33 protein-coding genes are annotated in these 48,612 nt (G+C 65.0%); 16 read left to right on the top strand and 17 right to left on the bottom strand.

Annotated elements, in window-relative coordinates; translation table 11 throughout:
- Both AC1DSN_RS01645 and AC1DSN_RS01640 read right to left on the bottom strand, forming a co-directional pair.
- On the bottom strand, positions 1–1,555 hold a 1,555-nt coding region (locus tag AC1DSN_RS01645), incomplete at its 3' end, for an efflux RND transporter permease subunit (RefSeq protein ID WP_477329349.1).
- A 6-nt stretch (positions 1,556–1,561) separates the two neighbouring features.
- Complete coding sequence (locus AC1DSN_RS01640) at positions 1,562–2,770, bottom strand: efflux RND transporter periplasmic adaptor subunit (protein ID WP_477294259.1); 1,209 nt, start codon at positions 2,768–2,770, stop codon at positions 1,562–1,564.
- A 194-nt stretch (positions 2,771–2,964) separates the two neighbouring features.
- Here AC1DSN_RS01640 and AC1DSN_RS01635 point away from each other — a divergent pair, with 194 nt between their 5' ends.
- The gene (locus AC1DSN_RS01635; protein ID WP_213949013.1) at positions 2,965–3,948 is read left to right on the top strand and encodes a LysR family transcriptional regulator; all 984 of its coding nucleotides are present in this window, start codon (positions 2,965–2,967) and stop codon (positions 3,946–3,948) included.
- A gap of 86 nt (positions 3,949–4,034) precedes the next feature.
- The gene (locus AC1DSN_RS01630) at positions 4,035–5,144 is read left to right on the top strand and encodes a serine hydrolase domain-containing protein (protein WP_477294256.1); all 1,110 of its coding nucleotides are present in this window, start codon (positions 4,035–4,037) and stop codon (positions 5,142–5,144) included.
- Here AC1DSN_RS01630 and AC1DSN_RS01625 read toward each other — a convergent pair.
- Both AC1DSN_RS01625 and AC1DSN_RS01620 read right to left on the bottom strand, forming a co-directional pair.
- Positions 5,117–6,709, bottom strand: a complete 1,593-nt coding sequence (locus AC1DSN_RS01625; RefSeq protein ID WP_477329347.1) for a winged helix-turn-helix domain-containing protein — start codon at positions 6,707–6,709, stop codon at positions 5,117–5,119. The genes AC1DSN_RS01630 and AC1DSN_RS01625 overlap by 28 nt on opposite strands.
- Before the next feature lie 15 nt (positions 6,710–6,724).
- A complete protein-coding gene (locus AC1DSN_RS01620; RefSeq protein ID WP_063571868.1) occupies positions 6,725–7,519 on the bottom strand; it encodes an undecaprenyl-diphosphate phosphatase in 795 nt (264 codons plus the stop codon).
- A gap of 122 nt (positions 7,520–7,641) precedes the next feature.
- Between AC1DSN_RS01620 and AC1DSN_RS01615 the strand changes: the two genes are divergently transcribed.
- Genes AC1DSN_RS01615 through AC1DSN_RS01605 form a run of 3 tightly spaced genes read left to right on the top strand, consistent with a single transcriptional unit; the run spans position 7,642 to position 12,131 of the window.
- Complete coding sequence (locus AC1DSN_RS01615; protein WP_477294252.1) at positions 7,642–9,159, top strand: efflux transporter outer membrane subunit; 1,518 nt, start codon at positions 7,642–7,644, stop codon at positions 9,157–9,159.
- Positions 9,156–10,577: an EmrA/EmrK family multidrug efflux transporter periplasmic adaptor subunit gene (locus AC1DSN_RS01610; RefSeq protein ID WP_477329345.1), complete on the top strand. Its 1,422-nt coding sequence runs from the start codon at positions 9,156–9,158 to the stop codon at positions 10,575–10,577. Before AC1DSN_RS01615 ends, AC1DSN_RS01610 begins: the two co-directional genes overlap by 4 nt.
- Before the next feature lie 3 nt (positions 10,578–10,580).
- Positions 10,581–12,131 carry a DHA2 family efflux MFS transporter permease subunit gene (locus AC1DSN_RS01605; RefSeq protein ID WP_477329343.1) on the top strand — a complete coding sequence of 517 codons (1,551 nt, stop codon included), beginning with the start codon at positions 10,581–10,583 and terminating at the stop codon, positions 12,129–12,131.
- 108 nt (positions 12,132–12,239) lie between these two features.
- Here AC1DSN_RS01605 and acpA read toward each other — a convergent pair whose 3' ends face one another.
- The 3 genes from acpA to AC1DSN_RS01590 form a co-directional block, all read right to left on the bottom strand.
- Positions 12,240–13,928, bottom strand: coding sequence for an acid phosphatase (acpA, locus tag AC1DSN_RS01600; protein WP_477295381.1), 1,689 nt, complete (start codon positions 13,926–13,928; stop codon positions 12,240–12,242).
- 132 nt (positions 13,929–14,060) lie between these two features.
- Positions 14,061–15,626 carry a DUF4034 domain-containing protein gene (locus tag AC1DSN_RS01595; protein ID WP_477295383.1) on the bottom strand — a complete coding sequence of 522 codons (1,566 nt, stop codon included), beginning with the start codon at positions 15,624–15,626 and terminating at the stop codon, positions 14,061–14,063.
- Positions 15,627–15,639: 13 nt separating this feature from the next.
- Positions 15,640–16,755, bottom strand: a complete 1,116-nt coding sequence (locus tag AC1DSN_RS01590; protein ID WP_477295385.1) for a hypothetical protein — start codon at positions 16,753–16,755, stop codon at positions 15,640–15,642.
- Positions 16,756–16,893: 138 nt separating this feature from the next.
- On the opposite strand from AC1DSN_RS01590, the gene AC1DSN_RS01585 reads away from it, so the two are divergent.
- The 3 genes from AC1DSN_RS01585 to AC1DSN_RS01575 all read left to right on the top strand — a co-directional run bounded on the left by AC1DSN_RS01585 (position 16,894) and on the right by AC1DSN_RS01575 (position 20,554).
- Entirely contained in the window at positions 16,894–17,628 is a 735-nt protein-coding gene (locus AC1DSN_RS01585) for an alpha/beta fold hydrolase (RefSeq protein ID WP_477329341.1), read from the top strand.
- A gap of 171 nt (positions 17,629–17,799) precedes the next feature.
- A complete protein-coding gene (glnA, locus tag AC1DSN_RS01580; protein ID WP_046965754.1) occupies positions 17,800–19,212 on the top strand; it encodes a type I glutamate--ammonia ligase in 1,413 nt (470 codons plus the stop codon).
- A gap of 154 nt (positions 19,213–19,366) precedes the next feature.
- Complete coding sequence (locus AC1DSN_RS01575; protein ID WP_477295390.1) at positions 19,367–20,554, top strand: OprO/OprP family phosphate-selective porin; 1,188 nt, start codon at positions 19,367–19,369, stop codon at positions 20,552–20,554.
- A gap of 6 nt (positions 20,555–20,560) precedes the next feature.
- On the opposite strand, the gene AC1DSN_RS01570 is transcribed toward AC1DSN_RS01575, so the two are convergent.
- The 5 genes from AC1DSN_RS01570 to AC1DSN_RS01550 form a co-directional block, all read right to left on the bottom strand.
- Positions 20,561–22,249, bottom strand: a complete 1,689-nt coding sequence (locus AC1DSN_RS01570; protein WP_477329339.1) for an alpha/beta hydrolase — start codon at positions 22,247–22,249, stop codon at positions 20,561–20,563.
- Positions 22,246–23,946, bottom strand: a complete 1,701-nt coding sequence (locus tag AC1DSN_RS01565; RefSeq protein ID WP_477295394.1) for an alpha/beta fold hydrolase — start codon at positions 23,944–23,946, stop codon at positions 22,246–22,248. Before AC1DSN_RS01565 ends, AC1DSN_RS01570 begins: the two co-directional genes overlap by 4 nt.
- 79 nt (positions 23,947–24,025) lie before the next feature.
- Positions 24,026–25,711: an alpha/beta fold hydrolase gene (locus AC1DSN_RS01560; RefSeq protein WP_477293246.1), complete on the bottom strand. Its 1,686-nt coding sequence runs from the start codon at positions 25,709–25,711 to the stop codon at positions 24,026–24,028.
- A gap of 141 nt (positions 25,712–25,852) precedes the next feature.
- Positions 25,853–26,629, bottom strand: coding sequence for a 3-hydroxybutyrate dehydrogenase (locus tag AC1DSN_RS01555; protein WP_213948999.1), 777 nt, complete (start codon positions 26,627–26,629; stop codon positions 25,853–25,855).
- 3 nt (positions 26,630–26,632) lie between these two features.
- Positions 26,633–28,807 (bottom strand): glycoside hydrolase family 3 N-terminal domain-containing protein, encoded by a 2,175-nt coding sequence (locus AC1DSN_RS01550; protein WP_477293308.1) that lies wholly within the window; start codon positions 28,805–28,807, stop codon positions 26,633–26,635.
- Between the two features lie 419 nt (positions 28,808–29,226).
- On the opposite strand from AC1DSN_RS01550, the gene AC1DSN_RS01545 reads away from it, so the two are divergent.
- The 5 genes from AC1DSN_RS01545 (at position 29,227) to lanKC (ending at position 38,178) form a co-directional block, all read left to right on the top strand.
- Complete coding sequence (locus tag AC1DSN_RS01545) at positions 29,227–29,958, top strand: ABC transporter ATP-binding protein (protein ID WP_477329351.1); 732 nt, start codon at positions 29,227–29,229, stop codon at positions 29,956–29,958.
- On the top strand, positions 29,955–32,354 hold the full coding sequence (locus tag AC1DSN_RS01540) for an FtsX-like permease family protein (protein ID WP_477293249.1): 2,400 nt from the start codon (positions 29,955–29,957) through the stop codon (positions 32,352–32,354). Before AC1DSN_RS01545 ends, AC1DSN_RS01540 begins: the two co-directional genes overlap by 4 nt.
- Positions 32,351–33,727: a sigma-54-dependent transcriptional regulator gene (locus AC1DSN_RS01535; RefSeq protein WP_477293251.1), complete on the top strand. Its 1,377-nt coding sequence runs from the start codon at positions 32,351–32,353 to the stop codon at positions 33,725–33,727. The genes AC1DSN_RS01540 and AC1DSN_RS01535 overlap by 4 nt, the downstream gene beginning before the upstream one ends.
- Positions 33,728–33,740: 13 nt before the next feature.
- Complete coding sequence (locus tag AC1DSN_RS01530) at positions 33,741–35,159, top strand: sensor histidine kinase (RefSeq protein ID WP_477293253.1); 1,419 nt, start codon at positions 33,741–33,743, stop codon at positions 35,157–35,159.
- Positions 35,160–35,487: 328 nt separating this feature from the next.
- Positions 35,488–38,178, top strand: a complete 2,691-nt coding sequence (gene lanKC / locus AC1DSN_RS01525) for a class III lanthionine synthetase LanKC (RefSeq protein ID WP_477329337.1) — start codon at positions 35,488–35,490, stop codon at positions 38,176–38,178.
- Here lanKC and AC1DSN_RS01520 read toward each other — a convergent pair.
- The 5 genes from AC1DSN_RS01520 to AC1DSN_RS01500 are packed head-to-tail and all read right to left on the bottom strand — an operon-like array spanning position 38,148 to position 44,974.
- Entirely contained in the window at positions 38,148–40,445 is a 2,298-nt protein-coding gene (locus tag AC1DSN_RS01520; RefSeq protein WP_477329335.1) for a TonB-dependent receptor, read from the bottom strand. The two genes, lanKC and AC1DSN_RS01520, sit on opposite strands and share 31 nt — an antisense overlap.
- A gap of 46 nt (positions 40,446–40,491) precedes the next feature.
- Entirely contained in the window at positions 40,492–40,875 is a 384-nt protein-coding gene (locus AC1DSN_RS01515) for a DUF2946 domain-containing protein (protein ID WP_197478497.1), read from the bottom strand.
- A gap of 48 nt (positions 40,876–40,923) precedes the next feature.
- Positions 40,924–42,558, bottom strand: coding sequence for an MFS transporter (locus AC1DSN_RS01510; RefSeq protein ID WP_213948993.1), 1,635 nt, complete (start codon positions 42,556–42,558; stop codon positions 40,924–40,926).
- The gene (locus AC1DSN_RS01505) at positions 42,555–43,982 is read right to left on the bottom strand and encodes an efflux transporter outer membrane subunit (protein WP_477329333.1); all 1,428 of its coding nucleotides are present in this window, start codon (positions 43,980–43,982) and stop codon (positions 42,555–42,557) included. The genes AC1DSN_RS01510 and AC1DSN_RS01505 overlap by 4 nt, the downstream gene beginning before the upstream one ends.
- Positions 43,979–44,974 carry an HlyD family secretion protein gene (locus tag AC1DSN_RS01500; RefSeq protein WP_477329331.1) on the bottom strand — a complete coding sequence of 332 codons (996 nt, stop codon included), beginning with the start codon at positions 44,972–44,974 and terminating at the stop codon, positions 43,979–43,981. Before AC1DSN_RS01500 ends, AC1DSN_RS01505 begins: the two co-directional genes overlap by 4 nt.
- 155 nt (positions 44,975–45,129) lie before the next feature.
- Here AC1DSN_RS01500 and glgX point away from each other — a divergent pair, with 155 nt between their 5' ends.
- The 3 genes from glgX to modB all read left to right on the top strand — a co-directional run.
- A complete protein-coding gene (gene glgX, locus AC1DSN_RS01495) occupies positions 45,130–47,232 on the top strand; it encodes a glycogen debranching protein GlgX (RefSeq protein WP_477293264.1) in 2,103 nt (700 codons plus the stop codon).
- Positions 47,233–47,308: 76 nt separating this feature from the next.
- Positions 47,309–48,055 (top strand): molybdate ABC transporter substrate-binding protein, encoded by a 747-nt coding sequence (gene modA / locus AC1DSN_RS01490; protein ID WP_477329329.1) that lies wholly within the window; start codon positions 47,309–47,311, stop codon positions 48,053–48,055.
- A gap of 6 nt (positions 48,056–48,061) precedes the next feature.
- Positions 48,062–48,612, top strand: a 551-nt coding sequence (gene modB, locus AC1DSN_RS01485) for a molybdate ABC transporter permease subunit (protein WP_477329327.1), incomplete at its 3' end; no start/stop codon positions are given.

Raw genomic sequence — 48,612 nt, 5'->3', positions numbered from 1 at the left:
AGCCGAGGCTGCGGTCCATCAGTACGGTGAGCTTGTCCTTCGGCTCATCACGGCCCTTCAGCAGCAGCGCGGCGAGTGCCGGGCTCAGGGTCAGCGAGTTGAAGGCGGAGATCACGGTCGAGATAGCGATCGTCAGGGCGAACTGGCGATAGAACTGGCCGGTCAGACCACTGATGAAGGCGGCGGGGACGAACACGGCACACAGCACCAGCGCCGTGGCGACAATCGGACCGGTCACTTCGGTCATGGCCTGGCGCGTGGCCATTTTCGGATCGAGACCGTGCTCGATATGTCGCTCGACGTTTTCCACGACCACGATCGCATCGTCGACGACGATACCGATGGCCAGCACCAGTCCGAACAGCGACAGTGCGTTGAGGGAGAAGCCGACCAGGTACATCACCGCGAACGTGCCGATCAGCGAGACCGGCACGGCGACGAGCGGAATGATCGATGCGCGCCAGGTCTGCAGGAACAGGATCACCACGAGTACGACGAGGATGATCGCTTCGAACAAGGTGTGCACGACCGCTTCGATCGAGCCACGCACGAACACGGTCGGATCGTAGACGATGGTGTAGTCGACGCCTTGCGGGAAGTCCTTCTTCAGCGTTGCCATCTCCGCGCGCACTTCATCGGAAATCGCGATGGCGTTCGAGCCCGGGCGCTGGAAGATCGGAATCGCCACGGCTTCGCGGTTATTCAGCAGGCTGCGCAGGGCATAGCTGCTGGAGCCCAGTTCCACGCGAGCGACGTCGCGCAGGTGGGTGACCGAACCGGTGGGGTCGCTACGCACGATGATATTGAGGAAGTCGTCCTCGGTGACGAGGCGACCTTGCGTGTTGATGTTGACTTGGAAGGCATTCGAGTTCGGGCCGGGAGGCGCGTTGAGTGCACCGGCAGCCACTTCGATGTTCTGCTCGCGCACCGCCTTGATCACGTCACCCGTGGTCAGGTTGCGGATGGCCAGCTTCTCCGGGTTCATCCACACGCGCATGCTGTACTCGCCTGCGCCGAACAGCTGGACATCGCCCACGCCGTCGAGACGGGCGAGCTGGTCCTTGATGCGCGTACGGGCATAGTTCGACAGGTACAGCATGTCGTAACGGTTATCCGGCGAGGTCAGATGCACGACCATGGTCAGGTCGGGCGAGCTCTTGGTTGTCGTGACACCGAGACGCTGCACTTCCTCGGGCAGTCGGGGCAGGGCCTGCGCGACGCGGTTTTGCGTCTGCACCTGCGCGTTGTCGAGGTCGGTGCCGAGGGCGAAGGTGACCGTCAGGGTCATCTGGCCATCGCTGGTGGACTGCGACGAGGTGTAGAGCATGCCTTCCACGCCGTTGATCTGTTCTTCGAGCGGCGTGGCGACGGTTTCGGCGATGACCTTCGGGTTGGCGCCGGGATAGCTCGCCTTGACCACGACGGTCGGTGGGACGACCTCCGGGTATTCGCTGATGGGCAGCTTGAACACGGCGATACCGCCCGCGATCAGGAACAGGACCGACAGCACGCCCGCCAGGATGGGGCGTTCAACAAAATATTGCGCGATTTTCATGAGGAATCAGTCCTGGGTCTTCGCCACGCTGTCGACGCCGGCGGGACGGGCGGCGGCGACGTTACGCGCGCTTTCCGGCACCAGCGAGGCCATCGCCACGCGCTTCGCATTCACTTCCACGCCCGGGCGCACGCGCTGCAGGCCGTTCACGACCACGACGTCCTCGGCGTTGAGGCCGGAGTCGACCACGCGCAAGCCATCCACAAGGGCACCGGTCGATACGCGGCGGTATTCCACCTTCTTGTCCTTGCCGACGACGTAGACGAACTTGTTACCGAGGTCGGTACCCACAGCCTTGTCGTCGATCAGGGCGCGCGGCTGGGTGTTGCCGCTGCGCAGTTCGACGCGCGCGAACAGGCCGGCGGTGTACTCGCCGTCGGTGTTCGGGAACACGGCGCGCAGACGGATCGTGCCGGCACCGGCGCGAATCTGGTTGTCGACGAAGTCGATCTTGCCGATGTGCGGATAGCCCTGTTCGTCGGCCAGACCCATTTCCACGTCGGGCGCATGGCCACTGGCGCGGCGCAGGCGATCGAGCTTGAGGAAGGTCTGCTCGTCCACGTCGAAGTAGACATACATCGGGTCGACGGTGACGACGCTGGTCAGCGTGTCGGTCGGGGTGACGAGGTTGCCGGCGGTGATCTGGGCATTGCTGACCTTGCCGCCCACGGGGGCGCGAACCTCGGTGAAGGAAAGATTGAGGCGGGCGTTATCCAGCGCCGCCTGTACCGAAGCGACCTGCGCCTTGGCGCTGGCGGCGGCGGTATCGAGACGGTCGGCTTCTTCCTGGGACACGGCGTGCTGCTGGACCAGCTTGCTGCCGCGGGCCGCATTGGCATCCGCATTCTTCGCTTCCGCCCTGGCCTGGGCGAGGTTGGCGGCAAGGCGGTCAGTCTCGGCGCGGTACGGGCGGGGGTCGATGGTAAAGAGCAGGTCGCCCTTCTTCACGGCGGCGCCCTCGCGGAAATGCACCGAGTCGACGTAGCCGCTGACGCGCGGCTTGATCTGGATCGTATCCACCGCCTGGATGCGGCCGGTGAACGCGTTGGCATCGGAGACGGGACGCAGCAACACCTGGGCCACGGTGACTTCCGGTGCGGGCTTGGCGGCGGCGGGCTCGGCGGCATGCGTCGGCGAGCTGCCGGCGCTGAGCCAGAGCGCCGAAGCGATCGCGACCGCGAGCGCGGACGAACCGAACAGGAGTTTCTTCTTCATGACGATGTCCTGAGAGCTTGATAAGTAGGCGGGAAAGTCGTGCGGCGGTGCAGGATGCAACCTCAACCTTGGTTGAGATCAAGCCGGTCCGTCTCAGGGGGCGTAATCTAAGTCTTGCTCGTCAAGGCTTAAATGGGTCTACAATCATCGCGCCTGTGATTCGCAGTCACGAATGAAGACCCCCGGAGTCCGCGATGGAAGACTTTTCCGCTATCAGCGTTTTTGTTCGCGTGGTTGAGGCCAAGAGCTTTTCTTCCGCAGCGCAGCATCTTGAGATGACGCCGTCGGGTGTCAGCCGGGCGATTTCCCGCCTGGAGGAGAGCCTCGGTGCCCGGCTCTTTTTTCGCTCGACACGTTCACTGCGTTTGACCGACGATGGCTCCGCGTTCTACGCACGTTGCAAGGAGATCCTCGCCGATCTGACCGAGGCCACCGAAGCCTTGGGGTATGCGAAAACGAAGCCTGCGGGCAAGCTCAGGGTGGCGGCGTCGTCCGCTGTCGGGCGTGCGGCGCTCATCCCGAACCTCGCCGAATTCGAGGCAAAGTTTCCCGATATCCGCCTCGAGCTGACCATGTGCGACTTCCCGTTCGACCTGAACGAGGAAGGATTCGATTGCGCCATTCGCATGGGTGAGCTGGCAGATTCCAGCCTGATCGCGCGCAAGATCGGTCATTTCAGCAACGTACTCTGTGCCTCGCCGGCCTACCTGGCCCGCCACGGCGTGCCGACGACCATCGAACACCTGAAGACCCATCGCACCGTCAATTTCGTCCACCCGAGCACGGGCAAGCCGTCCCAGTGGCAGTTCGACTCCCCGAGTGGCCGCGTCGCCGTGGACGTGGATGCCCACATGATGATCAACGACGGCGAATCGGTGATCCAGGCGGCCATTGCCGGTCTGGGCATCATCCAGGCACCCCATTGCCTCGCTGCGAGCGCGCTCGACAAGGGTCTGCTCGAGATCATCATGACGGACACGATCTCCACCGGCTCCAACCTCTGGATCGTCTACCCGCAGAAGCGCCACCTCTCGGCGCGCGTGCAGGCCTTCATCGAGTGGACCAGTGAGCTGTTCCAGCGCACCAGCACGCCGCAATGCCAGATCGTGCAGCAGCAGATGGCCGAGCTGGAAAGGATCCGCAGGGGCGAGCCGGCGCGTATCGCGGCGGTGGCGTAAGCGAGACTTCACAAAACTTCACCCGGACGTCAGGCGCTTCATGACGCAAGGCAGTCCACTCGGGGCTCTTCCCAAGGAGCCCCACCATGCGCCGCACCGTTGCCACCCTGATCCTCGTCGCCGCCTTCCCGGTCGCGGCCAGCCAATACCAGCCGCCCGTCACCTCCCCTGACGGCTGGCCAGTCGCCGACGCCGCGAAGCTTGGCTGGGACACCGCCACGCTCGCCAGCCTCGACGACAAGATGGTCGACGGCAGCTTCAAGCAGATCACCAGCGTGCTGGTGGTCGACCACGGCCAGCTGGTCTACGAGCACTATTTCAACGACGGCTCGGCCGACCTGCTCAACGACGTCCGCTCGGCCAGCAAGAGCCTGACGGCCATGCTTGTCGGCGCCGCCATCCAGCGCGGGGCGATCCGTGACGTGTCGGCCCCCGTGTACGCATACTTTCCCGAGATTTCCATCGCTCATCCGGACCCGCGCCGGGCGGCGATCACCCTCGAAGACCTCATCACGATGAGCTCGATCCTCGAGTGTGATGACGAGAATGAATTCTCCGCCGGTAACGAAGAGCGCATGTACGTCTCCGAACGCTGGCTGGACTTCGCCCTGAACATCCCGATTCGCGGTTACGCGCCCTGGGTCACCCGTCCGAAGGATTCGCCGTATGGGCGCACATTCTCCTACTGCACCGCCGGTGCCTTCCTGGCCGGCGCCGTGGTGGAGCGGGCGACGAAGATGCCGCTGGCCCGGTTCGCGCACGAAGCGCTGGAACAGCCGCTGGGCATCACCCAGGTGAAGTGGAATACCTCGAGTGAGGGCGTCGGCATGGGCGGAGGCGGCACGCGATACCGGTCCCGCGACCTCGCCAGAATCGGCCTGCTCGTTGCCGATGGCGGTCGGTGGCACGGCCAGCAGGTGCTGCCGAAGGCATGGGTGACCACCATGCTGACGCCCCATGCCCAGGCTCGCGACGATGCGGACTATGGCTACCTGTGGTGGCAGTTCCGCTTCCCGATAAGCGGTGTGGAAACGAAGGTCTGGGCCATGAGCGGCAACGGCGGCAACTATGTGTTCGTCCTGCCCGAACGCGGCCTGGTCACCGTGGTCACCAGCAAGGCTTACAACAAGAGCTTCGCCCACCCCCAGTCCCAGGCCATCTTCCGCGATTACATTCTTAAGTCCCTGCCGCGCTGATTGCTTTCCTGCATAAGCTGCCGGGTTTTCAGGTCGGCGGGGCACCAGGGCGCCGCAAGCACCCTTTCCCGTTCCGCCGTGACCCGGCGATCGATAGCAGCGAGCACCGCCTCGAAAGCCGGATCCCCGGCGATGGAGGCGAACAAGGGCGAGGCGCGGAGGTAGCCCGCGTCCCGCCACCCCTTGTCCACCGCGTCGGAAAGGGCGGCAATCGCACCGCGCCGATCGCCGGTTGCCTGCAGCAGGACCGCCAGTTCGAGCCGGCTGGATGGCCATGGGTCGTCAACCAGGCTGGAGCGGGTCTGCGCAATACGATCGGCGAGCCACGCCGGGCTGGCAGGAACGCGCCCATAGACGGCCGCGAGTGTCGTCTGGAGCCTTGAGTCGGGGCGAATCGCATGGGCTTCGGCGAACGCGTTGGCCGCGGCGACCGGGTCATTGCGACGCAGGGCGAGTTCGCCATCCAGCTGCGCCAGCTCAGCGCGCGGCGTACCCCGCGCCCGGGCCTGGTCCAGCGCCGCGCGCGCTTCGTCGAAACGACCGTGCGCGAAAAGGAAGGCGGGCCAGGCAAGGTTGGAGAAAACGTTGTCTGGCGACAGTTCGAAGACGCGTCGATAACGGACCTCGGCCGCCGCGCCGAAACCGAGCAGCTCGTACTCGCGCGCGACCTGGACGTCGCGGAAACGTACGCGTGCCGGGTCGCCGTGCATGTCGAGATTGGCTCGCAACGCATCGGCCAGACGACCTTGCTCCTGATACAGGTAGGCGGCCGACGAACGGCTGGCGTCGTCGGAAGGTTCCAGTCGCACGGCTTGTTCGTATCCGGCGATAGCGCCGGAGATATCGCCAAGGCAATCGCGCGCATAGCSCAGTGCGGACCACGCGTCGGCGAGATCGGGCCGCAATGCGACGGCGCGCCCCGCCAGCCGTAACGCATCGCGCGCGTCATCCGCCCCAGTGTTGTAGAGACAGGTGCGTGCCGACCGCGTCCGACTCGCACCGGTCAGCGCGTCGGCATCGTCGGGGGCCTCGTGCAAGGCACCGTCGTAGAGGGCGAGCGCGCGTTCGTTGTTTTCGCGCTGGCCCATGGCGGCATACCAATGGGCGCGCTGGAGAAGTTCCTCTTGCGCGGTCGGTACTGGCTTCTGTTCGCGGCCAAGGAAACCGGCACCCAGCGCGACGGCGGCCAGTACGCTGACGGCGGCGAGTGCCGGCCAGATCGCATGCCGTCGCGGCGCGATTTCCTCGGCGAGCGGTTCGGGCGGCGCACCCAGCCGGTATCCGCGTCCGCGCACGGTGCGGATATAGCGTGGCTGGCGCGCATCGTCACCCAGCGCCTGACGCAGCAGGCGAACGCGCTGGGTCACGGTTTCCTCGTTCACCACGGCGGGCGCCCAGACGACCTCCATCAGCTCGTCGAAGCCAACGACGCGATCGCCGCGTTCGATCAGGCACGCCAATAGCTGGAAACTGAGTCCGGCCACATCGAGCGCGATGTCACCGCGCTCCACCCGCTGGCGCGCGAGGTCGATCGTCAGATCGAGCAGCCGGTAGCGGGTGTTCATGGCCGGGACGGTGACTCAACCGCCCGCAGGAAGCAGAAGCAACAGCGCGATGCCGAGGATGATGCGATACACGGCGAAGACGGTGAACTTGTGCGAGCGGATGTAACCGAGCAGCCACTTCACCGCGACGAAGGCGACGAGCGTAGAGACGACGAAAGCGACGCCGAGTCCGGTCCAGTCTTCGCCGGCGGCACCGCCCTGCCTGAAGGTCTTCAGCAACTCGTAGCCCGTGGCGGCGTACATGGTCGGAATGCCGACAAGGAAGGCGAACTCGGTGGCGGCCGCGCGGTTACTGGTGCCCGCAAGCATGGCGACGAAGATCGTCGACGCGGAGCGCGACGTACCCGGGAAGATGCCCGCAACAATTTGCGCCAGGCCAACCAGGATCGCCACGCGCCACGTGATCGCCACCTGGTCGGGACGGTGCATCGCGACCTTCTCGGCCGCAATCATCCAGATGCCGCCGATGATCAGCGCCCAGGCAATCGGGGTGATCGTCTCCGGCAGTTTGAAACCGAGTTTGGTCACGACCAGGCCGAGGGCTGCCGTGATGAGGAACGCCACGGCGAGCTTCATGACGTAGTCGCGCGTCTCCGGGCGCCGCCAGTTCTGAACCATGCTCCACAGGGTGCGCCAGTAAATGAAGGTCACCGCGAGGATGGCGCCTGCCTGGATTGCCACGTTGAACAGGTCAGAGCGCGCGCCGAGCCAGCGCTCTGCGATGAGCAGGTGACCGGTGCTGGAGACGGGAAGGAACTCGGTGATCCCTTCGACGATGCCGAGGAGGATGGCGCTGATCAGGTCGTTCACTGGCTAAGCATTCCGGGCGAGGGGACGGCGCATAGCTTAGCCGCTGACGGCCACCGTCACGCGGTGCGCACGCGGTGCGCTGATATTTTTCACCGTCGTAAGCAGCCTTCACCTGGAATGCCATGGCGTCCTCCCCAAGCCGGTTCCGTCGCCGATGCGGCGGTGTCCGTATCGCCGTTCTCGGCACCGCCCTGTTCGTCGTCGCCTGCGCGCCAGCGGTGCGCCCGCCTGCCTTTGCGCCTCGGGAGGAGGTGCCGATCGCCGGCTTGCCTACGACCCAGGCCGGTTGGCCGCAGCCGGAGTGGTGGAAGCGTTACGGCGACGCACAGCTCGACCGGATCGTCGATATCGCCATGCGTGGCTCGCCGGACCTGGAGCAGGCCGAGGCACGCTATCGCACGGCGACGCGCGCGGTGGATTCCGCGCGGGCCGATCTGAACCCGCAGGTGCGCGGCTTGCTCAGTGGGACCCACGGATACAGCGATGTCGCCGTCAAAGGCGACGTGCCGGGTGCAGCCGGCAGCGCCCAGAGCTTCCAGCTTAACCCTGGCAAGAGCTGGAGCAACAGCGGGGCAGCCGGCGCGCTGGCCACCTGGGATCTCGACATCTGGGGCAAGCAGAAGGACGCCGTATCCGCTGCCGTCGGCCAGGCCCGTGCCGCTGAAGCAGAGCGCGCGTCGGCGGCGACGTCGCTGCAGTACAACGTGGTCAACACCTATTACGACTGGCAGGCGCAGCAGGCGCGGCTCCAGGTCGCCCGGCACGCGGCGGACAGCTCGGCGCAATACCGCGAGCTGGTCGAGCTACGTGTGCACGCCGGCCTCGACGATCCCACCTCGCTCGACCAGGCCGATGGCCAGCTCGCCCAGCAGCGACGCGCTGTGGCCCAGCTCGAAGGCGCGGCGAGCCTCGACCTCGTGCAGTTGGCCGCGCTTGCCGGCGTCTCGCCCAAGGATCTCGGCACGCTCACGCCGTCTCCCCTGCCGACGCCCGACACCACGCTGCCCGCCGGCGCGCGGTTGGGCTTGCTGGCGCGGCGTCCCGATATCACCGCCGCCCGTTGGCAGATCGAGGCCTCCTCGAAGAACATCGACCAGACCCGTAAGGCTTACTACCCCGACGTGAGTCTCACGGGACTGGCGGCCTTCCTGCGGACGTATCCGGATCTTGGGTCGGGCACGCGTACCGACCTGAAGCTCGCAAACATCGGTCCGTCCATCCAGCTACCGATCTTCAGCGGTGGACGCCTTCGCGCCCAGTTCGAGAGCGCCCAGGCGCAGCTCGACACCGCCGTGGCGCAATACGACGGTGCCGTCGTGCAGGCGGCCGGACAGATTGCCCAGAGCGTCACGACCCTGCAGATGCTCGACGACCAGCGCGTGCAGGTAGACCGGCAGTACGACGCCAGCGCGGCCCAGCGGACCAAAGCGGCCGACCGTCGCTCGAAAGGTCTGATCGACGATCGCACCTGGCTCAACGCCGACATGCAGCTCGACCAGCAGCGCGACGCGCGCCTGCAGCTCACCAGCCAGATGCTTTCGGCAAACCTTTCCCTCATCCACGCGCTCGGCGGCGGGTACTACGCTGACGACGCTCCCGCTCTTCCGGCTGGCAACACCGGCAAGGACTCCCCGCGATGACCCCAGAAAACGACGAGCCGCGCGACGACGGCGAAACCGGCACCGCGCCGCTGCCTTTCAAGTATCGCTACAAGTACCTGCACAAGTACGGTGACGAGTCGCCGCGCGGCGAGCGTGACGAGGAGAAGCACGACGAGAAGGAGGGCGACGACGACGGGGAAGACAAGGACGGCAAGGACAAGGAGAAAGACGGCAAGGACAAGGATGGTAAAGACAAGGACGGCAAGGACGACGACAAAAAAGAAGACCCGAAGGCCAAGCGCAAGAAAGTCATCGTCCTCTCCATCATTGCCGCGGTCTTCATCCTCGCCGCCCTGGGCTGGTTGCTGTTTTATATCTTCGTCCTCTCCAAACGCGAGACCACCGATGACGCCTACGTGCAAGGCGACATGGTGACGATCTCATCGCGTGTGCCCGGTACCGTCATCGAGGTGGACGCCGAGGAAACCGAGCGTGTCCATGCAGGCCAGGTGCTGATCAAGCTCGACCCCGTGGATGCCAACGTTGCCCTGATGAACGCGGAGGGCCAGCTCGCGCAGGCCGTACGCGAGGCCCAGGCAAAGATGCAGCAGGCCAACCAGGCCGACGCCGCGATCCCGCAGCGGCGTGCCCAGTACGAGCAGGCGCGCGACGAATACAACCGTCGCCATCCGCTGCTTGAGCGTCGTGCTGTATCCGCCGAGGAAGTCGATAGCGGCAAGCGCCAGATGGAACAGGCGAAGGCCGCACTGGACGCCTCCGAGCGCGAAGCGGCAGCGGCGCATGCGCAGGTCGACGGCACGACCGTCGATACCTATCCGGCGGTGATCCAGGCGCGTTCCCAGTTCCGTAACGCGTGGGTCAACAACGGCCGCAACGCCATCGTTTCGCCGATCGAAGGTTATGCCGCGCGCCGCCAGGTGCAGGTGGGCCAGCGCATCCAGGCAGGCCAGGATCTGCTCACCGTCGTGCCGTTGTCGGACCTGTGGGTGGACGCGAACTTCAAGGAGACGCAGCTCGAGCACATCCGCATCGGTCAGCCGGTAAAGATCACCACGGACATGTATTCCGACGTGGAATATCACGGCAAGGTGATCGGCCTTAACGCCGGCACGGGCAGTGCGTTCTCGTTGCTCCCGGCCGAGAACGCCACCGGTAACTGGATCAAGGTGGTTCAGCGCCTACCGGTACGCATTGCGATCGATGCCGAGGACCTGCGCAAGCATCCGCTGCGCATCGGCCTGTCCACCGACGTCAACGTCGATACGCACGACCGCGATGGTCGCGTGTTGTCCGATACCGCTCGCGGCAAGCCGTTGGCAAGCACGAACGTCTATGAGCAGGAGATGGGCGAAGCTGACCAGCACGCCGAGGAGATCATCCGCGCCAACACCGTGGATGCGACCCCGAAGCCGGTCCCGGCCAAGCGCGGCGGTTGATCGATGGCAGGGCAGAACGGCAACGGCGCATCGAGACCACCGCTGACCGGTGGTGCGCTCGTGTTGCTCACCGCGGGCGTGGCACTGGCCACCTTCATGGAGGTGCTCGATATCTCCATCGTCAATGTGTCGGTGCGAACCATCGCCGGCAATGTCGGCGTGAGCAGCAACGAAGGCACCATGGCCATCAGTGCCTACTCGATGGCAAGCGCGGTCATGCAGCCCCTGACCGGTTGGGTCGCGCGTCGCTTCGGTGAAGTGCGTACGTTCATGATCTCGGTCACACTGTTCGTCGTGTTCTCGGCGCTTTGCGGGTTCTCGACGAGCATGCCGATGCTGATCGTCTTTCGCTTGTTGCAGGGCGCTGTCTCGGGCCCCATGGTGCCGCTGTCGCAGACCCTGTTGCTCAACAATTATCCCGTGGCGAGACGACCCATCGCGTTGGCGCTATGGGCCATGACCGTCGTTGTCGCGCCGGTGTTCGGACCCATCCTCGGCGGTTGGATCACCGATAACTATCATTGGTCGTGGATTTTCTTCATCAACATCCCGGTCGGCATCTTCGCTGTTGTCGTCACTTATGCGCTGCTGCGTGATCGCGAGTCGAAAGTGGTCAAGATGCCGATCGACGCGATCGGTCTGTTCCTTCTGGCCGTGGGTGTGGGCTGCCTGCAGTTCATGCTCGATAACGGCAACGACGACGACTGGTTCACTTCGAAAACCATCGTCGTGTTGGCCATCGTATCGCTGGTCTGCATCACCTTTCTCATCGCCTGGGAGCTCATGCACAAGCACCCCGTGGTGGAACTGAGACTACTGGGAAGACGAAACTTCTTCGTCGGTGTGCTCTGTCTTTCGCTGGGCATGTTCGCCTTCTTCGGCGGTACCGTAGTCATGCCGATGTGGGTGCAGGAGGTCCTTGGTTACACGGCGACCTGGGCCGGCTTCGTCGTCGCGCCCATCGGCATCCTTGCGATCGTGCTGTCGCCCATCGTCGGCGTGTTCCAGAGCAAGTTCGATCTGCGTCTGCTGAACACCATCGGCTTTGCGGTGTTCGCGGGTGCATCGTTCTACATGTCCGCGCTGAGTACGAATGCCGCCTACAGCGACATGGCCCTGCCGCGTCTTTGCATGGGTGCGGGCATCGCCCTGTTCTTCGTGCCGGTGAACCAGATCATCCTTTCRGGCATGCCGGACGACGAAGTGGCCAGTGCGTCGGGCCTGTCGAATTTCTTCCGGACGCTGGCGGGCAGCATCGCTACGGCAGTGAGCACCACGATGTACTCGCATCGAACGACTTACCACCACGCCKTGCTAGCGGAAAATGTCAGCGCCGGAAGCCGAACGACGACCGAATACCTGGACCGGTTCCAGGCGCTGGGTGTGCAGGGGCCGACAGCGAACGCCGCGCTCAACCGTATCGTCGACCTGCAGGCGGCGACGCTGGCGGTGAACGATGTCTTCTTCGGGTTCGCGCTGATTTTTCTGGTCGCGATGGTGGCGATCTGGTTTGCGAAGCCGCCGTTTGCATCGGGTGGTACGCCGGGGCATTGAGGGGCATTGAGGGGCGTGCCTGGCGCTGAGGGGTCGGGTTATCGCCGCTGAAGCGGCTCCCACAACGAGCTAAGCGCCTCCTGTGGGAGCCGATTCATCGGCGATGCTCTAACCGACCGCCGAAAAATCCAGCGTCTCCGTAAGATCACCCGCCGCCGGTCCACCCGCCGCAACCATCGCATCCTCACGCATCTTCAACCCCGGCAGCTTCTCCAGCTTGAACCGACGTGTCAAAAAGCGCGCAATCGAACCCGTGTCGTAAATCGTATGTTCGACATGCCCACGTTTGGCATACGGCGAAACCACCAACGCGGGAATTCGCGTGCCCGGGCCCCAACGATCGCCCTTCGGCGGAGCGACGTGGTCCCACCAGCCACCGTTCTCGTCGAATGTGACGATGACGAGCATGTCCTTCCACTGTGGACTCGACCGCAGCGCATGCACGACGCCCGCGACATGGCGGTCGCCAGCTTCGACGTCCGAATACCCGGCATGCATGTTGAGATCGCCCTGCGGCTTATAGAACGTCACGGGTGGCAGCTTGCCGGCGGCGACGTCGGCAAGGAACAGATTGGTCTTCGCCGTCTCACCCAGACCACCGTCGCGCAGGTGCCGTTTGCGCGCTTCGGTACCCGGCGCGAGCGTGACGAAATAATTGAGCGGTTGGTGGTGCGGCTGGAAATTCGGCGTCTGCGGGAACTGCTTGTCGGCGCTATCGCCCTCGCCCTTGCCGTCCAGCGCGGCCTGGAAGCCACCGCCATACCAGGCCCAGTCCACGCCCTTCTCCGAGAGCACGTCACCGATGTGCTTGTGCTTCTGCGGAACCAGCGTGTTCGCACTCGTGGCGTCGGCGAGCAACGGATTCTTCGAATCGACGTTGAAGCCCGGCGAGAATGGCGGGCCGATGGTGTTGACCGCGAAGAAGTCAGGCGTGAGCTGGCTGTGGTGAGCGAATTTCGGCTTGCCCTGCATGGCGCTGGCCGGGGAGTCTTCCGCCATCTTCAGGCGATAGTCGAGTGGATCACCGCTCTCGGTCACCGCGATACCGAACTGCGAGGGACTCTTGTCTGCATCCGGATAGAACGGCGGCTGCGCGGCGACGAGATACTGGTGGTTGAGGAACGAGCCGCCGAAGGCACCCATGAAGAAGTTGTCGCACAGGGTGTATTGCTCGGCGAGGCGCCACAGGCGCAGATGCACCGGCGAGGACGCGTAGTGACCCATCGTCATCGCGCCGTTGTCGCCCCAGGCGACGAATCCGTCGTTCTTGCCGCCGTTGATCTGCAGCTGGTTGTTGTAGAAGGCGTGCACGAGATCGCGGGTGACCACGCCGTGCGGCAGCGGCGTGCCGTCTCCCGTGTGCAGGGCCCACGGCGCGTTCGGAAGGCCGGTGATGTCTTGCTCGCCGACCTTGTAAGGCTTGTGGTCGACCACCTGCTGGTGCGGTACAAGGCCGCCCCATATCGGCGGCAGCGTCGTCAGCGGCTTTCCATCGCGGTCGCGCTGCAGGTAACGCTCCGGAGGCACGGCAGCCAGCGGCTGCTGAAGTCCCGGGAACTCGGCAAACAGGTTATTGAAGCTACGATTTTCCGCGTAAATCACGACAACGTGCTGTACGTGCTTTTCCAGCAGCGCGTCGAGTTCCTTGCCGCCCGGCGCAGGCGCAAGTCCTTTCGATTCGCCAGCGGCGACCTCGGCCACCCCACCCAGCGCAAGCACCGCGCCGGTCGTGGCAATACCGCCCAGCAGGCGGCGTCGGCCGGCATCCGGCGTGTCGTTCTCGGTTTTCTTCGTCATGGATGGATTCGCGATGGCAGGGGTGGGCGCGAGCTCCTGAGGGGGGGAGAGCTCGATTACGGCTGTTCCGGCAGGGTAATCGATGTGTGTTTCAGGCAAAACCTTTCCCTGGGCAGCCGCGGGGCGATGCGATCAGCCCGTCGAGGGCTCCGGGTTCGCCGCAAGCCACGCACGGATCTCCGATGCGGGGCCCTGCTGGTCAGCATCGTTCCCGAAGCGAGTGAGGAAGTCCTTGGCCGAGCGATAGCGATTAGGGCTGTTCGTGTCCTTGTCCACGCAAGCGCGAATGACGTAACCGTCGGCGTTGGCGGGATTGTGTTGGATCAATTGGTCGGCGATCGCGCCGGCCTTCGCGTAGTTCCTGCCTTCGTGCGAATAGAAATCGCCGAGCGTCGCCAGGACCCAGTCATCGGCGCCATGTTCCGTCGCATACACCAGAAGAGGCTCCGCCAACGCCGGCTCGTGGAGGCGACGCAGCGCGACGCCTGCACTTCCGGTGACCTCAACGGAGCGCGGATGTTCGTGTGTGGCGCGGATGAGTTCCGCCTTCGCCCATTCTCGGTAGTAGCCTTTGCTACCCAGGTTGCCGACGACGTAGAGTGCGTCATCCTGCGAGTTATCGAATCTCAGCGCCTCCACCGCCAGCACGAAGGCTTCTTCGCGCTGCCCGGCGCGGTTGGCGTCTGCGGCAAGCTGGCTGAAGTCGTGGCCCGTGGCTACGTCACTAGCCAGCGAAAGATATCCGTCGTCAGCCGGTGGGGTGAGGTTCCCGTCCGTCGCGGCCTGAATACGCGCATGGCTTGCCGCGACCCAGAGCAGAGGCGTGTGCTCGGCAGCGGCGGCTGCCTCCTTGGCTTGTTGGTCGACCCAGGCCGCGCTGCCACCCCACTTCCTGCCGGTGAAACTGGCCTGGTCGAGGCGTAGGACGAAATTGTTCGGTTGCACGACATACCCGCGTTCGATAGCCGCCGTCGCATAGCGACGATCGCCGACCAGTACGCCCATGCGAAGCATGTCGGCATAGATCGTCGGAACGGCCGGCGACATGGCTGCCGCACGATCCAGGTCGCGACGTGCGAACGCCGCCAGCTGTCGTGCTGCGCGCCATTGTTCCTCGCGGGTTTTCGATGCGAGATCGGCGCCGCGCGCCTCAAAGGCCGCCCGCTGGTACTGCATGCCGCTGGCTGCCACGGCGAAGACGCTATCTGGCCGCTGGTGCATCCAGGCATCGATGGCTGCGCGCATTTCCGGGTCGGCGTCATCAAAGCCCGCACGGTTTACTGCCTGATCGAAGATGGCCGGATACCGGGTGTCGTGCATCTGCATTTGCAGGTAGCCGGCCAGGATGCGGTCGACTTCGGCGCCTTTGCCGGCGGCGATAAGCGAACGGAATCCCGCGATATCCGTCATTTCGGTAAGGCGGTATCGGCAATACGCGGCCACGCCGTCCGCATGCCAATGCGAGCCGGGCGGGTCGGGCATGTGCAGACAGCGCTCGATCGGGTCGGCGATCTTCGAGGCCGATTGCACCTGCGTCATAAACGCCTCGAAAGCCGACGAGGCCGTGGCCTGGCCCTGACCACTCGCGCGCGTCGCCGCCGGTGGCTGCCAGACCTTTGAAGCGGCAAGCGCTGCGACGGCCAGTAATAGCCCGCCCAACAGAAGAGCGCGTCGATTTCCCCGCTTGATCATATCCATCCCTTTGTCGCCTTTAAAATTCGCGTAGCCACTTCGCCGAGACGCGAGCGACATCGTCCGCTCCAGGGTGCTCGGCCGTTGCGCGTTTCAGCGCGGCCTTTGACCACTCGGCGTAACCGTTATGCCTGCCAACGGCACCGATGACCTCGAGGGCTTCCTCCTGTCCGCTATCGAACCGCAGGGCCTCGACGGCGAGAATCATGGCGGCGTCGCCGTCGCCTCCTAACCGACCCCAACTGGCAAGGTGGCCAAGGTCGCTTGCGGGGGCAACTTCGGGCAGATCGAATAGCGGTTTGCCGTCGTTCGGCGCACCACCGGCGTCTTCCTTGTCGATCGCGATGGACAGGCGACCGGTGACCACCCACATGAGTGGAAAGTGGTCGGCCAGCGCCGCGGCCTCCGCTCGCTGCTGTATCTGCGACTCGCGGCTGCCGCCCTGCTCCCCGCTCGCTATGCTGGCCTGGAGCAGCCGAAGGGAAAGGTTGCCGGGTTGCATCGCGAGTCCGCGCTGCGAGGCAGCTTGCGCGTAGGTCGTGTCCCCGGTCATGGCGCCGACGAGAAACATGTCTGCGTAGATCGAAGGTATGGCCGGCGTCATGGTGGCAGCACGGTCGAAGTCCGCGCGCGCTTTATCCACCGGTGGCGGGGTCGCCGTGCCGCCTCCGCGTTCCGCCTCCGCCCGGTACTGCATGCCGCTTGCGGCAAACGCGAAGGCGCTGTCCGGTCGCTGTCGCTTCCAGGCATCGATGGCCGCCCGGGTCTTTTGGCTGGCATCGTGGAAGCCTGCCGCGTACATCGCATGGTCGAGGCGCCCCGCAGCGGCCGGGTCATCCATCTGCGCGCGAAGGTAGCCAGCGAACTCGCGGTCCACGGTCGCGGCCTTGCCCTGCGCCATCAGTGCCTGGAACCGTGCCGGGGTCATCGTAGGTACGGCGTGGTAACGGCAGTAGGCAGCCACACCTGCGGCGTTCCAGTGGGTTCCCGGTGGATCCGGCATCTTCAGGCAGCGCTCCAGCGGATCGGCAATCGCCGAGGCCGTCGCGACGTGCTGCATGAAAGCTGCCAGAGGTGACGCGTCCTTGGGCAACCAGGGCGCCGCATGCGCCGCCCCGAAAGCCAGTGCGACCATTACGAACGCGCGTCGATATCCCTGCGATGCCATATCCATCCCCTGTCATGGTGTGCGTTGCCGCCTGATGATAGCCGTAGCCGGCGGGCAGGGGATGCGACACAATCCGCCGAAACCGAAGGGGCAGGGATGGACGCCATGACTCGATCGAAAGGAGGTCGCCACACGTTGCGTTGCATGCCTGAGCTGGTGCTTCTGCCCGGCATGGATGGCACCGGGACGCTCTTCGGGCCCTTCCTCGCAGCACTGGGCGACGTCACCCCGGCGCGCGTCATCCCATACCCGGCGAGCGGCACGACCAGCTACACGGAACTCACGGCCTGGGTTCGTGACCGTTTGCCTCATCGTGATTTCGTCTTGCTTGGCGAGTCGTTTGCCGGACCCGTAGCCGCAAGTCTGGCCGCGGAGCGGCCGGAGGGTCTTCGAGGACTCATCCTCTGTTCGACGTTTCTGCGTAACCCACGCCCGGTGGCACGTTATCTGTCGCCACTGATCGGCCTGCTCGGCGTCTCACGGGGATTCGCGCGGCTAGCCTCCCTCGCGCTTCTTGGACGGCGGCCCGGTGCCGATATCCGTAAGCAATTCATCGAAGCGGTCGGTGACATGAACGCACCAACCCTGCGCGGGCGTTTACGGTCTGTTCTCTCGGCGGACGGGGGCACGACGCTTTCCGGCATCGACGTGCCGGTGCTCTGTCTGCGCGCCACTCGCGACGTGCTCGTCCCGRCCTCCTCGGCCGAGTGGATGCGGCACGTCCTGCCTAGGGCGCGAATCGTTGATGTGGAAGGGCCGCACGGACTGCTGCAGGCCTCGCCTCAGGCCTGCGCCCGGCACGTGAGCGAGTTCATCGACGGCCTACCGGCGGCCACCTGACCTGGAAACCCCTGGTGCAAGCGATGTGCAAATGCACCACATTGGTGCATTTGCACATCGCCCTCGCCGCCGTTCTATGATGCGAAAGCTTGGTCCTGGCCGGTCCGTCGATGGCGGCTGCGCTGGCATAGCGATTGCTAAATGGACTCCGCCCACCTACCCGAGGTTTTTATGTCCGCCGCTTCGAAAGTGCTGAACCTGATCCAGGACGAGGAAATCGAGTTCGTTGATTTTCGCTTTGCCGACATCCTCGGCAAGCACCATCACACGACGTTTCCCGCTCACGCCATCGACGAGAGCACCTTCGAAGACGGCAAGATGTTCGACGGTTCGTCGATCGCCGGCTGGAAGGGCATCAATGAATCCGACATGGTGCTCATGCCGGATCCGGAAACCGCTCACCTCGATCCGTTCAGCGCGCACAAGCAGCTGATCCTGCATTGCGACGTGCTCGAGCCGAGCACCATGCAGGCGTACGGCCGCGATCCGCGCTCGATCGCCAAGCGCGCCGAGGCCTACCTGAAGTCGACCGGCATCGCCGACACCGCCTTCTTCGGTCCCGAGCCCGAGTTCTTCATCTTCGATTCGGTCCGCTGGCAGAACGACATGGGCCGCGTGTTCTACGAAATCGGCTCCGAAGAAGCCGCCTGGTCGTCGCGCTACAAGTACGACGGCACCAACACCGGCCATCGTCCGGGCGTGAAGGGCGGTTACTTCCCGGTTGCGCCTGTGGACAGCCTGGGCGACCTGCGCGCCGATATGTGCAAGGTGCTCGAGTCGCTCGGCCAGGTGGTCGAAGTGCACCACCACGAAGTCGCCAACGCGGGCCAGTGCGAAATCGGTACGCGCTTCAACACCCTGGTGAAGAAGGCCGACGAACTGATGACGATGAAGTACGTCATCAAGAACGTCGCCCACCAGGCCGGCAAGACCGTGACCTTCATGCCGAAGCCGATCGTCGGCGATAACGGCTCGGGTATGCACGTGCACCAGTCGTTGTCGAAGAATGGCGAGAACCTGTTTGCCGGCGATCTCTACGGCGGCCTGTCGCAGACGGCGCTGTGGTACATCGGCGGCATCTTCAAGCACGCCCGTGCCATCAACGCCTTCGCCAACTCCACGACGAACAGCTACAAGCGCCTGGTTCCGGGCTTCGAAGCGCCGGTGATGCTCGCCTACTCGGCGCGCAACCGCTCGGCCTCCTGCCGTATTCCGTACGTGTCGAGCCCGAAGGGTCGTCGTATCGAAATCCGCTTCCCGGATCCGATGCAGTCGGGCTACCTGACGTTCACCGTGCTGATGATGGCCGGCCTCGACGGCATCCTGAACAAGATCGACCCGGGTGCACCGGCCGACAAGGATCTCTACGACCTGCCGCCGGAAGAGGAGAAGAACATCCCGCAGGTCTGCGCCAGCCTCGATGAGGCGCTCGTCGCCCTCGACAAGGATCGCGAGTTCCTGAAGGCGGGCGGCGTGTTTACCGACGACTTCATCGACGGCTACATCGCGCTGAAGATGCAGGAAGTGACCCGCTATCGCGCCAGCACCCACCCGCTCGAGTTCCAGATGTACTACGCGATCTGATCGCGATCCAACTCGGGGTGAGGGAAGAGGGGCGCTTCGGCGCCCCTTTTTTTGCGCTCGGCTCGCAGCATTTAGCGAATTCGCAAGGGCACGGTATAGTCCTTCATGACATGTCAGCGGCTGCTGCCGGCTGATCCCTGGGAGGGGCACCCGCATGAAGAAGATCGTCCTCAGCGCCCTGGCGCTGATCGAGCCCGTGTTTGCGTCGGCTGCCGATGCTCCGGGCAATAACTACGACTGGCGCACTAATTGGCCGACACACTACGTATTCGCCGATGGCACGGACCTTGGCCTGTCCGTGAAGTACCAGTACGACGTCGATCACTTCTCGCACGATGACGGTCTGTATGAGAACGCGCAGACGAATAGGCGCAAGGAATTCGGCTTCTTCATTCGCAAGAAAGGGGTATACGACGCCACTGTCGTATTCGACTTTCAGGCGAAGACCTGGCTCGACACATTCTTCCGCTTGCAGACCAAGGCGCTCTTCAACGACGACTACGGCGCGGTCCGCGTCGGCTTCATGAAGACGCCGGTCGGCTTCGAAGGCAATACCAGCACGGGCACCACATCGTTCCTGGAACCGTCGCTGCCGATGCAGGCGGTCTACGCGAATCGTCGCATCGGTATCGACTGGGCGCTGACCCGGAAGGCCTACCTCGTGCAGCTGGGCTACTACAACGGCGGCAACCTTCAAGGTGACCTCGACGGCCGGATGGTCGCCGGACGCGCGGCGTGGACCCCGTTGAACGATCCGGGCAACGTGCTCCATCTCGGCAGTTCGGTGTCGCGCGAAACGCCCTATGGCACGACCGACGGCCGCGACCGTTACACGCCACCTAACGTGCGCCTTCGCGCCTTGCCGGAAGCCGGACTGACTACCCAGCGCCTGATCGACTCCGGCGTTCTGAGCGTGGCGGATCATGTCGACCGGCGTGGTCTCGAAGGGCTTTGGATCCACGGACCCTGGTCGGTGCAGAGCGAGTATCTGGACGCCAAAGTGAAGCTCGAGAACAAGCCGGCCTATGAGGCGCACGGCTGGTACGCCTTCGGAAGCTGGGTAGCCACCGGCGAATCGAGGACCTATAGCGGCGGCAACGTCTCCGACGTTTTGCCGAAGGGCCCCTGGGGCGCCCTGGAGTTCCTGATCCGTTACAGCACGCTCAATCTCGACGACGGCCCCACGCTGGGCGGCAGGGAGCACGACTGGACGTTCGGCGCGAACTGGTACCTCACGAAGTACCTCAAGCTTCAAGGCAACTACGTTCGTGCGATCAGCGACCATCGCGATCTTCGTGTCGATCCCCATATCGTCGAGGTTCGCGCTCAGATCATGTTCTGACCGGCGTCAGCTCGTTCGAAGGCGACGCACGAGTTCATCGCGGACGACGCCTTCGTCCAGAGGTGTTTCGACGCCACGGGCATGCCGCGACGGCGGCATCGGCACGAACTCGCAGCCGGACAGGCGTTGCCGCGGTAGCTCTCCTTCGAGGAGGAAGCGACCGACGGCTCGCTCGATGCAGGGCGTGGCCGAGCTGCCGAATACCCCGTGCCCAGTCATGCCACGTGCAAGCACCAGGTGAGCATTCGGCGAAGCGTTGAAGGCACGAATCGCCCCCGTCAGCGGCGTCGCCGGGTCGAACTCCGCTTGAACCATGAGCATGGGCGGCGCCTTGGCGAGGCCCGCCAATGAAGGGCGCGACCGCGGGGCCGTGGGCCAGTACAGGCACGTCAGACCGACGGTGACAGGAACGCCGTTGGAAGCCGAATACTTGGCCCCGATGTTGTTGGCCATCCCACGCAACGACGTCAGGTTCTTCTGCCATGGCGTATCGCCACAAACGACCGCGTGATAGACCGAGAAGTCGACCAGGCGCTCGGCCTCGGAATCGAAAGCCAGGCCCTGCTCGGCCGTCGCAGCAAATCTGATCGCGGCACGACGGATATCGTTATCCACGGCGCTATCGCGGCTGAAACGGTGGCCTTYCATGCGCGCGAGAAGATGAGCCTGGGTGCCTTTCCCGTCAGCCAGAATCCAGTCGGCCATCGTCAATGCGGCAACCAGCTCCTCGGGGGTGTCGATCGTCGACGCCCAGGCTTCGTGTGCCCGATGAGGCATGTTGCGAAAACGCGCCATGACCTCGTCGGCATCGCTGCCGACGCCATAAAGTGCCGGCGCGGCAAGGGCAGGGCGCAATGCGGTTCGCGCAAACGACGACTGGCGCTCGTAAGGATCGTCCGCCAGCTGGTCTTCGAAGGTGCCGGCATGATTCATCGCCGAGTCGAGAACGATGCGGCCCGCATGGTCGGGGTACGCGGAGGCGTAGAACGCGCCGACCCACGTGCCGTACGAGATCCCGACAAAGTTCAGTACGTTCTCGTGCAGGGCAAGTCGAGCCTGTTCCATATCCCGAACGTGCTGAAGGGTTCCCACATGCGGATGGAGTGGGTCCGCAGCGCAACCTGCGGCATAGGCTTTTGCATCCTTCGCGAAGCCGTCCCAGTTCCAGTCGGCGAGGTCGACCGTGGGGTCGTGTCCATCGCTCGCCTCGGGATGACGACAGGTGAAGCGCGTACCACCGCGTAACCCGCGGGGAATGACGGCGATCAGGTCGTAACGGTCGGTCAGGCGTCGCTTGTCGCCATCGAGTGGGTGGTCGAGGGAGCGGGTCGACCACAAGTAGCCAAAGCCCGGCAGGAAATCCAGGGGATTGCCACCGGGTCCGCCGAAGTTGAAGAAGATCGAGCCTTCGCGGCGCGCGGGATCGCCGGCCCTGAATCGTACGAGGCCCACGGTGAGTGACCCGAGCGCGGGGGTGTCCGCATCGAGCCACGCCGGCATGGTCCCGCACTCGAGGCGCGCGCCAAGCGCGGCGATCCACCCCGCTTCGAGAAGCTCCGGCGTGCACGCCCGCCAGGTGATCTTTGTCGTAGTGGCCGTTGCGCGGAGGTCGATGGGAAAGATGAAGCAAACCGCGGCAAAAGAAGCACACAGAAGTGCACTTGCATGCGACCGACGTGCGAGCGCTGGGTTCACGGCTGGGTCCCTCCCACGGGGATCAAGGTGGAACGCATGCCCGAAAGTTCCACGCGAAGTGCAGCGGCGCGTCCCGGATGTGTGAATCCGCGTTCGGGACCACCATGTGCTGCCGGAGTTGCTGCGCAACGGTATTTGCGTCCCGCCGGCAGGATGCCGGTGAGCAGGTAGCGACCGACGGTATCCTCAATGCACGCGGAATCCGTGAAGCCAAAGACGCCATGCTCGTCGATACCTTCAGCCACGAGGAGGTGAGTCGTGGCACTGCGCTCGAACGCGGCGTTGGCACTCTCGAGCGGTGTCGTCGGGTCCAATGAGGCGTGGACCATGAGGATGTCGCCGGCAGCACTCATGCGGCTCAGCGGAGGACGCATGGCCTGCGATCCTCCCCAGTACACGCAGTGGTATTGCAGCCCCAGCCCGTTCACGGTGGGAAGGCCCCGGGCGAGCGTCGCAATCCTGGCTTGATGATGAGCGGTATCACCGTTGTAAGGCATGTCATTGCACATGACAGCCGAGAACACGGAGTCGACCGCGTCGAGCGCAAACGGTTCGGGCTGATGTGTCCCCGGAAAGAGCCGCCATGGCTGGTCTATGACCGCGTTGCGTATCGCCGTGTCGACGGCGTCCTCATGATGGAATCGATAGGCCTGCGCACGCGCGATGAGCGTTTCAATGCTGATGTCAGGCTCGACGCGCAGCCAGTCCGACACGGTCAGCGCCCCAAGGAGGTCCTCGGGTGTTTTCCAGAATCCGCCCCAGGCCTGTCGGACGCGAAAGGTAAGGCCCTCGACCTGGGCGACAACCGTCGCGACATCCGCTCCGAGTCGATAGCGATCAGTGTCATTTGCAGCGGGTTCGCCGACAAGGCGATCGAATCTTGCCTGCGATGCCTCCTTGCTGCGGGTGACGTTGGTATCCCAATCGGCCGTCCAGTCCATGCTGGAATCGAGCACCATGCGTCCCACCCGTTCGGGGAAGGTGGCCGCATACCAGCTGCCGAGCCACGCGCCGTAGGAAAAACCCAGGTAGTGCAGTCGCGGTTCACCCAATGACTGGCGCGCGACCTCCATGTCATACGCCGTCTGCTCGGTATTGATGAACCGATGGAGCGGATTGGCGCGACACGCGGCAGCGGTCGCACGCATGTAGCTTTCCATCCGCTGGACATTCGCCGGCGAAGAATCGGCGACGATGTCGTTGTAGTCGGTCGACTGGGCGTCGGATGTACACGTAAAGCGAGTGCCGCCTTCGAGCCCGCGTGGAACGACGCCGATCAGGTCGAATTGCGCGGAGAGATGTTTCTTCGTCCCGTGCACGGGGTGTTCGGCATACGCGTCGTCCCAGTACTGTGCCAATGATGGCAGGTAGTGCATCGGGGTTTCGCCCGGCCCGCCCGGGTTGAAGAAGATGGCACCCTGCCGATGCGCCGGATCGCTCGCGGCGACGCGGATGAGGGCGACATCTATATTTCCGGCCTGGGGATGATGATGATCCAGCGGAACGGACATCGTGCCGCAGCGCAAGCGCTCACCCAGCCGAAAGGCGCTTGCTCGTACGAGCGTCGGCGAGCATGGAGCCCACGTGATCGTCGTGGCTTGCAACGCGGGGAGCTGCCAGTTCGGTGTTTCCTGTGCGGAACTCGTGCCGTGACATAGCAACATGCCCCACATGGCCAGGGTGACTTGCTTCTTCATAAGGGCAGCGCCTTGTAAGGGCCGCCTACGTTAGGAGGCGGCGCACTCCGTCGGCATCAGCGCACGCACCGGATCAGTGTCAGAATTCGTCGTGATCCGCTGGCACGAGCGGCCCCTCCATGGGCGTGGGTTCGGTCGCAGTCTGGGATGGCCCGCCCGGCATGGCATCGACGGGATTATCGAACACCTCGTTGCACGCGAACGCGCGCGATCGTGTGGCCGGCAGCTCACCGGTGAGCAGGTAGCGTGACGCCGTTCGCTCGATGCATGGGGACGTCGTGAAGTTGAACACGCCGTGCAGGCTCGAGTTACGCACGAGTAGCATCCGGGCATTGGCGAAGGCGTGGAGCACGTGACTGGCGCCTGCCAGCGGCGTGGACGTGTCTTTCTCGGACTGGATCAGAAGGAATGGCGATGCGCTTCCCAGTACGGTGAGATTTGGCTGGCGAGCACCAGGGCCGCCCCAGCGCGAGCATGTGAGCTCCTCCATCGTGGCGTCACCCGTGAAGTTGAAATACCGCGCGGCATAACGCCGCGCGGATTCGCGTATCTCGGCTTCACTCCGCGGCCACGAAACGTCGTTGCAGCCCATGAGGATGCGCACGACGCCGCCGTCCGGTTCCGTGTCCGTCGAGGGATCCGTGGCAGACGCGGAATACAGCGTGCGAGCCAGCTGGCCGGCTTCCCAGCGCAGGCGTCTGTCCAGCGCCTGGTCGTTGCTGAAGATGGTGCGGCCAATGAAGCGCGTCATGGCCTCCAGGGTCGGCGGATCGCCGCTGGCCATCCACTCCACCAGCTTCAGGGCGGCAGCGAGGCGTACCGGCGTATCGAGGCGTCCCGCCCAGGCCTCACGGGCACGCGCTGGAAAGTCGTCGATGGCTGAGGCGACCGTGTCGCGGCTTGTGCCCAGTCCGAAACGGGTGGGGTCACGCAGCACCGGCGCGACGACGTCCTCGCTGAAGGCGCGCTGCTGCGCCGCCAGGGCCATAAGCGCCGCGGCGCGGTACCCGTGCATGAGATCCATGGTCGAATCCAGGAGCAAGCGGCCGGTGTGCGTCGGATACATGGATGCATACCAGGCACCCACCATGCCGCCGTAGGAAATGCCATAGAAATGGAGACGTTCGTCGCCAAGGACGCGGCGAACCATGTCCATGTCGTGCGCGTGCTGTTCGGTGTTGATGTGGCGGGCGCCCGCTGGTGTCGAGCACGCGTCCACCGTCGCCTGGGCGCTCTCGACCACGAGTCGCCAGTTGGCATCGCCCAGATGGGTCGGCAGGAACGCATACGCCGGCGGGGCCGGCGCGTCCACGGCGCAACGGAAGCTGCCACTTCCGACGAGGCCGCGCGGAATGACGGCGATGAGATCGTAGCGGTCCGCGAGCCGCCGCTTGTCGCCTTCGTCCGGGTCGTCGGTACGCATACTCGACCAGCCTTCGCCTATCGATCGGAGCAACTTCCCCGGATGAATGCCCGGACCACCCGGATTGAAGAAAATGGCGCCTTCTCGTCCTGCCGGATCGCCCGCGCGTACCCGGATGACACCGACATCGATCTGTCGTCCGTCGGGGGTGACATGGTCAAGTGGCGCCTTCAGGTTGCCGCACTGCAGACGCGTGCCAAGTACGACGGATGTCCTGCCCACCCAGCTGTCCGGGCAAGCGCCCCACGCTATGTGCGGGGTCGGGATCGAGGTGGCGCCGCAAACGGCGGGCAGGCTGGCTAGCACGACCGCCGCGACAACGGGACGATGAGGAGAATGCATGCTTGGTGGTTCTCTCGTATCGAGGGGACCACGAAGCTACGCGCGGGGGAGCGCTGCCCGTATCGGTCATCGGCGCGGTGATTTGCACCATTCGCCGAGGCGCACGTAGGGTTGTCCCGGCTCGCTGGCCGCGACCGATCGTTACTGGATGTGCCAGCCGTGCGTCACGACAAGCGACTGGCCTGTGAGCGCATTCGATTCGAAGCCCGCGAGGAAAAGTGCGGTGTCGGCGATGTCCGTGAGCGTGGTGAACTCGCCGTCCACCGTGTCACGCAGCATGACGTTACGCACGACGTCGTCTTCGCTGATGCCAAGCTCGCGCGCCTGCTCGGGAATCTGCTTCTCGACCAACGGCGTGCGCACGAAACCCGGGCAGATCACGTTGGAGCGGATGTTGTCCTTTGCGCCTTCCTTTGCGATCACCCGCGCAAGACCCAGCAGTCCATGTTTCGCCGCCACGTAAGGCGCCTTGAACTTCGACGCCACATGCGAATGCGCCGAGCCCATCAGGATGATCGAGCCACCGCGCCCGGACGCGATCATCTGACGCATGGCGGCGCGGGACGTGAGGAAGGCGCCATCCATGTGGATGGCGAGCATGCGCTTCCAGTCCGCGAACGGAAAATCCACCAGCGGCGAGATGATCTGCACACCGGCGTTGCTGACCAGAATGTCGACGGGGCCCAGTTCGCGCCCGATGCGCGCGAAGCCTTCGTCCACCTGCGTCTCGTCCGTCACATCCATGGCAAGTGTGACGGCACCGTGCCCCATCGCCGCGGCGGCTTCGCTCGCCCTGTCGACCGCGATATCGGCGACGACCACCCGCGCGCCGGCGCGCGCATAGGCTTCGGCAATCGCGCGGCCAATGCCGCTCGCCGCGCCGGTGACGAGAGCGACTTTGCCCGTCAGGTCGTGCATGTTTCAGGGCCTCCCAAGGACGAAGGTCGCTGCGTCACCCTGCGCGGACGATCCGGCGATCCACACCTGGAAGTCGCCCGGTTCGGCTTCGAACGTCTTGCCGTCACGGTGCGTGAATGCGAGATCCTCGCGGGTCAGTTCGAACGACACTTCCTCGGAAGTGCCCGGTGCGAGGAGGATCTTGCGAAACGCCTTCAGTTCGCGAACCGGCCGCACACGACTTGCGACGCGGTCGTGAATGTACAACTGCACGACTTCCTCGCCCGTGATGTCCCCGGTGTTGGTTACCGTCGCGCTTACCACGATGGCGTCGTTCCAGCCGACCTGTGCCTTCACTTCGGGCGCCGTGTAGGCGAACGTGGTGTAGCTGAGGCCATGGCCAAAGGGATACAACGCGTCGAAGGGTATCTCGCGATAGCGCGATTTGAACGCGGGCGGCTGCTCGGCGAGTTCCGGGCGGCCGGTGCGCAGATGGTTGTAGTAATAGGGCTGCTGGCCAGCGTCCTGCGGGAAACTGACCGGCAAGCGTCCGGCCGGGTTGTAGTCGCCGAAGACGACGTCGGCAATGGCGGGGCCGGTCTGGCTGCCGAGGAACCAGGTGACGAGGATGGCGTTGGCGTCGCGCACCGCCCCGGTGAGAGCGAGCGCACGTCCGTTCTTCAAGAGCACCACGACCGGCGTACCTGTGGCGGCGACCGCTTCGGCCAGGGCCTGCTGGGCTGGCGGTACGATGATCTGCGTGCGCGACTGGGCCTCTCCGGAATAAACCTGGGGCTCACCGATGGCGAGCAGCACGACGTCGGCTCGCTGGGCAGCCGCCACGGCGGCCTCGATACCACCCGCGATCGCGTCCTCGATGCCGCTGCCGGCGATGACCTCGAGCTCGGTGTTCATGTCCAGCGCATCGCGCAGACCAGCCTCGATGTTCACGTGACGCGTCTTGTCGCCGAAAAGGGTCCAGCAACCTTCGAGATTGTCGACGTCCGCGCCAAACGGCCCGATCAAGGCAATCTTCTGGCCGCGCTTGCGCAGCGGCAGGACGCCGTCGTTCTTCAGCATGACGATGGAACGCCGCGAGCCGTCGCGTGCCAGCGCCGCGTGCTCTGCATTCTTCGAGGTGTCGGCTTCCACGGCGGGGTCGAGGGAGCGGTAGGGATTGTCCAGCAGGCCAATCGCGTTCTTTACGCGGAGGACGCGGCGCACGCCTTCGTCCAGCACGTCCATGGGTACGTCGCCCTTCGCGACGAGGTCGGGCAGGTGAGCGGCGTAGAAACCGCTCTGCATACTCATGTCCACGCCGGCGAGGAAGGCAAGGCGCGAGGCATCTCGTTCGTCTTCCGCGAAGCCGTGGGCGATGAGTTCCATGTCGGCGGTGTAATCAGAGACGACGAAACCCTCGAAGCCCCATTCGCCGCGCAGGATATCGGTCATCAGTTCGCGATTGGCGGAGGCTGGCACGCCGTTGATATCGTTGAACGCGCTCATGAACGTCAGCGCGCCAGCTTCGAGAGCCGCCTTGAAGGGTGGGAGGTGAACGTCACGCAGCGTCTGCGGCGCGATCTCCACCGAGTTGTATTCCATGCCGCCGGCCACGGCGCCATAGGCGGCGAAGTGCTTCGGGGTGGCGAGCAGCGAGTCGTCGGCCGTGAGGTCGGTGCCCTGGAAGCCGCGCACGCGCGCCGCGGCGAACGCCGAACCCAACACTACGTCTTCACCGGCGCCCTCGGCCACGCGCCCCCAACGCTGGTCGCGCGCGATGTCGACTGCCGGCGCGTAGGTCCAGTGAATGCCTGCGGCGGTGGCTTCGACCGCTGTCGCGCGTGCGGTGCGCTCGGCGAGGTCCGGCTCGAAAGTGGACGCTTCGCCCAGCGGGATAGGGAAAACGGTGCGCATGCCGTGGATCACGTCGGCGCCGAGCAACAAGGGAATGCCCAGCCGGCTCTCTTCCACGGCTACTCGCTGCGCTTCGCGACCCTCCGTCGCGCCGACGCCGTTGAACAACGCGCCCACGCGCCCGGCGCGCACCTGCTCGAGTACCTCGGCGGCACCACGGGCGTTGGCCTCGGGATTGATATCGGGTGCGAACGGGCGCACGGCATCGGCAAACACGCCCAACTGGCCGACCTTCTCTTCGACGGTCATGCGGGCGATCAGGTCTTCGATGCGGGGGTCACGGATCATGGTGGTCTTGCCCTGGGAACGGTCGGCGCGCGTTCCGGCGCCGTAAGCGGGCAAGGATACCGGCATCGGCACCCCGAGTGGGCACGTAAATAGCGTTACATGTAAACGATTACATCGTTGGGGCACAAAGCATTCGTCGTGGCCGAATTGACCGTCTTCGGCCGCCTCGCGTTTCGGCGAATCCCTTGGGTCGCCTCACGGCAGCGGCTGCCCGGCAGACCGGCATCGTCTAGTTAACGTAAGTCGTCGTAGATGCGGAAAACGATTGAGTGGAAAGCGCTGATCACAAAGCATTTCCGGCAAAAGATAACGACGCGATCCACGAACGCTTTATTGGCGGGTCACAATCGATCGACGGGGGTCAATGGGGCGAGGTGGCTACGGTGCAATCGGCTCGCGCTCCCGCGGTGATCGAGATGCGAGGCATCGGCAAGGTCTTCGACATCGGCGCGATGGAAGTCCACGTCCTCAGCGACATCCATCTCGATATTCGTCGGGGAGAGTTCGTCTCGATCGCGGGGCCTTCCGGTTGCGGGAAAACCACGCTGCTATCCCTGATGGGTGTCCTCGACATACCCACCTACGGGACATTTCGCTTTCTGGGACAGTCGATGTCCGGTCTGGGCAGGCGTGCCCGGGCGCGCCTGCGGAACCAGCACATCGGCTTCGTTTTTCAGGCTTTCAACCTGATCGGCGACATGACGGTCGCCGAGAACGTCGAATTGCCGCTGTCGTTTCGCGATGGCATGAGTCGCCGCGAGCGCGCGGATCGCGCAGCCAGCGCGTTGGCCGATGTCGGCATGGCGCACCGCATGCGCCACTATCCCGACCAGCTTTCCGGGGGACAGCAGCAGCGCGTGGCCGTGGCCCGGGCGCTCGCTGGCGAGCCGTCCATCCTCCTTGCCGACGAGCCAACGGGCAATCTCGACCTGCGCAATGGTGAGACTGTGATGGCACTTCTCAGCCGTCTGCACGCGTYGGGTCGGACCATCTGCATGGTCACGCACGACGAGCGGTTCAGAGGGGTGGCGGACCGCACGATACGGTTGCTGGACGGCTGTGTCATCGATGAGACGACGTTTCGTCAGCGACAGCGTGAGGCCGAAGCGGGTCTGGACGAGCGCCGCAGCACGGAGTCGTTTCCATGAACGTGCCACTGAATGCCCTGGATCGCACCTGGCGGGCACTCTGGCGCCCGCGCGGGTTCCTGCCGCTAGCGGCGTTGACCCTGGGGATCGGCCTGGCTGCCTTCACCAGTGCCCTGACCATGGTCGAATCTCTTCTGACCTCGCCGCCATTCCCCTACCACGACCGCGTCGTCATCTACGGCGAGGCAGGACGCGACCCCGTTGGCCTTGCGGCTTCGCCGAAGGCATACGACGTCATTGGCCGGCCCCCGGGCGTACTTTCGACCGGCGCCGCACATATGGCTGAATCGGTGAATGTTCGTGTGGGTATCCGGCAGGCTCTTGCGCGTGCTCAGCGCGTCGATGCCGGATTCCTACCCACCCTGGGTGTCAGGTCGGTACTGCCGGATGATTCGTCGATCACCGCCGAAAGCGGCGTCATGCTTTCGCACGCGTTCTGGTTGAGCTGGCTCGCCGGCGATACGGATGTGGTGGGGCGCGGCATCGCGGTAAACGGAGCGGTAATGACGGTTCGCGGTGTACTTCCGCCGGAGTACCGCCTGTTCGCCGACATGGACCTGCTCCTTCCGCTTCCGTCGATGCACCTGTCCGGCGACCGTGCGGCGAACCTCGTCGCCATCGCACGGCTTGCTCCCGGCGTAACCGGCGACAGCGTTGCACGATGGCTGCAGGCGCAGACACCGACCCTCCCGTATGGAACGATGCCGCTCGATACCGTCCTGACCAGCAAGGCCAGGCCGGCTGTGCTCACCTTCTTCATGTGTTCATTGTTGGTCCTTGCCATTGCCGGGGTGAATCTTTCCAACCTCCTCTTGTCGCGCGCACTGCGGCGTACGCATGAGACCTGCCTTGCGATAGCCTTCGGTGGACTGGGGTGGCGGCCCAGGCTTCCACTGATCGCGGATGTCGCCGCCATCAGTGTGGGTGGACTGGTCGTGGGACTGCCGCTCGCACATGCCATCGTGACGGCGGTGCGTTCTTTTGTTCCTCCGTCCTGGCTCCTCTCGTCGCTGCCGATCGATCTGGACTTGCCGGTTTGCCTTGCGACGGTAGTCGCGGCTATCTCCTCGACGATCGCCGCAGCGATACCCGCCGCCATGCACGCCAGTCCGGAACGGGTCTTGCGTGCGCAGTTCACCCTGGGAGGGACATCGCCGGGTCCGGCCCGGCGTGCCCGGCACCTGATCGTGCTGATCCAGACGGCACTCGCGACGATGCTGCTGGTCCTGGGCGTGGCGACCGTGACCCGGATGTGGCGCGTGATACAGATACCCCTCGGCTTTCAGGCGGAAGGGGCGAGCTTCGTCGAAATCAGCCCGGACAGCCTGCAGTTCCCTACRCTTGCCAGCGTGGTCCGTGCCAGCGAAGCGCTGCGAATCGGCGCCCTGCGACTGCCAGGCGTCGACGCGGTGGGGTTGACCACCCTGCTTCCGGTGGGCACCGGATTTTTCAGACCGTTTCGGTCGCCGGATGGAGAAATCTCTTACCTTCGGTACGTCATGGTTTCCCCCGGCGCGATGGACTCGATGGGAATCGACCGGACAGCAGGCCGGGACATCGACGCGGACGACCGGGCCACAGCCCCGCCCGTGGCCATGGTCAACCAGGCGTATATCGACCAGATCGATCGACGCGGCATTGGCGCCTCGGTGATGCCCGCTTCGCAACTCGTTACAAACCGGGCACTTCGCATCGTGGGAGTCGTGGCGGATACGCGAGCTGCCGGCGCGGAGCGATCAACGGAGCCCACGGTCTACGTGCCGTTTGCCCAGGTCGACCCGGGTACCTATGCCTTCATCAGACGCTTCGTATCGACATTCGTCGTCGTTCGCGGTCCGGGTAGCAAGCCCGTGGACGCTCAGGTCTTGCAGACGATGGTCGAACGAGCCGCACCGGGTCTGGTAGCGGGGCCGCTGCAACCCCTTCAACGACTCGTTCGCGACGCGACCGCGGAGACGCGACGTAACGCCGCCCTGGCTGCAGCCTTCTCTGGCATGGCGCTGTCCCTCGCCTGCATCGGTCTCTATGCGGTGCAAACGCTGGACGTGATCAGCCGCCGACGTGACATCGCCCTTCGCGACGCACTGGGGGCGACGCCTCTGGACCTGTTTGGCCATGCCGTTTCACGCGGCATGGCCATGGCCATGCCCGGTGTCGCGCTAGGTTTGGTCGCTTCCGTCGTCATGGGGCAGGCGTTTCGGCATTCGGCGCTCGAGACCGGCGGGATCGACGCCAGCGTGGCTGCCGCCGTCGCCCTGATGATGATTTTCGCGGCGCTTTGCGCCGTGGCTTTGCCGTCGCTACGCGCCTGCACCGTTCGATCCGTCACCATACTTCGCGGCGAGCTGACGATATCGCCTCGGGGGTCCCGCCGAGACAGGAGCTTCCGGTCATGACCATGCTCTGCGCGCCCCCACTCCCCGTGCTTATCGTCGACGACCAGGCCGACGTACTGGTTTCACTAAGCCTGCTTTTCCGCTCCGCGGACATTCCGTCTGTGGAAGTCAATTCACCTGCGGCGGCCCTTGACGCGGTATCGCGCGTCGAATTCTCCTGTGCCGTCCTGGACCTCAACTACGCCGCCGACACAACGTCCGGTCGGGAAGGCATGGAACTGATCGCCCGCCTCCGCGAAGAAGTACCCGATCTCCCGCTCGTGGCGATGACCGCCTGGGGCAGCGTCGATCTTGCCGTCCATGCCATGCGGCTTGGCGCCGCAGACTTCATCGAGAAGCCCTGGATCAACGAACGAGTCGTCCATACCGTGCGCAGCCAGATCGCGTTGCGCACGATTCGCGAGGAGAACCGACGCCTTCGTGCCGAGAACGCGCTGGGCAGGGAGATGACCGACGTGTGGCGGGCATGGGAATCGACGGCGATGCGCGAGGTGATGAAGCTGGCATCCCGTGTCGCTCCGGGCGACTCGAATGTCCTTGTCCTCGGCGAGAACGGGACGGGGAAATCCCTATTGGCCCGCGAGATTCACACCATGTCGTCGCGCGCGGAAGGACCCGTGATCCGCGTCGATATGGGTAGCCTCCCCGAATCCCGCTTCGTCGACGAAATGTTCGGCGACGATGATCCGAGGCCGCGGCCCGGGCGCTTCGAGTTGGCCTGTGGGGGCAGCCTGATCATGGAGGAGATCGGCAATATACCGATGAGCCAGCAGGTGAAGCTGCTGCGGGTGCTCGAAGAAGGTGAACTGGAGCATTCCGGGTCGGCTCGCACGCACCGGGTGAATGTGCGGGTGATCTCTGTCACCAACGCCGACCTGGGCGAGGCGGTTCGTGCCGATCGATTCCGACGCGATCTCCTCTATCGTCTCAACGCGATGCAGATACGTCTGCCTCCCTTGCGCGAACGATTTGAGGACATTGTTCCGTTGGCCCGACACTTCCTCCTGCGCGAATGTCGCCGTCGCCAGCGGGACTGCATGTTCATGGCGCCGTCGGCTGAACGTCTCTTGCGCACCTACGACTGGCCGGGAAATGTCCGCGAGTTGGAGCATGCCGTGGAACGGGCAGTCTTACTGGCCGATCGCGATGAGATCGATGTGGAGGGATTGAATCTGAGTAAGCAGACGGGATCGCCCCTGTTGCTGGACCGACTCACGCTTCCCGAAGCCGAAGATGCGCTCATACGGCAGGCTATGGATCGCAACGATCACAACCTTCAGCGTGCCGCCGATGCGCTGGGCATTTCACGACAGTCGTTGTATCGCCGCCTCGACAAGCGCCGTCTCCGAAGCAGCTTCGAACCTGTGGACTGAGAGGCCGACAGACATGGCCCCGGCTCGTCTCCCGCGCCCTGCCAAGGCGGTGCGCGATCGCTCCACGGTACTGCGCATCGAAGCAGCACTCTGGGTCGGGGTCCTCCTGACGCCGCTTATCGTGAGTGGCGCGCTGCTTGCCACCCTCGATGGACTCTCCGGGCCCTTGCGGGCCGTTCTGTTTGGCACCGGACTTCTGCTGAGTGTCCTCGTCGGCTGGATACGTGGCAATCGCCTGGTTGCCACGTTGGGGACGGTCTTCGACCTGCTGCTCGCCGTACGTGAAGGCGACTACAGCATGCGCGGAAGGGTTCGTCCCGGCCGCGATCCCCTGCAAGGCATGATTGCGGACGTGAACGTGCTGACCGACGACCTGCGCGCGGGGAGGCGCAAGCGTACTGAGGCTTCCCGGTTCCTGGGTAAGACCCTGGTTGCACTGCATAGCGCGGTTTTCGTCGTCGACGACAAGAGTCGCGTGACGTTTATCAACCCGGCCGCCAGGCGGCTGATTGGTGGTGAGCGCGCGTCTATCGTTGGACATGACACGGACTCACTCGGCTTGTCCGTCCCGCTTGGGGCTGCTGACGGAGCCATTCTCACCCACCGGTTTCCTGCGGCCAACGGTCGTTGGGCGGTGCGCCGGGCGGTCTGGTACAGCGAGGGAACGGAGCACACGATGGTGATGCTTCACGACTTGAGTGCCGCATTGAGTGAGGAGGAGCGACGCGCGTGGCAGCGACTGATTCGCGTGCTCAGTCACGAGCTGAACAACTCACTCGCCCCGATCGGCTCACTGGCGGGCAGTCTCTCAACCCTGCTCGACGCGGGCGATCGCGCAACAACCGTTGACGAGCTCCGCCTCGGTCTCGAAGTGATCGGCCGGCGTGCCCACTCCCTGACACGCTTCCTCGCCGGCTATGGCCGCCTGGCGCGTCTGCCTCCCCTGCAACGTCGCCCCTTCCGCCTCGACGTCGCGTTGCTGCGCTTCGCACGGCTCGAACAGCGGAAGATCATCGACGTCCATGGCGCTTCGGCGGTGACCATCGACGGTGACGAAGACCAGCTGGGCCAGGCTTTCATCAACCTCATGCGAAACGCGGTCGAGGCCACGCTGGCGACGGGCGGCGGCGTTCGCGTCGACTGGCGCATCGAAGAGGACTACGCGCGTGTGACGGTCGAGGATGAGGGCAGCGGGCTGCCCGCCAGCGACGGTCTCTTCGTGCCTTTCTTCACCACGAAGCCCGAGGGGTCGGGCATCGGCCTCACGCTGACGCGCCTGATCGTCGAAGCGCACGGTGGAACAGTCGACCTCGCCGCGCGCAGCGATGCGAGGGGCGTCGTGGCCACCGTGCGGCTGCCGTTGTGTCCGGCTGCGGACCGCGCTGTCCGGTTCCGGACAGCGAAGGCACTCAAAAGCGGTCACGCCCGATAGAAATCCATCGAATGCGCAGGTTCATCCCCTGAACGATCGCCCCGGACACTGGCCGGGGTCCTGGGCGCGTCATAGATTCGGCTCGGACTCATCGCGGAACGAAAGGAATAGTCATGCCACACGTACTCGATCTGCAGAACCTCGCAACCCATCCTGATTGGGATCACAACGAGGGTGGCGAGGGTGTGACGTCGTGCAGCAACACTCATTGCTCCATCTACCAAATGGACGGCTTCGCGGAGTAACACGGGCAAGCGAAGGCACGCGGGACGGCGTCCGGGCCGCCCCGCGTGCCGGGTTGCATCCGAACAGGGAGGATTGGCTCGCTATGGAACGACGCGCCCAGCTGTTGCAGTACACCGCGGTCGACCGCGAGTTCTTCGAGCCTTATGCGCGTCGCGCCGTGCAGGAGGACGACTTCATCTCCCCGGCCAGGCGTGTGCTTCCCGCGCACTGGTCGATCCAGCGATCGGGTATATGGGTGCACTGTCGGCCCGCGAACGCCGTGCTGCCGACACAAGGTTGGAAGATCCACATCTCCTCGATCGCTTCTACCGCCCACATCGTGCTGTCCATCGCCGCGGTGGTTCTCGCCGAGTCCGGAACCGCATTCAAGTTCGCCGCGGATCAGGGCATGCTCGCCGCTATCAACGGCAAACGCTGGCCGCGAAGTGGATCGGGCAAGTTCATTACGGTGTACCCGCGCAATGTGGACGACTTCCGTCAGGTCATGGCCAATCTTCATGCGGCGTTGTCGGGGTATATCGGGCCGTACGTCCTTACCGATCGCCGTTACGACGACTCGCGCGTGCTCCACTACCGCTATGGCGGCATCGTCTCGGATTTTCGTGTCTCGCCGGGTGGGCGCCACGAATGGTTGCTGCGGCGACCCGACGCCGCCGTGGAACCCGATGATCGCCTGCCGCGGTTTCGACTTTCCGACTGGCTACGCGACCCCTTTGGCACCGCCGCTCCCACCGAGCCGGCGCCATCTGTCCTCCTGGGAGGTGGCCGCTACCGGGTGCACGAGGCCCTGGCATTTTCCTCCGCGGGTGGGGTTTACCTCGCCGACGATTTGCACGAAGGGCGTCGCGTCGTCATCAAGGAGGCCCGCCCGTATGTCGGCTATGGCGAAACAGCCAAGGACAACCTACGCAAGGAGTTCCGCCTGCTTCGACGCCTGGCGTCCCTCGGCATCGCGCCGCAGCCGATCGCATGCTTCGAGGAAGGCGAACATGGTTTCCTGGTCGAGGAGTACCTGCGAGGGCCTACGCTTCGATCCTGGCTGGGCAAGCGCTACCCCTGGCTGAAAACACGGGCTACGAGGGACGACGTGGCCGGCTTTCTCGCCGATGTCGTCGCGGTACTCAGTCGCCTCGCCGACGTCATCCAGCGGGTCCACGCGGTCGGCGTGTCACTGGGGGACCTCTCATTCCATAACATCATCGTGGATGCCACGGGCGAGGTACGGCTGATCGATCTGGAGGCGGCCGTTGAGCACGGACTCGACGCGCCCATGCCTTTTCGCACACCGGGGTTCGCCTCGGGCGATCCGCTACCCAAGGATCACGAGGCGGCGGTGAGCGAAGATCGCTATGCCTTCGGCGCGAACCTGTTGGCAGCCATGATTCCCGTGAACGCGATGCTGCCCCTGGACCGGAGCGTCGCCCTGCGCTTTTCCCGCCGGCTGAGCGCAGACATGGGATACCCCGACGCAGTGGCTGAAGCGATTGGCCAGTTACTGGATACGAGACCAACGGCACGGCCGTCACCGACGACAGTGATGACCGCCTTACGGGCCAGCCTTGCATGCGTGGAGGCGGGGACCGCACCGGTGCCCCATCGCAACCGGCGTACTCCGCCCTTGGCGGCGCATGCAGATAAGCTGTTCGGCTACGTCACGGCGCAGGCGGCGCACGCAAGACCGGATCGGTTCGTGCCCGCTGCTCCCGATGTCTTCGAGACTCACCCCTGGGGTGTCGCCCATGGTGCTGCCGGCATCCTGCACGCCTATCTACGCGGTGCGCGTGTGCCGCCGGACGGGCTGCGCGACTATCTGCTTTCCGGCGTCGATGAGCCCCGGCAGCGTGGCGTGAGCCTGATGTCTGGGGACGCCGGTATCGCATGGGTCCTCTTCGAGGCCGGTGACGCCGAACGCGCGGTGGCGCTGCTGCGCCCGGACTCGCTCGAGGGCGGTATCCGGGAATGCCCCGGGCTGTACGAGGGCATCGCCGGTTGGGGGTTTGCCCGTATCAAGGCATGGCACGAAACAGCGGATGGCGGCTTTCTCACAGCAGCCTCGCGAGCAGGTGACGAACTTTTGTCCGCCGCGATCACCGAGGACGACGAAACGCTGCGCTGGCCCGATGGCGATCAGCAACCGATCGGCCTCGCGCATGGTGCGGCGGGAATTGCTTTGTTCCTTCTCCACCTGCACGTAGCCACCGGTGAACCACGTTTCCTCCGGGGCGCAACGGCCGGCCTCGCCTACGACCTCGCGCAGCGGCGCAGCAATGCGGATGGTGCCTGGACATGGCCGATGTCCCGGGGGCCCTTCCCTTCGGTTCCGTACCTGAGGAGGGGTACGGCGGGAGTCACTGCCGTGGTTGCCCGTTTTCTCGCGTTCACAGGTGAGGCGCACTACCGGGATGTATTGCTCGCCAGCGAGGAAGACTTGCTACGCAGCCACGCGATCAGCCCGGGTCTTTTTGAGGGGCTCGCTGGTATCGGCGAGACGCTTCTGGACCTTGCGCACTTCATGCCCGAACGCGCTTCGATCTATCGCGAAGGCGCCCTTCGCGTGGCGCACGGCATCGAGCCCTTCCTCATCCAGCGCGAGGAGGGGCTCGCCGTGCCTGGTACCGAATTGCTGCGGATCAGTTGCGACCTGGCCACGGGCGGCGTGGGCGTCGGTTCGTTCTTCGATCGATTGCGGCGCGATGCATCGGCGGCCTTCATGCTCGACGAACACCTGCCGACACCGATACGTCAGAGCCGGAACTTGGCCTCCACCAGGTAGCTCCGCGACGGGTACGGGTAATACACGTAATAGCGGCGGTTGGTGAGGTTGTCGACGCCCACGCCGAGTTCCACGTGGTCACTGACTTTCCACGTCAGCTTGGCATCGAATGTAAGGAAGGCGCTGGCACCGCCGAAGGTGTCCGGATTGATGTCGCTGTGATCGAGGGTGTTGTACTGGCGCCCGGAATAGCGCCCGGCGAGAGTCATGGCGACATGCTCGCTGGCGTGATACGTGCCGATCACGTTCGCCCGCCAGYGCGGAATGCGATAGAACTGCTTGCCTTCGGACGCGGGATTACGAGCATTGGTCACCGTCGTCGCCTGCGTATATGCCGCGTTGGCACTGAGGTCGAACATCGGCCACCAGACGCCGGTGCCGTCGTAGCTTGCCTCGGCGCCGCGTGTGCGTACGAGGCCGACGTTCTGCACGCTGGTGACATTCGGGAATACCGTGGTGTCGGTCTGGCTGAACAGAGTATTGCGCGTATCGCTGCGGTAAATCGTGAAGCGCGCCACGCCGTTGGGCTGGTACCACTCCGTGGAAAATTCACGCGAGAGGTCGTTCTCGGGCTTCAGGTTGGGATCGTTGTTGATCAGCGCGATGCCGTTGAACGTGCCCTGGAACAACTCGTTCACCGTGGGGAAGCGATAGGCACGTGCGCCGGACAGGCGAAGGGTTACCGTGTCACTGGCGTCGTACGCCAGCGAGGCCTTGGGCGAGGTATGTGATTCCTTTCGCTCTGGGTAGCCGACCGTGGCCGTCGACGTCGAGCGCGATCCGTCGAACGCACGCCACTGTTCGTAGCGCGCGCCCACGGTAAGCCGCCAGCGGTCGATCAGCTGCCACGCGTCTTGCAGATAGACCGCCTGCGTTTGCGTGCTGCCGCCGTTAGCGCTCGTCAGGGCACCCGCGTCACCGTTGCGCCAACTGGCAAGGTTGTACGTGGCGTTGTCGAGCGCATAGCCATCAAAGTGGTAGCCGAAGCTCACCGAATGCGTGTTGGCCTCGAGGCTGTCGGGCGTATGACTGGCGCGCAGGTCGAGCGTGCGCCAGCGGCTGCCGTCGCCAGCGGTGAGCAGCCCCGCGCCATTGTCGGTCACCGCATTGGCGACGCGGTCGCGGTTCCGGTCCATGTCGAAGTAAGACGCGTCGCCTTCGACGTTCCATCCGCTGTCACGATGGGTTCCCAGTGACACGCCGTACAGATAATTCCGGCTCTGCCGTGTGCTCGGGGCAAAGAAGTTGGCGGGCACGGTGTACTGCTGCCCGCCTATCGTCACCGGTCCGGACAACACGGGCTGGCCGTTCGTATCGCGCAGGAAGGACGCCGTGCGGTGCGACAGGTCCTGCTTCCAATAGCCCGCGGTGACCGCCGCGGTGAGTTCGGGCGTGATGTCATAGGTCAGGCGCGCGTGCGCTTCGTCCTGGCTACTAGCTTCCTGACCCTCGCTATTGATCCCGAGTACCTCTCGCGGCAGGCCGTTGGCGCCCGTGTCGCCGATGGCCCCGGTGACCGGATTGCGCGTGCCCGGCACGGTAGATTGATTCTGCGTGGCGTAGACCAGTGGCTGGCCGTTGGCCTGAAGATGCGATACCCCGATCAGGAAGGCGAAGCGACCATCGCGGTCGCCGAGGGTCGCCGTCTGCTGGCTGCCGCCGTAGTCGCGATCGACACCGTACGTGTGTACGTGCTGGGTGAATGCCTGCACATCCCCCGTGACCTCGAGCTTCTCCGGCATGCGCGTGGTCATCAGCACGGTCGCGCCGATGGCGTTCCCCGGGTAAAGCGCGGAGTAAGCGCCGTAGATCACATCGACGCGCGAAAGGTTCTCGGGGAAGGCCATCGACCATCGCGGCGGATTCGCCCAGTTGTTGCCTAGCAGGTTGGAAAGCAGCAGGCCATCGAGGTAGACCAGCCCGCGCGCACTCTGCTGGTTGCTGGTGCCGCGCACGGAGAAGGTGGCATTTTCGTCGCCGGTGAAGCGCTTGCGGATGCCGAAGGAAGGCAGGTACTTCAGCGCATCCTCGGCGTTGATCACGTTGAGATGGTCCAGCTGTTCGGCGGTGATCGTCTCGACGGCGGCGGGTAGGTCGGGATCCACCGGCGCGCCATGGCTGGCGGCTGAGACACGCACTTCACGCAGGGTGGTCGCGTGTTGCGGGTCATCGGGGCCGTCGGCGGCGTGGACAGGCAGGCAGGCCGCGCCAAGGGCGCAGGCGACGGCACGCGCAAGGGCGCGTCCATCCGTGGGGAACAGGGTCATGGCGATAAGTCCGTGGGTCGGTGGCGTACGGCGGGATCGGGTGCGATCAGGCGTGCGCGGCGACCGGCGGACCTCGTGGCGGTGCGTGCAGGATGGCCACCGGCACGTGCGCGCGCGTGGCCGGAAGGGCGGCGGCAACGTAGCCGGGCGAAGGGAGGACATGGCCGATGTGGAAAGCGGTACCCAGCGCGGGCATCTGTGCGAACAGCGTGCAGTAACCGCACGCCGCGCCGTCGCCGGGAGCATCCGTGTCATGGCCGGTCGTGGCGCCATGGTGGTCGGACGGCGAGGTTTCACACCACGCCCCGAGGTCCGGGAACACGAAGGCCGCCGATACGGTCCGCGAGACCGACGGCGCCAGCACGGTGAGCCAGACGGCGACCAGCGCCATCCATCCCAACCAGCGGTTTCGTGCCAGACCACGACGCACGTCGGCGTCCCCTATATTTCAACCCTGGACGTGGGTCCAGGGATGATGTCACGAAGTGGAGTGAACGGGATGCGACACGGTGTCACGTTCTTCAGGGGGTAGCGGCGGCACAGCGGCGGGAGTGACCAGGACGGGGGGYTCGCGCAGGCACATCACCAGTACGACGGCCAGCGTGCCGACCACGGCGGCGAGAAGAAATCCATCGAGTATCGACAAGGTGTAAGCCTGACCACGGACGGCACCGAGCAGGAGGCCCGCGCCGCGGGCTTCAGGTGCGCCGGTACCCTGGGTCGATGAACCAAAAATCTGCGTGTAAGCAAGGAGACGTTCGTTCGTCATCGGCTCGCCGGCGACGACGTGCTGGCCGATGAGGTTGGAGTGCAACTGTTCGGCCTTCCGCGTGAAGGTCACCAGCACGGAGGTTCCCAGTTGTCCGCCGAACAGGCGGGCCGTCTGGATGATCGCCCCGAAGGTGATGCCATCCGCCGGCCCGACATGGTGGCCGAAGAAGTAGATGACCGCCGTCAGTTCCAGCGTCTCCCCGATCGCTTGCAGCAGGAGGGCAAGACTGAAGTTCGATTCTGTCCATTCGGAGGTAATGCCCGTGGCCAGAAGAAAACCCGTGGCGGCGATGGCGAAACCCGTGCCGATCGCAAAGCGTGCATCCACGCGGTTGAGCAGCCACGCGACGGTCGGCGCGATGATCAACTGAGGCAGCGCCACCCATAAGGCCGCATTCCCCACTTCTTCCGGACGCAGGCCGCGCACCTGGATCAGGTAATTCGCGACCAGCGTGTTGCTGGCGGTGACCATGAAGCGTGTTGCCAGGACCAGCACGATCAGCAGGAACACATTGCGCCGCATGAGCAACCGGAAGTCCACGCTGGGTGTATCGAGTGTCGATTCATGGAGAAGAAACAGACCCATGCATATGACGCCCAGCGCGAGCAGGGTGACGATCAGCGTGGAGGAGAACCAGTCGAGGCGATCGCCCTGGTCGAGCGCAACGAAGATAAACGTGAACCCTGCCGCACCCGTGAGCATGCCGCGAAAGTCGCCGTTTCGCAGGTAGTCGCGATCGATGGGCAGTCGTCGTAACCCGAACCAATAGAGTAGGAAAAGAGGCACGGCCACGACGGTGTTCTGCCAGAAAATCCAATCCCAGGTCACGTGTTCCACGTACCAGCCTTCGAGCGTCGAGGCCAGGTTGAGGCCGAGCACGATGTTCATCGCGTACGCAGCCAGGCCCCATGGCCAGAGTCTCTTCGGTAGCGCGGTGAGGATGAAAGCGGCGGTCAGCGGAATGAACGTGCCGGACCCGAGCCCCGCCAGGCACTGGAGCACGAGCAGCGCGCGCAGATCCGGTGCGAACGGAACGAGGAACAACGCCACACCGTAGACGACGCAGCCGACCAGGAGCACGCGGCGCGGCGTGAATGCGCGGCCGAGGAAGATCGACAGCGGTCCGATCATCATCTGCGAGGCGGTGAACGCGGTGGGAATCCATGCCCCTTCGTCGAAGCCGGCACTGACGGCGCCGCGCACGTCGGCGAGACCGATCGACGTGAGTCGCGACGTCAGCGTGGTTGCCAGCGCACCGACCAGCACGGCGACGATACCCAGCCAGGGAAGGTTGGCGGGCGGCGCGGGCGCCGTTGTGGCTACGGGAGTGACCGTGTTCATGGCAACGTCGGCGTCGTGCTGCCGGGTTGTCTTGGCACCGTGTCGCCCTCTTTCCAACCACCGCCGAGGGCTTTGATCAGCGAGACCGCGACAAGCAGCCGTTGCTGGTCGTTCTCGATGACGGCGCGCTGGCTGCCCAGAGCCTGGCGCTCGGAATCGACCACTTCGAAGTAGCCGGCGAGGCCGCGGTCATAGCGCGAGCGCGAGAGTTTTGCCGCCGCTGTCGACGCGTCGACTGTCGCATCCAATGCGCTGCCACGCTCGCGTAGCCATGTGGTGTCTGCAAGGGCGTCCTGCACTTCCCGGAAAGCCGTGATGCCGGTCTGGCGCCATTTTGCTTCCGCGCCGCGATACGCCGCTTCAGCCGCTTCCAGGCGCGAGCGATTGCGCCCCCCCTCGAAGATCGGCAGATGCACCGACGGGCCGATCGACCAGATCTGGCTTTCGTTATCGGTGAGGTCGCCCAGGCGAGGACTGGCAAACCCGCCCGACGCGGTGAGGCTCACGGTAGGAAAGAACGCGGCCCTGGCCACGCCGATGCGCGCGCTGGCCGCTGCCAGGGCGCGCTCGTCGCTGGCGACATCGGGGCGGCGCTCGAGCAGCGTCGAGGGAAGACCGGCGGGCACATCGGGTACGTGGGGCGTCCACGGCGCAGGGGCCACGCTGAAGTCCGCGGCGTTACGCGCTTCGAGAACTGCCAGGGCGTGTTCGAGATTGTCACGGCGACGGCGAGCATCGGACWGGTCGGCGCGTGTCTGGCTGAGTTCGGCACGCGCACGCAACACGTCCAGGTCGCTGACCACGCCCGCCCGGGCGCGTCGGTCGGCAAGGCTGAGCTCGTCCTCGCGCAGGCCGACGGTGCGCGAAAGCACGTCGATCTCCCGATCGCTGCTACGCAGGGAAAGATAGGTCGACACGGTAGACGCCGCGAGGCTCAGGCGAACCTGCGCGATCGCGTCGGCACTCCCTTGTAGGTCAGCCCCGGCAGCCTCCACGCTCCGCCGCACCCGTCCCCACAGATCCACTTCGTAAGCGACATCGACCGGCGCCTCCCACACTGTGGTCTCGAGAACGGGAAACCGGTTGGTGATCGTTCCGGAGGTCCGGGCGCGCGAGTAGGCAGGATCGAAGCTCACATCGGGAAATTCATCTGCGCGGGCGACACCGAGCAGGGCGCGGCTCTGGTCGAAGCGTGCCAGGGCGCCGGCCAGATCCTGGTTGGCGGCAAGCGTCGCCGCCACATGCCGATTCAGTTCGTCGTCGCCGAAGAGGTTCCACCAGGCATCCGGCAGCGGCGCACTCACGGGGGGCGCCTGCTTCCAGGCAGCCGGCACCGGGGTATCCGGACGCTGGTAGTCGGGGCCCACGACGCACCCGCCAAGGCCGGCGACACACAGCGCCAGCACAAGTGCCCGGGAGATCATAGGCCGGTTCCGCCTTCCGGCACGCGGATCTTTACGATGGTCGACAAACCCGGTGCCAGCCGCTCGCGATAGCGCCGCAGGTCGTCGTCGGAGAACAGGATCTTCACCGGCACACGCTGGACCACCTTGGTGAAGTTGCCCGTGGCGTTATCTGGCGGCAGGAGCGCGAACTGCGAGCCCGACGCTGGCGAGAGGCTGTCCACGTGACCGATGAACGTCAGGTCGGGAAGGGCGTCGATGGTCATCCTGGCCTCGGTGCCCCGTTTCATGCCGTGAAGCTGGGTCTCCTTGAAGTTGGCCACCACCCAGACCTGATCGGAGACAATCGACAGCAGGGTCTGCCCGGCATTGACCCGCGCGCCCACCTCGACCGAGCGCCGGCCCACGTAGCCGCTGACCGGGGCGAGCACCTTGGTGTAGCCGTAGGCCAGGTTGGCGTCGTGTAGCGAGGCCTCCGCGGTGGCGACCTGTGCCCGCGCCGATTCACTTGCCGCCGTTGCGGCGACCTTGCGCGCCTCCGCGCTCGCCTTGTTTGCCCGCGCGGAGTCGGACGCCGCTTTGGCCGCGTCGTATTCCTGCCGGGATACGCCCCGGGGCGTTTCGTTGACCAGTTCGCTGGCACGCTTCAGGTCGAGGACGGTCTTCTCCACGCTGGCCTGGGCGGCCACGATCGAGGCGTTGGCCTCGACGATCTGAGCGTCGGCGCTCGCCACCTGGCCCTTGGCCCGGTCGATCTCGGCACGCGCCTGTTCCACCCGGACGTCGAAGTCGCGGGTGTCCAGTTCCAGCAGCACCTCGCCGGCCTTCACGTGCTGGTTGTCGTCCACATGCAGGCTCACGACGGTCCCGGTGACCCGCGGCGCAATGGGGTGGAGACGCCCGGTGACATAGGCATCCGTCGTGGTTTCGGTCCGGTCGAGCCAGAAGAAAATGACGATGACGAGCGTGCCGACCACCAGCAGGCCCCCGATGATCCGTAACGCGTGTTTCATTCCCGCCTGTCCTCCGTGGGCACGGCGCCACGCTGCCACCGCCCCGGTCAACTTGCTTGGCGAATCCTGCGGGTGCGGACACGACCCGTGTGAGTCCTCACGTTTTCCTTTCGCCCCGATGGCCATGCTACGGGGCCGCTTCCGAGGTCGCCGCCATGCCTGATGCCCGATACGATGCCGCCTCGCCGGTGCGCGAAGGTTCCCCCTTTCCGCGTGGCGCCACCTGGGACGGCAAGGGCACGAACTTCTCGCTGTTCACCGCTCATGGCACCCGTGTGGAAGTGTGCTTCTACGACGAGGGCGGCAACGAGACCGGGCGGATCGATCTGCCTGAATACACCGACGAGGTCTGGCACGGCTACGTCCCGGGCGTCGGGCCAGGCCAGCTGTATGGCTACCGTGTCCACGGTCCTTACGAGCCGGAAAACGGCCACCGCTTCAACCCCAACAAGCTCCTGCTCGATCCCTACGCTAAGCAGATCGTCGGCGACCTGACCTGGGCCGACGAACTCTACGGTTACACGGTCGGCCACGCCGACGGCGACCTGAGTTTCGATGAGCGCGACAGCGCGCCGTTCATGCCCAAGGCGATGGTGATCGACCCGTCGTACAAGTGGGTGGAGCACGGCAAGCCGTCGGTGCCGTGGACCCGCACGGCCATCTACGAAGCGCACGTGCGTGGATTCACCATGCGCCACCCCGATGTCCCCGAGCACCTGCGCGGTACCTTCGCCGGCATGGCCACGCCGGAGGTCATCGACTACATCCGCGGCTTGGGCGTGACCTCCGTCGAGCTGCTCCCCGTTCATGCCTATCTTGACGACCACTACCTGCAGGAAAAGAACCTGCGCAACTATTGGGGCTACAACAGCATCGGCTTCTTCGCGCTGAAGACGCGCTATATGTCCGGTGGCGATCCCCGCGAATTCAAGGACATGGTCGCCGCGTTCCATCGCGCCGGCCTCGAAGTGATCCTCGACGTGGTTTACAACCACACGGCCGAAGGCAACGAGATGGGTCCGACGCTGTCCTTCAAGGGCATCGACAACGCCAGCTATTACCGGCTGGCGGAAGACAAGCGGTACTACGTCAACGACACAGGCACCGGTAACACGGTGAACCTCAGCAACGCGCGCGTCCTGCAGCTGGTGAACGACTCGCTGCGCTACTGGGCCACCGAAATGAATGTCGACGGCTTTCGTTTCGATCTGGCCACGATCCTCGGCCGCGAACCCTACGGTTTCGACGAGAACGGTGGCTTCCTCGACTCCTGCACGCAGGATCCCGTGCTCAACCAGGTAAAGCTGATTGCCGAGCCGTGGGATTGCGGTCCCGGGGGCTATCAGGTTGGCGAGTTCCCGCCGGGCTGGGTGGAGTGGAACGACAAGTTTCGTGACACCGTGCGCGCTTTCTGGAAGGGTGAGGGCGGCAAGCTGGCAGAGTTCGCACGTCGCTTCACGGGCTCGGCGGACCTCTTCGACAAGCGTGGCCGCCGCCCGTACGCGTCGCTCAACTTCATCACCGCGCACGATGGCTTCACCCTGCGCGACCTGGTCAGCTACAACGAGAAGCACAACGAGGCGAACGGCGAAAACAACCAGGACGGCTCCAGCAACAATCATTCGTTCAACCACGGTGCCGAAGGCAACACGAAGGACGCCGGCATCCGCGCCATGCGCCAGCGGCAATCGCGCAACCTCCTGGCCACGTTGTTCCTCGCCCAGGGCACGCCGATGCTGCTGGCTGGCGATGAGCGCGGCAACACGCAACAGGGCAACAACAACGCCTACTGCCAGGACAACGAGATCAGCTGGATCGACTGGAGCGATGACCCGACCCAGGGTGGGCTCGCCACGGCGGTGCGCGAGCTGGTCGCCCTGCGCGACCGCTTCCCGATCCTGCGTCGGGGACGCTTCCTCGACGGTCGCTATGACGACGTGGCCGAGGTGCGCGATATCGTCTGGCTGAACCCCGGTGGTGGCGAGATGCAGCCGGCGCATTGGGATGATCCGCGTGCGCGCTCCATCGGCATCCTGCTCGACGGCCGCAGCCAGGCGTCAGGCGTCAGGGAGCGCGGCAACGACCAGACCGTGCTGATCCTGATCAACGCATTCGACGGCGGCGTGGAGTTCACCCTGCCCGAGGGCGCCTGGACGGTGGCCTTTTCCACCGATCTCGATCTGGCGACGGACACACAGGCGGAGGATGGCAAGCTGATCGCGCCACCGCGCAGCTTCGTGGTGCTTGCTGCGGGATAGCACCGCACGGGTCGCCGTTGACCCTGCGCGGCGTGCGTCCCTATATTGCGGAACCCRCCGCCAAGGACCGACCCCCATGCGCCTTCGTCCGCTCGTTGCGCTTATTTTCCTGGTCGGTTCCGGCAGCGCCGCGGCGGCCGACCTCGTCGTCTCCGCCGCCTCCAGCCTGACCGACGCCTTCCAGGTCGTCGGCAAGGCGTATGAGGCGAAACATCCGGGGACCCACGTCGTGCTCAATTTCGCGGCCTCCGATGTCCTGCTTCGCCAGATCGCCAGCGGCGCGCCGGCCGATGTCTTTGCCTCCGCGGACGAGACCGCCATGGACAAGGCCGTGGCCGCCAAGGCGGTCGACCCGGCCAGCCGCCAGGATTTCGCCAGCAATCGCCTGGTCCTGATCGTGCCGAAGGGAGGCAAGCTGAGGGTGACCTCGCCGGTCGACCTCAAGGCGGACACCGTGAAGCGCGTGGCCTATGGGGATCCCGCCTCGGTACCCGTGGGCCGCTACACCAAGGCGGCGCTCGAGCAGCAGGGCCTGTGGGATGTCATCTCGGCCAAGGGTGTGCTGGCGCAGAACGTTCGCCAGAGCCTCGACTATGTCGCCCGCGGTGAGGTCGATGCCGGATTCGTGTTCGCCACCGACGCGACCATCATGAAGGACAAGGTCGAGGTCGCCGCCACGGTGCCGACACCCAAGCCGATCACCTACCCGATCGCCGTGGTCGCCGACTCCAAGCAGGCGAAGGAAGCCGCTTCGTTCGAAGCCTTCGTCCAGTCGCCCGAAGGGCGCGGCATTCTCGCCGGGTTCGGCTTCCAGGCGCCCTGACGCCTCGTGGGCGCGATCTGGGTACCGCTCGCGCTCTCGCTCAAGGTCGCGCTGTGGGCGACCGCCATCAACCTCGTGCTCGGCGTCGCGGTGGCCTTCGGGCTGTCGCGGTGGCGATCGCGTGCGCGCGAGGTCGTCGATTCGATCCTGACCCTGCCTCTTGTCCTGCCGCCGACGGTGCTCGGCTATTACCTGCTTGTGCTATTGGGCCGGCGCGGCGTCTTCGGCGCCTGGCTGGACCGGCTCGGCATCGAACTGGTGTTTACCTGGCAAGGTGCGGTGATCGCCTCGACCCTGGTCGCCTTTCCGCTGGTGCAGAAGGCGGCTCGTGCGGCGTTCGAGGCCGTCGACCCGCAACTGGAGAGCGCCGCGCGCGTACTCGGGCTGCGCGAGGCCGCCGTGTTCTTCCGCGTCTCGTTGCCCCTCGCGGCCCGGGGCATCACGGCGGGCGCCTTGCTGGCGTTCGCCCGGGCACTCGGTGAATTCGGTGCCACGCTGATGATCGCCGGCAACCTGCCGGGCCGTACCCAGACCCTGTCGGTGGCGATCTACGCCGC

This window comes from Luteibacter sp. P4_D7_3 (genome assembly GCF_056401735.1).
The sequence above is the reverse complement of the archived record's forward strand: the minus strand, read 5'-3'. Positions and strand labels throughout refer to the sequence as shown.

Bases quoted from the DNA above. Each gene is read 5' to 3' on its own strand.
- AC1DSN_RS01565 (WP_477295394.1), bottom strand. From the start codon at position 23,946: ATGAAGAAGCAAGTCACCCTGGCCATGTGGGGCATGTTGCTATGTCAC.
- AC1DSN_RS01560 (WP_477293246.1), bottom strand. From the start codon at position 25,711: ATGCATTCTCCTCATCGTCCCGTTGTCGCGGCGGTCGTGCTAGCCAGC.
- glgX (WP_477293264.1), top strand. From the start codon at position 45,130: ATGCCTGATGCCCGATACGATGCCGCCTCGCCGGTGCGCGAAGGTTCC.
- acpA (WP_477295381.1), bottom strand. From the start codon at position 13,928: ATGACGAAGAAAACCGAGAACGACACGCCGGATGCCGGCCGACGCCGC.
- glnA (WP_046965754.1), top strand. From the start codon at position 17,800: ATGTCCGCCGCTTCGAAAGTGCTGAACCTGATCCAGGACGAGGAAATC.
- AC1DSN_RS01575 (WP_477295390.1), top strand. From the start codon at position 19,367: ATGAAGAAGATCGTCCTCAGCGCCCTGGCGCTGATCGAGCCCGTGTTT.
- AC1DSN_RS01555 (WP_213948999.1), bottom strand. From the start codon at position 26,629: ATGCACGACCTGACGGGCAAAGTCGCTCTCGTCACCGGCGCGGCGAGC.
- AC1DSN_RS01500 (WP_477329331.1), bottom strand. From the start codon at position 44,974: ATGAAACACGCGTTACGGATCATCGGGGGCCTGCTGGTGGTCGGCACG.
- AC1DSN_RS01590 (WP_477295385.1), bottom strand. From the start codon at position 16,755: ATGGTCGCACTGGCTTTCGGGGCGGCGCATGCGGCGCCCTGGTTGCCC.
- AC1DSN_RS01535 (WP_477293251.1), top strand. From the start codon at position 32,351: ATGACCATGCTCTGCGCGCCCCCACTCCCCGTGCTTATCGTCGACGAC.
- AC1DSN_RS01635 (WP_213949013.1), top strand. From the start codon at position 2,965: ATGGAAGACTTTTCCGCTATCAGCGTTTTTGTTCGCGTGGTTGAGGCC.
- AC1DSN_RS01640 (WP_477294259.1), bottom strand. From the start codon at position 2,770: ATGAAGAAGAAACTCCTGTTCGGTTCGTCCGCGCTCGCGGTCGCGATC.
- modA (WP_477329329.1), top strand. From the start codon at position 47,309: ATGCGCCTTCGTCCGCTCGTTGCGCTTATTTTCCTGGTCGGTTCCGGC.
- lanKC (WP_477329337.1), top strand. From the start codon at position 35,488: ATGGAACGACGCGCCCAGCTGTTGCAGTACACCGCGGTCGACCGCGAG.
- AC1DSN_RS01530 (WP_477293253.1), top strand. From the start codon at position 33,741: ATGGCCCCGGCTCGTCTCCCGCGCCCTGCCAAGGCGGTGCGCGATCGC.
- AC1DSN_RS01615 (WP_477294252.1), top strand. From the start codon at position 7,642: ATGGCGTCCTCCCCAAGCCGGTTCCGTCGCCGATGCGGCGGTGTCCGT.
- AC1DSN_RS01595 (WP_477295383.1), bottom strand. From the start codon at position 15,626: ATGGATATGATCAAGCGGGGAAATCGACGCGCTCTTCTGTTGGGCGGG.
- AC1DSN_RS01630 (WP_477294256.1), top strand. From the start codon at position 4,035: ATGCGCCGCACCGTTGCCACCCTGATCCTCGTCGCCGCCTTCCCGGTC.
- AC1DSN_RS01610 (WP_477329345.1), top strand. From the start codon at position 9,156: ATGACCCCAGAAAACGACGAGCCGCGCGACGACGGCGAAACCGGCACC.